Below are 57,472 nucleotides of genomic sequence, written 5' to 3' on the forward strand. Positions count from 1 at the left end.
GGACTCACCGTCTTACTGATCCTAACCAAACTCCGAATACCGGGGAGTACTACTCGGCAGACACACGGCGGGTGCTAACGTCCGTCGTGAAAAGGGCAACAACCCTAACCTCCAGCTAAGGTCCCCAAGTCATGGCTAAGTGGGAAAGGATGTGAGGATCCCAAAACAACCAGGATGTTGGCTTAGAAGCAGCCATCATTTAAAGAAAGCGTAACAGCTCACTGGTCTAAATAAGGGTCTTTGCGCCGAAAATGTAACGGGGCTGAAGCCATGCACCGAAGCTGAGGATGTGTAGCAATACACGTGGTAGCGGAGCGTTCCGTAAGCTGATGAAGGGAGACCCGTGAGGGCTCCTGGAGGTATCGGAAGTGCGAATGTTGACATGAGTAACGATAAAGAGGGTGAGAGACCCTCTCGCCGAAAGACCAAGGGTTCCTGCTTAAAGTTAATCTGAGCAGGGTTAGCCGGCCCCTAAGACGAGGCGGACACGCGTAGTCGATGGGAACCACGTTAATATTCGTGGGCCTGGTGGTAGTGACGGATTGCACAAGTTGTTCATTCTAATTGGATTGGATGGGCAGCGGAGCGGTTCCAGGAAATAGCTCCACCGTATAGACCGTACCCGAAACCGACACAGGTGGTCAGGTAGAGTATACCAAGGCGCTTGAGAGAACTATGTTGAAGGAACTCGGCAAATTGCACGCGTAACTTCGGAAGAAGCGTGACCCCATATGAGGCAACTCTTGTGGGGTGGCACAGACCAGGGGGTAGCGACTGTTTATCAAAAACACAGGGCTCTGCGAAGTCGCAAGACGACGTATAGGGTCTGACGCCTGCCCGGTGCTGGAAGGTTAAGAGGAGAGGTGCAAGCTTTGAATCGAAGCCCCAGTAAACGGCGGCCGTAACTATAACGGTCCTAAGGTAGCGAAATTCCTTGTCGGGTAAGTTCCGACCTGCACGAATGGCGTAACGACTTCCCCGCTGTCTCCAACATAGACTCAGTGAAATTGAATTCCCCGTGAAGATGCGGGGTTCCTGCGGTCAGACGGAAAGACCCCGTGCACCTTTACTATAGCTTTACACTGGCATTCGTGTCGGCATGTGTAGGATAGGTGGTAGGCTTTGAAGCGGGGACGCCAGTTTCCGTGGAGCCATCCTTGAAATACCACCCTTATCGTCATGGATGTCTAACCGCGGCCCGTCATCCGGGTCCGGGACAGTGTATGGTGGGTAGTTTGACTGGGGCGGTCGCCTCCGAAAGAGTAACGGAGGCGCGCGATGGTGGGCTCAGACCGGTCGGAAATCGGTCGTCGAGTGCAATGGCATAAGCCCGCCTGACTGCGAGACTGACAAGTCGAGCAGAGACGAAAGTCGGTCATAGTGATCCGGTGGTCCCGCGTGGAAGGGCCATCGCTCAACGGATAAAAGGTACGCCGGGGATAACAGGCTGATGACCCCCAAGAGTCCATATCGACGGGGTTGTTTGGCACCTCGATGTCGGCTCATCGCATCCTGGGGCTGGAGCAGGTCCCAAGGGTTTGGCTGTTCGCCAATTAAAGCGGTACGTGAGCTGGGTTCAGAACGTCGTGAGACAGTTCGGTCCCTATCTGCCGTGGGTGTAGGAATATTGACAGGATCTGTCCCTAGTACGAGAGGACCGGGATGGACATATCTCTGGTGGACCTGTTGTCCTGCCAAGGGCATAGCAGGGTAGCTATATATGGACGGGATAACCGCTGAAGGCATCTAAGCGGGAAACCCACCTGAAAACGAGTGTTCCCTATCAGAGCCGTGGAAGACGACCACGTTGATAGGCCGGGTGTGGAAGTGCGGCAACGCATGAAGCTTACCGGTACTAATAGCTCGATCGGCTTGATCGTTCTCATTGTTCATGCTCATCAGCCAGAGGCTGATGATGCCTGACCTTTGTCCTGACGCGCCAAGGGCGCTGCGGACGGCCCGCCAAACGATTGGCGACGGCCTCTGGCCTGTATGGGTGCCACAAGCACCCGCAGCCGGAAGAGATCCAAAAGACGTGTTCAAAAAAACAGGCCAACGCCTGCCAGCTTCTCAAATCAATAAGTTGCGCTTTGCCGACCTGGTGGTTATGGCGGGGTGGCTGCACCCGTTCCCTTTCCGAACACGGCCGTGAAACGCCCCTGCGCCCATGGTACTTCGTCTTAAGACGCGGGAGAGTAGGTCGCTGCCAGGTCTGCAAAACGCAACTCAGTTGATAAAAATCTTCTCTGAACAAACCCAAACGGCCAAGGCCGAAACAAAGGGCCGCTCACAAGCGGCCTTTCGTGTTATAATAGTTCCGCGGGGTGGAGCAGCCCGTTCGGCCTAAGATCGATCCACCGGATCGATCTCCAAACGGCCTCACCTCGTCAGGCTACGCCTGACATCGCTCCCGGGCATAACGTCCGGAATGAAATATCGCGGGGTGGAGCAGCCCGGTAGCTCGTCAGGCTCATAACCTGAAGGCCGCAGGTTCAAATCCTGCCCCCGCAACCAATCTTCCCAAAAAGCCCGCCTCGTGCGGGCTTTTTGTTTGGTAACAGCTCGAGAATTTGACGCCTCATCTGCGGCCCGCAAGAAGGAAAAGCCGACGCAGCCCGGACACAAAAACCCCAAATCTTGACCCCGCGACCAATTCAACTTGCAAATTTACCCATGCAAATCGCTTGGCAGAAGCACTCGACATAACCCTCGACGAGCTTTGCGTTTCTGCTGGGCGTTCAACTCCCCGGACGCCGACTGATCTGCCGCGGAACTTTCATTCGGCAGCCATGAGAGCCTCGGCGGTTTTTGATAAGCAAGATGGCGCGGTGTAACCGGCGGAAACGCGAAGCCTTCATCTTGCACAGCGAGCTACTCTTCTCAAAACGTCCTATGCAGAACGCATCACGCCCAGCGACGGCATTGTATGGGGTGCGTCGCCGTTGTACCATGTAGCCTGACAAGTGTGCGCAGTGCTCATTGTAGAGCGGAGCCAAAGCCCCGTCGCGCGCTTCAACCCGATGAATAAGTAGCCGGATCATGGAACTTATCGTCGCCCTTGGCCTGATCGTCTTGAAGGTCGCGTTCCTGATTGCGATCCTGCTGTTGCTACCCTTGCCGCTCACCTGGCTGGAACGCAAGGTTGCCGGGCACATGCAGCAGCGGATGGGGCCGATGCGCGTGGGATGGCACGGGCTGTTGCAGCCGGTGGCGGACGGAATCAAGCTCCTGACGAAAGAGGATCACATCCCGGCTGAGGCCGACCGGTTTCTGTTCAAACTGGCGCCAATCCTGGCACTCGCCCCACCCTTTGTGGTGTTCGTCGCGATCCCCTTCGGCGAAACTGTCTCGGTCCTCGGCCACGGGATCACGCTCTACGTCTCCAACATGAATGTGGCGCTCCTTTTCGTCTTCTCGGTGATCGGGATCGAGGTTTATGGCGTCATCTTCGGCGGTTGGGCCTCCAACAGCAAATACGCTGTCCTGGGCAGCCTCAGAACCTGCGCGCAGATGATCAGCTACGAAATCCCCATGGGGTTCGCGGTCATCGGCGTGGTCATGCTGGCGCAATCCATGAGCCTTCTCGAGATCGTGCGGGCGCAGGCCGATGTCTGGAACATCGTCTACCAACCGATCGGATTCTTCGTGTTCTTCGTCGCCGGATTGGCCGAAGCGCAGCGCATCCCCTTCGACTTGGCGGAAGCGGAAGGCGATCTGGGGGCCGGGTTCCATACCGAATACAGCGGTATCCGCTTTGCCTTCTTTATGGTCAGCGAATATGCCATCGTATTGCTTGTGTCGGTTTTGGTGGTGATCCTGTTCTTCGGCGGTTGGAACGGCGTTCTGGTTCCTTTGCCACCGCTCCTGTGGTTTGCTCTCAAGGTCGCGTTGTTCGTCTATGTGTTTATTTGGTTTCGCTTCACTTTCCCCCGCTACCGCTACGATCAGTTGATGGCGATCGGATGGAAAGTCTTGCTTCCTCTGTCGATGGCGAACATAATTGTAACTGGTGTACTTTTAGGGGCCGTAACGGGTCCATAGCGAGGCGGCGATGTCGCGCGCGCAGGACAGAGTTGGAACATGGATTGGCTGGACGTTTTTTGCCGATCTGGCGAGCGCCTTGGCTCTGACCTTCGGCTACATGTTCTCCAAATCCGTGACCATGCAGTATCCGGACAACGAAAAATGGTTGCCTTACTCGCGTTACCGAGGGCATCACTTTTTGAAGCGTGATGAAGAGGGCGAGATCAAGTGCGTGGCCTGCGAACTCTGCGCGCGGATCTGTCCCTGCGACTGCATCGAAGTCGTCCCGTACGAGGACGAGAAGGGCAATCGCCATCCGGCCAAATTTGAAATCGACACAGCACGCTGCCTGTTCTGCGGGTTGTGCGAGGACGCCTGCCCGGCGGATGCAATCGCGCTTGGGCAACAATACGAATTTTCCAGTTTTTCCTCCGCTGACCTGGTGATCGGGCGCGACGATCTGCTCGTCAAGCCGGGTAAGGCGGCAACCGGCGGCGGCGTGGTTGCCGCGCGCCTCAATACGAAGAAGGACGTAATTGTCGAGACCAACGAGACGCAGGGCTACAACTGGTGGCGGAATATCCGGCGAACATGAACGCGCGCCAGCCATCAAACCGAAGCGCTCAAACAGGAGGCTCAGATGTTTGTCGGTGAAATCATGAAGAACAAGGGTGTCGGTGTCATCGCAGTCGCCCCCGATCAGACGATGGTGGAGGTACTGAGGTTGTTTCGAGACAACAATATCGGCTTCGTCGTCGTGAGCCGCTCGAACAGCAAATACCTGGGTACACTGTCGGAGCGCGATTGCTGCAATGCGATGGCGGAATATGGGGCCGAGGCGGCGGCGATGCGGGTCGCGGACATCATGAACCGCAATGTGGCGATGTGTTCGACACAAGATTTGCTGCCCGTCGCGATGGGGATCATGACCCAGCGGCGCACGCGCCATGTGTTGGTCACGGATGGAGGCAACGTGGTCGGCGTGGTCAGCATCGGAGATGTGGTTAAGCACAGGCTCGACGAAGCGCAGCGTACAGAGCAGGAGCTGCAGGATTACATATGCGGGGCCAGGTATCACTGACGCCGCCAACTCGATGTGATGACGCTGGGGCGGGCAGCTTGCCGCGGAGCCTTGCGGTGCCCCGATCCTAGAGCAATTCCAGGAAAAGTGCGAAGTGGTTTTCCGTCCGGAATTGCGTAAAAACAAAAAGTTAGAGCGGTTCAGCGCTTCCGTGAAAACCTGAACCGCTTGAGATATTCAAACCCCACGCCAGATCCGGCCTGGGCGGTCGACGTCAGGAGTGGGATGCGCCTTCTGGACTTCCACCGCGCATGGATATTCGCCCCGCCGCAGCAGGCTGTTGAGACGCAAGGCTCCATAGTTTTCCGGAACGAAGACGAGGCCCTTGGGAAACCGCCTGTCGACCTTGAGCTGCGCCGACAGTTCGCCTTGGCCGGAACGCACGATTACCCGATCGCCATCCGAAAGGCCAAGCTCCGCAGTATCCTGCGCGCTCATCGCGACATAGGGATCGTTGGCGACCGTGTTCAGCGTGTCCGACCGTTCGGAAAGATATCCGTTGTGGAACAGGCAGTCGCCGGTGATCAGCATGAGCCGGTCGGCTGCTGTTGGAACGGACGGCGGCGCAAGGAACACGCCAGCCGATAATGTCGGTACCGCCCTGGTGAATGCGCCGTCGGCGCCAAGTCCGTCCTGCGTCAACCCCTGATAGGCCGGAACCAGCCGGGCAATCTCGTCGAAAATTTCGCCTCGCGTCGATGGCCGCAGCGCCTGGTTGCGTAGCGCGGCGACGAAGTCGATAATCGCCAGATTGCCTCGCGCCTCGAAAACGGGCTCACGGAACTTGCGAACATTCTGGATCCGGCCTTCGTTGTTGGTGAACGTTCCAGATTCCTCGCCATAGCCCGCCGCGGGCAAGACGACCTCGGCCATGCCCGCCGTCTCCGTGAGGAACGCGTCCTGCACGATCAGGAGATCAGCCGCGCCAAGCGCCCGCGTCACAAAATCCCGGTCGGGATAGGCGACCAGGGGGTCGGTTCCGACGATGTAGAGCGCGCCCATCCGGCCACCGACGCAGAGCTCCAGCATGGCGTCGAGATTCGCGCCGGGTCCGGACGGGATTTGGGCGTCCCAGTTTCGGGCAAGAGCTGCGCGCGCCGCGTCATCGGCGACCGCCCGCAGCCCCGGCAGAGCCGCCGGCAGGACCCCCATGTCCCAGGCACCCATCTGGTTGGCACGGTCGAAGAGAAACTGCATCGCCGGGCCCTTGCCTAGCAGGCGCAGGCCCTGCAGGAGGTTGTTGAGCTGCAGCAGCGTCGCGCGCGCTTCGGGTGATCTCAGGAGGTCGACGCTGACAAGCACGGTGACGCTACGGGCTTCCTTGAGCGCGGTGGCGAGACGATCCGGCCCGTCGCCGCCGGTGCCCGCTGCCGGCCAGCCGATCGTCGCACCGATGTCCGCAATTGAGTCGCCCGGCAAGGTCTGACCGGCCGCCGCCATGAGCGCGGTTACCACCGCCGCAAGGCTTGCCTCTTCTCCGCCCGGCGGCACGCGAACCACCACCCTGGCATCGGCGTCCAGACGCGAGGGCCGCGCCGAAAGCATCAGCAATCCGGCCTGCCGTCGCCGCACGGCGTCTCGCAGCAGGTATTCGGTGACGGGATTCTCCTCGGTCACGTTGCCGCCGACGACGAGCACGCAGTCGTTGCCGATTACGTCGTCCAGCGGTGCGCGGCTGTAGAAAGTTCCCAATAGCGGGCCGAGCGTATCGAAGGGCGCGGCCCAGCGTGACGAACAATCAATGTTGTTGGTCCGGAATACTGTTCGCATCAGCTTCTGGAACTGATAAAGCACCTCGTTGGGCAGGCGAGGCGAGGCCAGCCCGCCGGCATTCTTGGCTTCGACAGCCAGCAGTCGCCGGCGCAGATAGTCCCCCGCTTCGTCCCAGGAAACCGGAACCAGGGCGCCATCCTGACGGATCATTGGCTGCTTGATCCGGTCCCGGCTTGCAACGAAATCGAGGCCGAAGCGTCCTCGCACGCAGAGAGTTTCGTGGTTGACACCTTCGTCCCACTTCGAGCGCACCCGCATGAACTCGCCCTTGCGCGTGCCCACTGTCAGCTGGCAACCGGTGCCACAATGCGGGCAGATCGTGTCGGTCTCTACGAGATCCCAGGGGCGCGCCTTATAGCGGTAGGGGAAGCTCATCAGCGCGCCGACCGGGCAGACCTCGACGCAATTGCCGCACTGGTCGCAACTCGCCAGACTGCCCTCGAAGCCGGTGACGGCGGTATCCATGCCTTTCTCGACGGTGCCCAGCGCCACCGCGCCGACGACCTCCTCGCACATCCGGACGCAGCGCTGGCACTGGATGCAGCGGTTGACATTCATGATGATAACCGGGCTCAGGCGAATGTCCTCGGAGTGGAACACACGTTTGTCATCGCGGAACTGGCTTTCGCGGGGCCCATAGGCCATTACCATGTTCTGAAGCTCGCATTCTCCGCCCTTGTCGCAGATGGGGCAGTCGAGGGGGTGGTTGGCGAGCAGCATGTCGAGCATGGAAGAGCGCGTTTCCTCGATCAGAGGCGTATTCGTCCGCACGACCATGCCATCGGTGACCGCAGTAGCGCAGGACGGCTGCAGCCGCCGCAGGCCCTCGATCTCCACCAGACACATGCGGCAAGAGGCCAGCGGCGGCAGACGCTTCAGATAGCAAAAGGTCGGGATATCGATGCCCAAACGCCGGGCGGCCTGCAACACTGTCGAGCCAGCCTCAACCTCCAGCGTTTGTCCATCGATCGTGACTTTAAGCATGGTTTCCTCACAACCCTTATTCAGCACACTCCTTCAGTGAAACGGGCACCTCCGCTCCTCGACATGGGCGACGAATTCATCTCGGAAATGCGCGAGTGCTGCCCGCAATCCCATCGCTGCACCGTCACCCAAGGCACAAAACGTATTGCCGAAAATGCCCTTGCAGAGCATCTCCAGCTGCTCCAGATCGCCGGGCGCTCCATCCCCGCCTTCAACCCGGCGCAGGACCTTCACAACCCAGTTCAATCCTTCCCGACAGGGCGTGCACTTGCCGCAGGACTCATGGTGGAAGAACTCGACGATCCTGGTGGCGACCTTGACCATGCAGGTGCTATCGTCGATCACGATAACGCCAGCCGAACCGAGCATCGAGCCGGCGGCAGCCAGCGAGTCAAAATCCATTCTCACCTCCAGCCCGTGCTCAGGGATGACCGGCGCGGAGACCCCGCCCGGGATCACTGCCTTGATCTTGCGTCCCGGCAAGGCCCCGCCGGCATGTTCCTCGACCAGCTCGCGCAGCGGTATGCCCATCGGCAACTCGTAGAGGCCGGGTTTGCGCACCTGCCCACTGAGGCAGTAGAGCTTCGGGCCGGGGCTCTTGTCCGGGCCGATGCCGCGGAACCAGTCCGCGCCCCGCATCACGATATGCGGCACGCAGGCCAGCGTCTCGACATTGTTGATTACAGTCGGGCTGGCGTAGAGCCCAGCCACGGCCGGAAACGGCGGCTTCAATCGCGGCTGCGCCCGCTTGCCCTCAAGCGACTCGAGCATCGCAGTCTCCTCGCCGCAGATATAGGCGCCGGCGCCGCAGTGGATGTGGACGGCGAAATTGAAATCCGAGCCCAGAATGCGCTTTCCGAGATAGCCCCTTGCGTGGGCCTCGGCGATCGCCTGCTCCAGACGACGGATCGCCGTCACATATTCTCCGCGAATGTAGACATAGGCGGTTTCAGCCCCAATCGCGTAGGCACTTACCGCCAGCCCCTCAATCAGTTGATGTGGGTCACGCTCCATGATGATCCGGTCCTTGAACGTGCCCGGTTCGCCTTCATCGGCGTTGCAGCACAGATATGTCGGCTTGCCGGCGCGCTTCGGCACGAAACCCCATTTCATGCCCGTCGGGAATCCGGCACCGCCGCGACCGCGCAGGTTGGACCGTTTGACAAGGTCGATAATCTCGTCAGGCGTGTACTCGCGCAGCGCCTTCGCCAGCGCCTGATAGCCGCCTCCAGCCTCGTAGGTCGACACCAAATGACCATCCGCCACATCGACATTTTTGAGAAGAACCGGCTCGAACATGGCGCTACTCTCCCGGCAGCCGCGCAGAGGCGTGCTCGACGCTCGCGGCTCCCGCTATCGCCCGCAGGTTGTCCAGCAGTGCGTTTATCCGCATCACATCAAGGTGGGCGTGGTAATCGTCGCCGACTTGCATCACCGGAGCCATCTCGCAGGCGCCGAGGCATTCGACAGTCGAGAGCGTGAACAGCCCGTCCGGGGTGGTGCCGCCTTTCCTGATCCCCAGCACTGTTTCCAGATGGTCTAGCAGGTCCTGCGATCCGCACAGCATGCAGGAAACATTGTTACAGAGCTGCAGGTGGAACATCCCCACCGGTTCGGTATGGAAGAGGGTGTAGAAGGTCGCCAACTCGTAGACCCAGATCCGCTCGACTCCGAGAATGTCGGCGATCTCTTCCAACACTGGCCCAGGCAGATGGCCATGTACTTCCTGCGCGATCAGGAGCGCGGGCATGATCGCAGAGCGCTGGTCGGGATACCGCGCCGCCGCCTCTTCGATCTTTTCGCGCATGGTCATCGCATTCAAATCCTTGCTACTTGTCCACCTCCGCCATCACGGGATCAAGGCTGCCGAGCACGGCGATCATGTCCGCCAGATAGCGGGCGTTCGTGACCCCGAAGAGGGCCTGAAGATTGACGAACGAGGGGGCCCGCACCTTCATGCGGAACGGTTTTGGAGACCCGTCGCTGATGATGTAAAAGCCAAGCTCGCCCTTTGGCGCCTCGATTGCCGAATAGACCTCGCCCCTCGGCACCTTGAAGCCGTAAGCCGACAGGTCGAAATGCTGGATCAGCGCCTCCATCGAGCAGTGCACCCGATCCTTGTCCAGCGGGAAGGCGATTGTCGGTATGTCGATCTGGAACGGCCCCTCAGGCATCTGGTTGATGCATTGTTCGATGATCCCTATGCTCTCGCGCATCTCATCGACGCGGCATCGCCAGCGTGCATAGCAATCGCCCTCGTCACGGGTGATGACGTTGAAATCGAGCCGGTCGTAGATCTCGTAGGGCTCGTCGCGCCGGATGTCCCAGTCGACACCGGAAGCTCGCAGGTTCGGGCCGCTGAGGCCGAGATCGACAGCATCCTCTGCGGAGATCACGCCGATCCCCTTCGTGCGATTGAGAAACACCCGGTTATCTTCGAGCAGTCGCTCATAGTCGCGGATACGGTTCGGAAAGATGTCGCAAAACTCCCGGATCCTGGGGAAGAACCCATCAGGCAGATCCTCGCGCACCCCGCCAACCCGGCAGAAGGACGTGTGCATGCGCGCACCGGTGATCATTTCCAGGAGGTCCATGATCATTTCACGCTCGCGCATGACGTAAAGCAGCGCGGTCATGGCGCCGAGATCCATCGGCAGCGCGCCGGTGATCAGGAGGTGACCGGAGATCCGTGCTAGCTCGGCCATCATCACGCGGATATATTGCGCTCGGATTGGGGCTTCTATGCCGAGGAGTTTCTCGACCGCCAGCGCGAAGGCGAGGTTGTTCGAGGGCGGACAGAGATAGTCGAGCCGATCCGTCAGCGGGAAAATCTGGGTATAGGTGAAGCTCTCCGCCAGTTTTTCAGTGCCACGATGGAGATAGCCGATATGCGGATCGACGCGCTCGACGAACTCGCCGTCCAGTTCGAGGACGAGCCGAAGAACCCCATGGGTGCTGGGGTGCTGCGGACCGAGGTTGAGAAGCACTTCTCTGGTATTGAGCGCTTCACCCTCAGGCCTGCTGAGCTCGGTGACTTCAGTCATCTCAACGTTCCGGCGTAGAACGGCCTCCCTTACGGAATGTCCCTGGTGGCAAGGTCGGGCTGTGTTGGCGGCGGACCCTCGGCACCGAAGGGGTTCAACTTGTCCTTATAGCCCCTGAGGGGGAAATCCTTGCGTTGCGGAAAGCCCTCGAAGCCTTCCCACATGTAGATCCGGCGCAGATCGGGATGTCCCTCGAACCGGATACCATACATGTCCCAGGCCTCACGCTCATGCCAGTTGGCGGTACGCCAGACGCCCGTGACCGAAGGCACTTCAGGAGGATCGCCAAGTCGGCACTTGATGCGGACCCGCCACCTGTTGGGCAGCGAGTAAAGATGGTAGACCGCCTCGAACCGCGGCATTTCGGGATAATGATCGACGCCGCAAATGTCCGAGAGGAAATTGAACTGCAGCGCCGGATGCTCTTTCAGGAGCCGGCAGAACTCAACGATCCTCTCGGGCGCAACGGCAAAGGCTTCGATACCGTGCGCAGTGCCGAGGTCCTCGATTGTTTCTCCGAAGCGCTCCAGGATCGGAGCGCGATTGAGGGACGGCTCCGCATTCATGACGCTATAACCCGATCCAGAGGTGTGCCGGCGAGCGCCCGGGACCTCTTGATCTTTTCTTGAAGCAGAAGGAAGCCGTGCATCAGCGCCTCGGGCCGGGGCGGACAGCCAGGCACATGCACATCGACGGGCACGAAGGTTTCCGACCCCTGCACCACGGCATAGGTGTTGTAGACCCCGCCCGAAATAGCGCAGGTGCCCATGGCGATCACCCAGCGCGGTTCCGGCATCTGGTCGTAGAGTCGCCGCACGACGGGCGCGAATTTCCGGGTCACGGTGCCGGCGATGATCATGACGTCGGATTGTCTCGGCGAAGGGCGGAACACCACGCCGAACCGGTCGAGATCGTAGCGGGCACAACCGGCCGAGATCATCTCGATGGCGCAGCAGGCAATGCCGAAGGTCTCCGGCCACAGCGCCGATCTCCGGCTCCAACTGATGATGCTGTCGGCCGTGGTGAACAGCACGCTGTCGCGGATCGCGTTGTTTACGCCTCCCATTCCAGCGCTCCTTTCAGCCAGGCGTAGGCGAAGCCCACGAGAAGCAGCAATATGAAGACGATCATCTCGATATAGCCGACCAGCCCGATCTCTTTCAGGACGACGGCCCAGGGAAAGAGGAACATCGCTTCGACATCGAAAACGACCAGCAGGATCGCGAGGATAAAGAACGGCACCCTGAAGCGGCCCGCCGCCGCCTCGCCCGCTGCGTCCATGCCGCATTCATAAGGCATGTTCTTGGCGGGATAGGGATTGGATGGGCGCAGCAGCGAGGAAACCAACAACGTCACCCCCGCCACCAGAACGACTCCGGCGATCATGAAAAGAACCGGCAAGAATTCCATTGCAGTCATATCACTGCACCGGTTGCCCACCGACCTCATCCCGACTTGGGCAATCCTTCCTTCTCTTTCAAGTCTATTCCGTCGGTGTGATCATTGCAAATCCAATCGCTCACCCGCCAAAGACCGAGTCTTGGGCAAGCTTCAGAAACCACGACGGAAATAGGCCGATGCCGATGGTGCCGGCAGCGGTGACGGCGAGTGTCGCGCCCACCAGAGGCGTCAGCGCCGGGGCGAACGCCCTCTTCGGCTCGTGCATATAGATCACCATGACGATGCGGATGTAGAAATAGGCGGCGACCGCGCTGAACAGCACTGCGATGACCGCCAGCATGACGAAACCATGCTCGACGAGGGCGACCAGCACGTAAAACTTGGCGAAGAACCCGGCGGTCGGCGGAATGCCGGCCAATGAGAAGAGATAGAGCAGCATCAGAAGCGCCAGCCCCGGATGTGACTTGGCGAAACCCGCATAGTCTTCGATGACCTCGCCCGAGAAATCGCCGTTCCGCATCATGACGACGGCGCCGAAAATGCCGAGATTCATGAAGGCGTAGATCAGCAGATAGAGCATCACGCTGGCGATCCCATCGGCGCCGCCAGCGGCCACGCCGAAAATGGCGAAGCCGGCATGGGCGATACTGGAATAGGCCAGGAGACGCTTGAAATTATCCTGCACCAGCGCCACGAAGCTGCCAAGCGCCATCGTCACCACCGCGATGACGGCAACGATGATCCAGACGTCCGAGGCTGCGACCAGAGGGTTGAGGAACACCCGCAGAATCACCGCGAACCCCGCCGCCTTGGGGCCTACCGACATGAAGGCGGTGATCGTTGTCGGCGCGCCTTCATAGACGTCCGGCAGCCACATGTGGAAGGGAACCGCGCCGACCTTGAAGACCAGCCCGGCGACGATGAAGACCACCGCCAGCAACAATCCTGGATCGAGCGGATCGCCAGTCACGGCTGCAGCCATCCCGTCCAGTTGCGTTGTGCCGGTGAGCCCGTAGACCAGCGAAACGCCGTAAAGGAAAATCCCGGTCGAGACCGCGCCGAGGATGACATATTTCAGCGCTGCTTCGTTCGACCGCCGCTCACGCCGCAGGAAGCCGGTCAGCACATAGGTGCAAATCACCATCAGTTCGAGGCCTGCATAGATCGACAGGAGATCGGTCGCCGAGGCCATGATCATCATGCCCGAAAGCGCAAAGAGCAGCAGGACATAGTATTCGCTGCTCCCGATCCCTTCGATATCGGCATATCTTCGCGAAAGGAGGAATGTCAGAACGGTGGCTAGGTAGAAAACGAACTTGAAGAAGACCGCGAAGCGGTCGGCGACGAACATGCCCGTGTAGGCCGGCCGTACCTCGCTCGCCAGCATGAGCGTCGCCAAGGCGGCAATCAATATGATCGCGACCGACGCCCAGACAAGGAAATCTTCCTGTCCCCTTCGCACAAACTGTCCCAGGATCAGCAGGATGCAGGCGCCGGTGATCACCACGATCTCGGGCAGGCTCGCTAGGGCCGACTGGAAAAGCGCGGCGGCGGTCATTGGCCGCTCCCCCTACTGTGCACATGTGTCACCAGATGCTTCACCGAGGCATCGATGACGTTGAGAAAGGGTTTCGGATAGAGCCCGACCCAGAGCACGAAGACGGCCAGCGGCAGGATCGCAGCCATCTCACGGGCGTTCACGTCGCGTATCGTTAACCGGGCGCTTGCGCTGGCCGGGCCCAGCGCGACCTTCCCATACATGCCGAGCAGATAGGCAGCCCCCAGCAATGCGCCCAGAACGGCGGCCGAGCCAAAGACCAGGTTGGCCGCAAATCCCCCTGACAGCACCAGCAATTCGCCCACGAACGAATTCGTTCCCGGCAACGCCATCGACGACAGGGTAAACAGTGCCAGAAACGTGGTGTAGACCGGCGCCACCTTCATCAACCCGCCATAGTCGGCGATGCTGCGGGTATGGGTCCGCTCGTAAATCAGCCCGACGAACAGGAAGAGGGCGCCTGTCGTCACGCCATGATTGAACATCTGCAGGATGCCGCCCTCGAGCCCGCGGAGGTTCAGCGCAAAAATCCCCAGTGTTACGAAGCCCATGTGGCTGATGCTGGAATAGGCCACCAGCTTCTTCAGATCGTCCTGCGCCAGCGCGAGCAACCCGCCATAGACGATCGCAAGCACCGAAAGCGCGAGCATCAGCGTCGAATAATACATCGATGCCTCCGGCAGCATCGGCAGCGAGAACCGCAGGAATCCGTAGGCGCCCATCTTCAGGAGCACGCCGGCGAGGATAATGCTGCCCGCCGTCGGCGCCTGCACATGGGCGTCCGGCAGCCAGGTATGGAGCGGCACCATCGGCACCTTGACCGCAAAAGCGATCAGGAAGGCGAAGAACAGCCAGGACTGGATCCGGAACGGCAAGTCCTGCTCTGTCAAGGCGAGGATATCGAAGGTCCTGCCACCGTAGAAATAGAGCACGATGACACCGATCAGGAACAGGAGGCTGCCCGCCAGCGTGTAGAGGAAAAACTTGATCGCCGCATAGACCCGACCCTCGCCGCCCCACACGCCGATGATGAGGTACATCGGGATCAGCATCGCCTCCCAAAAGACGTAGAAAAGGAACAGATCGAGCGCACAGAAGACGCCGAGCATCAGCGCTTGCATGAAGAGCAGGCAGATCATGAATTCCTTCACCTTGCTGTCGATCGCGACCCAGGAGGCGAGCACGCAGATCGACCCCAACAGTGCGGTCAGGAACACGAAGAGCGCGCTGATTCCGTCGATGCCAAGGGCATAATTGATCCCGAGCGCGGGTACCCACGGGTGCGTCTCGGTGAACTGCATGGCATGGGTCGTGGTGTCGAAGCTGACCAGCATGGCGATGCAGAGCGCAAGGTCGAGGACGGTGAAAGAGAGCGCAGTCCACCGCACCGCATCGGCACCGCGCAGGAACATCAGAATCGCGGCCCCGACAACGGGTGTGAATATGATGAGGCTGAGCAGCGGGAAGCCCATGGCACCCCCTATCGCCACGCCACGACGAAGACGGCGGTGGCTGCGATAAGACCGACGATCATCGCTAGCACGTAATGGGTCACGACACCCGTCTGGAGCCGCCTGAGCCGCCCGCCGCCGTTCAGGATCGAATGCGCAATGCCATTCACGACGGCATCCACGCCGGCAAGATCGAGCCGGAGTCCTGCCCGCGCCGCGCCGCGCAGCAAGGGCAGCGCCGCGGTCTCGGAGACATTGCTCACCGCCTGCTCATAGCGCGCCAGCGGTCTTTCGGCGAGCCACATGAAGGCCCGCGCACCCTTGCGGTAAAACCAGTCAGTGTCGAGGCTGATCGTGTTCTCGGGATCGAGCGCCCAGAGGAACAGCACGAACCCCAGGGCGGTGAACATCAGCAGCCCGAGGCTCTCCATCACATGCAAACCCGTATAGGGTTCGAAATCAACCGGATAGGGCAGAAGCGCATAAAGCGGCTGGGGGAACACCCCGATCGCAATGCAGAGCACCGCCGCCATGCCCATGGCAATCAGCATGTTGCGCGGCGGCTCCCGCGCCTCCAGTTTCCGGTCCGTCCCGAAGAACATGTAATAGGGAAGCTTGAGGCCAGTGTGCAGGAACGTCCCGGACGATGCCATGGTCAGCGCCAGCACCACCAGTGCGCGGTGATCCGCTCCTGCAGCCGCTATCACCATCGATTTGGTGACGAACCCCGAGAAGAACGGGAAGGCCGAGATCGCGAAGGCGCCGACCATGTAAAGCGCCACGGTCAGCGGCATGGTTTTGTAAAGCCCGCCAAGCTCGGTGAGCTTGCGTCGGCCGGTAACGTAGATGACGGCGCCGGCACCCATGAACAGCAGCGCCTTGTAGAGGATATGCGCGAAGGCGTGGCTGGTGGCTCCGTTCACCGCCATCTCGGTCCCGATGCCGATACCCGCGATCATGTAGCCCACCTGGCTGACGATGTGATAGGCGAGAAGCCGCCGGCAATCGTTCTCCAGCACGGCGTAGATGACGCCGTAGAGCGCCATGATGGTGCCGAGCCAGACAAGAAGCTCGGTCCCCGGAAACGCCCGCGCCATCACATAGACGGCGGTCTTGGTGGTAAACGCGCTCATGAACACCGCCCCGGTGACGGTCGCCTCCGGATAGGCATCGGTCAGCCAGGCATTGAGCGGCGGCACGGCCGCGTTGAGGATGAAGCCGGCGAGGATCAGGTAGTCGCCGACCCCCATTCCTCCGTTGGTGAGGGCCCCCGCGATCGGGCCGAAAAGCAGTGAACCGGTGGCGAGCCCGTGGGAAATGATGCCGCCGAGCAGGACGACGCCGCCGGTGATATGGACCATGAGGTAACGGAACCCGGCCCGGATCGCCGGCCCACCATGCTGCGCGAAGACCAGATAGGCGGAGGCGAATGCCATGCCCTCCCAGAACAGGTAGAGGGTCAGGTAGTCACCGGCAAACACCACGCCAAGTGCGCTGCCGACATAGACGAATGCCGCCACGTGCTGGCCGGCATCCGTCAGGTGCAGCGCGTAGACCATGCCGATCAGCGCCATGATGGTGAAAACGGTGGCAAAGACGATGCTGAGCTTGTCCACTTTCGCGATCAGGATCTCCTGCCCGATGAACCGCGCTTCGCCATAGCTGCCCGGCTCCATCGCAAGCACGGCAAGGATCGCCAGCGCAGGGATCAGAAGCAGATAGGCCTTGCGGACCCACCCGCCGAGGAAAGGGATCGGCAGGGCGCCAAGAATAAAGAGCAGAGCCGGATGGATGAAGTCAGTCATAATAGTCCTCGCGCCGCATCAGCCCGACCCGATGGCCGAGAAACTTGGAAACGAAGATAAGCAGGACACAGGAGACGAATCCGTAGACGGCGGACCAGCCCGGCAGACTGTCCCACAGATATTCGGCGTGCTCGCGGAAGACCAGAAAGTCGGCGACGACGATCAGGACGAGCACGAGGTAGAACAGTCGGCGCCGCCGCCTCGCATATTGCTCGGCACCAAAGAAGTCGACGACACGCTTGATCATCGGATCACTCCGTCTGCCAGGGTAAGAAAATAGCTCGGGAAAATGCCCATCAGCACCGACAGGATCGCCGTTGCGACCAGCGGAATCGTCACCAGTGGAATTTCACGGACCGTCGTGCGGCTCTCCTGCGTCTCCGCCTGGAAGAAGGCGGCATAGCTGACCGGCAGGAAATAGGCGGCGTTCAGGATTGAGCTCACCAGGAGCACGACCAGGAACGCGGTCTCTCCCGCCGCCACGGCCCCCTTCGCCAGATACCACTTGCTGACGAAGCCCGCGGTCGGCGGTATCCCGATCATGCTGAGCGAGGCGACGAAAAATGCCCCCATCGTCCAGGGCAGCCTGCGGCCGATACCGGCCATGTCGCTGATGTTGCGCTTGCCCGACGCGCAATAGATCGACCCGGCGCAGAAAAAGAGCGTGATCTTGGAGAATGCGTGCGCCGCGATGTGGATGATCCCGCCGACCATCGCGACCGGCGACAACAGAACCGCGCCCAGGACGATGTAGGAGAGCTGGCTGACCGTCGAATAGGCGAGCCTGGCCTTCAGGTCGTCCCGCGTCAGGGCGTAAACCGACGCCATCAGGATCGTGAACGAAGCCAGATAGGCCGTGGCGATGCCGAGACCCAGCCCACCCACTAGTCCGGTGCCGAAAACATGGAACACCACCCGCAGAACGCAGAACACGCCCATCTTGACCACTGCCACTGCATGCAAAAGCGCGCTGACCGGTGTCGGCGCGACCATCGCGGCGGGCAGCCAGGCGTGCATCGGCATCACGGCGGCCTTGGCGAAGCCGAAAAGATAGCAGAAATAGACGACCGTCAGCAGCGCCGCCGAGGCATCGCTCCCCGCCAGCAGTCCCCCCGCGACAAAGTCGAGCGACCCCGCAATATGGTAAGTCAGCGCCAGTGCGGCGAGCAGCGCGCTTTTCGAGGCGCCCATCAGATAAACGAGGTACTTGCGGCCACCCCTCCATCCCTCCTCGTCCTCGTGGTGGTAGACGAGCGGATAGGTGACGAGGCTGAGCACCTCGTAGAAGATCACCAGCGTAAACAGATTGGCGGCGAAGGCGCCCCCGGCGGCGGCCGCAAGACTGCTGGCGAAGCAGGCGAAGAACCGGGTCTGCGCATGCTCGTTCAAATGCCGCATGTAGCCAATGGAATAGATCGCCGCCACGATCCATAGCAGCGACGAGACGGTGGCAAACACCATTCCGAGCGCATCGACCCGGAAAGCAAAGTCGATCCCCGGCAGAATCTCGAACAGGCGCAATTCGACCGTCCCGCCCGCCAGCACCGTGGGCGCCATCGACAAGACAATCGCGAACATGGCGATCGCGGCCAATGGCGAGACCAGATTGCGAAGTCTCTCGCGGTTATTCAAAAGGAGAACTGCAAGGGCGGCCAGACCGGCGACGGCGATGGCAAGCAACGGCCGGATCGATACAACCGGGTCCAAAGCCGCTATCCTTTCATCACCGTCACGTCGTCGATCTTGAGGGTGGATTTGTTCCTCACGAGGGCAACCAGGATACCGAGGGCGACGGCAACTTCCGCCGCGGTGATTGCGATGACGAAGATCGCGAAGATCTGCCCGCGGAAATCGGCGTGGTAACGCCCGAAAGCGGTGAAATTGATGTTGACCGAGTTGAGCAGCAGCTCCAGCGACATCAGTACGACAAGAATATTGCGCCTGAGCAGCACGCCCGCCGCTCCGATCACGAACAGGACCACTCCGAGCACAATATACCACCAGAGCGGAACCATCACCCCTGCTCCTTCCGCGCCAGCATGATGGCGCCGACCAAGGCCGCCAGCAGGATTACGGAGGCGGTTTCAAACGGCAGGAGATAGTCGGCGAAAAGTGCTGTGCCAAGCTGCCTGACCTCATCGCCGCCGCCCATCGCGACGGGCTCCACGACCGAAAAGCGGTCGCTCCAGAGCACCAGCACGAGCATCTCGACCCCGAGCAGGACGAGCAGTATCAGAGCCGGGAGGTTGCCGCCCGGCAAGAACCGCTGCAACACCGCTTCGCGCACATCGATCATCATGATCACGAACAGGAACAGGACCATGATCGCGCCGATATAGACGAAGATCTGGATGACCGCGAGCAACGGCGCCTCGAGCAAGACGAAGATTGCGGAGATCTGCAGAAAACACGCCATCAGCGCCAATGCGCTGTGAACCGGATTGCGCGCCAGGACCACCGTCAGGGCCGTGATCACGGATACCGCAGCGAACAGAAGAAAGAACCCCTGATCCATCGACGCCGACCCTCCGACGCGAACTGCCACTCGGCGCGAGACGGCCGGGTTCGAGACTGCGCCGCAACTTCAGATGCCTTCGCAAATTGTGCCCTAGTATCGGATTTTTCACAAGATTATTGTCATCGGGGGAGCAAGATCGAGTCCGTCCGGATGTGGCGAAGGTCGCTTGCCAAGCGCGCGCTTTCGATGGGGCCTGCAAGCAGGCGAAGCCGACGACGCGGGACAGAAAACAACAAATCCTGCTTCCCAAATCAACATTCGCCAAGCCGCCAATAGGCGCATTGGTATAAGCTCGGGGCCGAGAAGGTAGAGCATGGACGGGCGAGAAATTCCTCTTGCAGGCCATCTTCGTCTCCCGGTTGAATGGTGGTCGACGAGGCTGGAGCGGCTGTCTCGATTGCCTTCTTGACATCCGTGGGCGCTTACCGCGCACCCTGATCCAGGCGCGTGCGGATCGCGTTCATCTGCTCGATCTCCGCACGCTGGCCGCGCGAGATATTGGCGCAGAGCGCGACCAGTTCAGGATCGTTGAGGGCGGCTTCCCGGCACATGAGGATTGCACCTGAATGATGAGGCACCATGGAGGCGATGAATTGGCGGTCGCCTATGAGAGCCTGTGTGCGAGTGCCTGCAAATGCCGCGACGAACAGGATCACAAGGCCGACATGGATTGCGGCGTTCAGCTTCCTGTTCCGGTACATGCCGCCCATGGTGGCGAGCATGATGATGCCCATCGGGGCCACCATCGTCAGCGCCATGTAGAGCATGTTGAGATTGTTCCGGAAATCGCTCCAGCCATCGATCATCGAAAACATCACGAAGTACATGACGATGAGGCTGAGGATCATGTTGACAGCGAACATGGAATAGGGATGCCTGCTCATCTCCTCATGTCGGGAATTATGGTGGTCGCGCATCGCTAACTTCCTTCCGGCCTCCGGACCGAGTCGGAAGGCGGTTAAAGCAATTCCAGGAAAAGTGCGAAGCCGTTTTCCCTCCGGAATCGCGTCAATCCAAAAGGTTAGAGCGGTTCTGCGCTTCCGTGAAAAGCTGAACCGCTCCAGATATTTCCGAGGCAACAACTCGGAGGCATATCGCCTTAACCTTGCATGGGCGGGTTGGTTCCCGGGTTACCAGAGCTTGCCGGATGCGGGAGCCCGAGCTTGCTGATCAGATCGCGCCGTCATAAGCGATCTACGTCATCATCCCCGTCGCCATGTGGTCCAGGTGGTGGCAGTGCAGCGGCCAACGGCCGGGATTGACGGTATCGAGCTGTGCCAGGTGGCTTCGTGTGATTGCCTCGCTAGTTCCCGTCTTTCAGGGAGAAGGCGAGTACATAGTCGCCGACATCAGTCGAATTTGCTGCTCCGCCAATCGAGACCAGAACATATTGCTTGCCTGTCTTCGGTGAGACGTAGGTCATCGGCGTCGCACTCGAGCCGACCGGCAGAGGAAATTTCCAGAGTTCGTTGCCGTTCTCGGCGTCATAGGCGCGGATGTAGTAGTCCTGGAAGCCGGCAAAGAAGACGACGCCGCCGGCGGTCGTAGATGTGCCAGCATAGGTCGGCAGGCCCATCGACATGGGTAAATTCATCTTGATCTTGAACGGTCCGAGCTGTTCAGCAGTCCCGGCCGGCACCTGCCATGCGATTTGGCGTGTGTTCAGATCCACGGCCGTCAGCGTGCCCCATGGTGGTTGCGTACAGGGAATGCGCAGTCTCGACGTCCATTTCTCGGTCGTCATACCATAAGGTGTGCCGCGCTGTGGGGCGGAGGGGCCGTGCGCGGTCGTGACGAGGGCGAAATCGACGTAATCGGCCCGCGGAACGAGGGCGAAGATGCTGGGAACGCGAATGTCGTTCATGAAGACGCGGTTGTTGGCCAGGTCGACCGAGACGCTTCCCCAGTTGAGACCGCCCAGATTTCCCGGCTGCTGAAGTGCGGGATGCGTGCCGATCGGGGTGAAATCGCCGTCGTAGCGCATCTTGCGAAAGGCGATGCGGCAGGCCAGCTGATCGAACATCGTCAGGCCCCAGGCCCGCTGCTCCGTGACACGTTCCGCACCGATCGTCGGCATGCCGACGGAATAAGGCTGTGTCGGTGACAGTTTCTCCTCCGGCGCGCCGCCCGTTTGCGGCACCGGCTTTTCCTGAACTTCGGCGAGGGGAAGGCCGGTCTGGCGATTGAGCAGGAAAAGCTGCCCACGTTTGGTGGTCTGCAAGATGGCCGGCACGGTGGCGCCATTGCCATCGGGCAGGTCGATCAACAGCGGTTGGGCCGGCAGATCATAGTCCCAGATATCGTGATGCACGGTCTGGAATTTCCATCTCTCCCTGCCGGTCGTCACATCGAGCGCCACCAATGTCGCGTTGTACTGATCGGCGAAAGCCGGACGACTGGCGCCGTAATAATCCGGCGTGGTATTGCCGAGCGGGGCATAGATGAGGCCGAGTTTGTCGTCGAAGGCGGCTGTCGTCCACATATTGGGCGTGGCGCGGGTGTAGGTCTCGCCTGCTGGCGGAAGCTTGGTGATCGCAGGATTGCCGAGATCCCAGGCCCATTCGAGCTCACCGGTCACCACGTTGAATGCGCGGATCACGCCTGACGGCTCGCCGACCTCCTGATTGTCGATGACCCAGCCTCCGATGACAATCAGGTTGCGGGCAATCAGCGGAGCCGATGTCTGGAAATAGTAGCCGGTCTTGATTTCACCCATGCCCTGAGAGAGCTGCACGGTGCCGTTGTCGCCGAAGCCCGTGCATGGCGCGCCGGTCTTGCTGTCGATCTCGAGGAGGCGGGCATCGATGGTCGTCTGTATCAGGCGCTCGTTGCAGAGGCCATCGGGCGATCGGCTCTCCTCCGGCATCTTGTAATAGCCGAGGCCGCGGCAACGCTGCCAATAAGGCGCCGACGCCTTCGGATCGAAGGTCCAGCGGGGTTTTCCGGTATCGGCATCAAGGGCGGCGATCACATCCGTCGGCGTGCAGGTGTAGACCGTATCGCCGATCTGCAAAGGCGTGTTCTGGTCGACGCCGTCGCCTCTTCCGGTGCGATATGTCCAGGCAAGGTCAAGCTTGGCAATGTTGCCGCGATTGATCTGGTCGAATGGGGAATAGCGATCTCCGGCCGTGCTGCGGCCGTAGGATGTCCAATCGGAGGGGGAGTTGTCGCCTCTGACCGTCTTGTAGGCAGGAATATCGCCGGAGGGGCGGATCACCTGATGCGGCGTGAAAGCAAGGGCAAAGCCTGCGGCAAACAGAATGGCGGCAAGCAGGGCGCCGCCGTGGAAGAGCTTCCGGCTGGCGGTCGGCAAACGCGCTGGTGCAAAAAGAAGCGCAAATCCCGCCAGCGCGATCGGGGACATCAAGCGTGCGAAGAGCCCCCAGAAATTGGTGCCGGACTCCCATAATGCCCAGGGAAGGGTGAAAACGGCGATAAGCAGGATGATGAGTGCGCCCAGTCGCTTGCGGCGCCATAGCAGAACGGCCGCAATGAGGTAGGCAAGCCCTGTGATTGCGTAATAGGGCGAGCCGCCGAGGCTGAGCAGCAAGGCGCCGCCTCCCATCAAGCCCAGTCCGATAAAGGCGAGAACGATACAGAACAGAGCGGCCAGAAATTTCATTCGTTCCTCATCCAATTCGCTGCGCGATCGCCCGTATTCGTCTCCGACCGTGAAACGGCGCCTCGGGCAGCACAGCGCCATTGGACCGATGGTCAGCTATTCGTCCCGAAGCGGGCAGTCCCTCAAATTTTTCCTGATGTAGCTCTGGTCACTGACACGTGTCCCCGAGCCGGCAATGATGCTTGCGATTGCGTCAAAACTTCTGAAAGGGTCACTGATGGTTCTCGGCGAAAAGCTTGATCTGGCGAAGGGGCGGCCGACAGGATTTGACTACATGCGATTGCTGTTGGCCTTTTCGGTGCTTTGGATACATACGGCTCGCGTCACCTATGGCGATGATCTGTTTTTGTGGGAAACGCCCCTGCGTCCTTTTATCAAGTCGGTGCTGCCCATGTTCTTTGCCTTGAGCGGGTTCCTGGTCGCCGGCAGTCTCGGGCGGTCGAAGACGTTGATCTCCTTTCTTGGCAATCGATTTATCCGGATTTACCCCGCCCTGGCAGTGGAAGTGTTTCTGGCTGCTTTTATACTTGGAGCGATCTATACCGAGTATGACCTCAGTAACTACTTTACCGACCCCCAGTTTTTTGCATATCTGCTGAATGTCACCGGGCACATTCACTTCAATCTTCCGGGGGTGTTCCCGAGCAATCCTGACGCCGCGATGGTGAACGGGCAGCTCTGGACCGTGCCCTTCGAACTTGAATGCTACGTCGCGATTGCCGCGCTTTTCCTGCTCGGCGTGGTCAGGCGGCGCGTGCTCGCGCTCATCGCAACGACGGCGTTGATCGTGGGTTTTGGGCTTGCGAGATATTGGAAGCATGAAAGCAACTGGGCATCCATGCCTACGACCGCGTCGGGGAATCTGCTGATCGGCGCCTTCCTCGTGGGCGTGACCATCTATCTCTATAGGGACAAGATTCTGTGGGATGTCCGCATCTTCATCGCTGCTGTGGCCGTCATATTGTGGGCTTATTGGTTCAGCTCCTTTGGGGACTTCGTTGCCATTCCGGCTATTGGATATGTAACGGTCTTTCTCGGCCTGACCTCGCCCCGCAAGCTCGGAGTGCTTCAGGGGGCCGACTACTCCTACGGCGTATTCCTCTATGGCTATCCCATCCAGCAGGCCTTCGTCGCGCTCGGACCCTGGGCGCATAACTGGTGGCTGAATGGGATCGTCTGCAGCATCATTGTCACTTGTTTTGCCGCCTTCTCATGGCGATTCATCGAAAGGCCGGCGTTGGAATTGAGGAAACAGGTGACCTGGCTCGAGAACCTCTACCTGCAGCGCGGCACAAGACGGGAATTGGCCGGCGCGGTTTTGAAATAGGCTTCTCGACCGCCCATCCGGGAGTGTGCGTGACCAGCAGAGAGATCATCGGGGTTTGCGGTCGCCGCGAGCCTTGTTGATGCGCGGCGACTATTCCAGATGAAAGGCTTATGCCGACCGCAACATGACTTTTCGGATGTTGCTGCACCGAGTGCGCTGCATGTCAGCGCTGGAACCGTTCAGATTTCGCTACTGGAGATATTCTTCCAATCTTTCCAGCCTTCACCCTGAATGAGCCCGTGATCGGACAAGTCCTTCCAGTTCGTGTAAGTGCCCGTATCGTCATGGACGAAGTCAGTCATGTCCTTGCCGGAGGAGTAAACGGTGTATTCATCAGTATGCTGAGAACGATGCGCGGCATCGGAAACCTTATGCACGAAGGTCGATAGGAACTTGAAGTGGAGAAGGGCGCCGGATACGCAAAGTGCGCCGCGCATCTCGCCCAGATTCAGGGAAAGCGGCCAGACCTGGTGCGATGATTTGAGAAACAGCCGTTCACCTGTCACATAGACGAGAGGGATCTTGTTGAGCGCCGGCCCGTCCCACAGCCGATCGTGAAAATAGATGCGTCCGCGAACGCCGCCTTTGATCCATATTGTCCAGTTGCGTTCGTCGAAATGTGCGACATAGCCGGATCGGTCGAAAAGGTTGCAGACTTCGAGCGGGTTGCGGCCGGGTTCACATATGTTTTCGAGAACCGGACGCGGGCTGTACATGTCGATCATGACCGAGCGGAGGGAATGGCCGCCAGTGGCTTCCATGTAGGCGGTCAGCTGATCGATCGGGCGGGTGTCGCAATGCGGATAGACCAGGAACTCGTCTGCATCGACATAAAGGACCCATTTCTCCCGGCAGTGCCGGTTGATGACCTCGTTGATCCAGTCGTTTCCGAACCTTGCCGCCTTGTAGGAGCCATGCGCCGAAAGGAGCGAGACATCGTCGAAGCCGGACAGCAATTCGGCCGTTCCGTCCGTCGAGCCGTTGTCGATGCAGATGAAATGCTCGAAGCCGAGATCACGATAATATTGCAGGAAAAATGCCAGCCGATGGCCTTCGTCACGGATGACGCAGATGACCACGTGACGCGCCTGCCTGAGGCCGCTGCGCAACCGGTCGTAACGAACCTGCCGAGCCTTGAGCGACCGGCGCAGGCGAGCTTTTGCGTAATGCGAGATACTGGCCACGGAAACCCGATAACTCATATTCCATCCTGAACATTATCCGTTCCCGGATTCATTAGGCTTGCTTCGAGAAGCCCGACAGACGGAGCGCAGAGCAATTTCGGCTGGTGGGAACAATGTGCGGTCATCATACGGCGTAATCGCCAACCAGCAGGCTCTGGATCCGCGGGTGGGGGCCGTTCCTCTCGATCGCGTGTTCGATACGTGCCCGCATCGACCGATATTTATAGAGCATCTTCCGATCGAAGCTTACTCCGCGATAGAGCGCGTTGTAGATCGGATGGGCTTTGCGCAGATCGATATAGACTTGGCTTTCCCGATCAGTCCATGGAAAGAAGGTTCCATGCCATGGCTTCGGATGCGCCATGTAGTGGACGATCGCCAGCGACGACATGTTCACCAGATGCAGAAACTGCTTGGGAAAGTTCCAGCGGTTGGACACGAGGATGAGCGATGAACCGCAAACGTAGTTCAATGCGCCCTGATCATGTTTGCCCTCGCAAGCCCCGGGATTGCTGGCAAAAAGCTCAAGCGCTTCCTGCCCGATCCAGCCGTTGCGATGGAACTTCAGGACCCCTGCATTGAAGTAGTGGTTGTCCTTTCCAGTGTTGAGGAAGTCCTGGACTGCCGTGTAATCGCGGGCGGCGAAAAACCGGCCCTCAGGCACGGTGGCGTTTTCGAGTTTGCCGAGATCGCTGACGATCTGGGTATCGCCATCGAGATAGATGATCTGGCTGTAATGGGCAGGCAGGATCTCGCAAAGGACAAGTTTGGCCATCGTGCTGACGCTGATGCGCCCCCTAAAATGCGAAGGGTCGAGCTTGCCGAGCGAATCTTGCAGCGCGTCGGTCGCATCGACCAATTCGACTCCGCTCGCGGTGAGGAGGGCTCTCAACTCATTGAAATTGTCGAGACGTTCAGACATGAGCACGCAAACGTCGCTTGCGGGGCTTGCGAATTTGCGAGCCTGAAGCGCGGAAAGGATAGTTGGAAATGAATATTCGACATCCGTGACGTAGACGACGCATTGATTGTTCATGTCTTCACCCTTCCGGTACTCTTCAATGCGAGTGAGTGACTGCTCCCTTCAGGATAGCGGGAACAGTTGTTGATCGATCCGGCAGACCTGTCGTATGACAGGCTGGTCCGGTATATATTTCGGATCGCTGGACCGCTCGTTTGTTGAAACAGCATCCGGCCGCTGGCGGTTTTTGTGTGTTCCATTGTTGAGACGCTCATCATGAAGAATGCCGTGCCTGTCACAGGGCCCCCTTTCGACATTTTGATCCGCGGCAGGACGATGGATTCCGGAAGCCTTATCGAAATGCAGAGGGAGGGAGGATCGTCATGCTGATCACCACCTTGGTGGCGGCCGTGATTTCGATAGCTGCCGGCGCTTCGATCCGCGCCTGGGCCTTCGCGATTTTCGGAATACTTGTGGCAATCGGCTTCGGCAGTGTGGCTTTCGCCGACGGGTCTTCGCTGATCGGGGCGATCGTTTCCGGTATCGCTTTCCTGATGCTCATGGAGATCGGGTATCTGGCGGGCGTGTTCCTGTCCGGTTTTGCGCGCCGTAGCGCCAGATCGCGACAGAACAATTCCGCCGCCGATAACGTCGCAGCCACCAGCGAGCGCCAGCAGGGCTGACGGCGAAACAGGATCGGTCGCCCGTCCTTTCCACGGATGCGGCGCGGGCGATTGGCTGCGAAGCCACCCGGGCAGGCGCATGGCCGCAACGGCGTCCCGCCCTTGGCCTCGAACGAAACTCACGACTGAGGTCATCATGTTGCAAACACCGGCGCTCTCCTGAGAGATGCCGATGCCTCCGGGGCAAGTTGATTTGCGCCAGATCGGGCCACCCGATGCTGCGAGACACAGGGGGCGGCCAGACAACCGGCAGCCAAACCCGCCGTGGTGCTGAACAGCAGACCGAGATCGGTGCCGCTTCCTGAAATCGCAGCAGAGGCGATCTGTGAGATCGATGCCACAATGGCGGCATTTCCGATGGCATGCGTCTCCCGATTGCCGGAGACGTGCCGGCCGGAGGCTCTGACAAGGCTGTGCAGGAAGGCGACGAAGAGAAGCGTGCCGGTCAATCCGACGTTGGACAGCAATGCGGCGAGGAAACTTGAAGCCCGAACCGTTCCGAGGCCGGCGCCGAAAGTGGCCGTATCGACGAATGCGATCAATGCCAGCGTGTTCCAGGCGGTGCGCTCTTCGCCGGATTGCGATTGGAGTTTGTCCGACACGGTGGTGTTGACGAGGCTGGTGATGGAATTCCACGCATCGGGGACAAGGCTGAGAGCGATGATGGCGCAAGGGATCAGGAAGAGAGTTATCGCCAGGAAAGTCACGTGCGAGGTCTTGGCCGATCCTGCGATCATACGTTTGCAGCAGAACAGCACGAGCATGCAGACAACGAAAAGCCCGGCGATATAAGCGGTTGTCGATGTGCAGAGCAGGATCGTCGGGCCGATGAGAAGCGTTGCCATACCGGCCATACGGCTTCGAACACGCTCCAGCCAGAGCAGAAGCGTGAACGAAAAATAGGCCAGTGCGACCGTCCCATAAATGCTTGCTTCGGGAAAGGCGCCGACGATGCGTTTGAAGCCGCTGATCGTCTCGGCCGTATGCATGGTATAATTCGCGTTTCTGATGACATCGAGCAGATAGGACTGGCCGGTCAGGAACGTTCCGATATCAAGCAAAGCCAGAGCAAAACATGCGATGGACGCGAGGATCAACTGCTGTGCGATGAAACTCGCATATCCGAGCCTCGCAAGTCCCGCGACCACGGCAAAGCAGGCGAGGTCGCCAAGCAGATAGACAGATTGACTAAGATTGGATGAGCCTGGCGACAGGGGCGCGGCGACAGTCGACATCATGCCCGTCGCATCTCTCGCAGAGGAGTAGACGAGGGTCGCGCCTGCAAAAATGCGCGGCAGGAAAAACGACGACACGACGGAAAACAGGACGTAGGCGGCAAACCAGAAGCCGGGACCCGGATAGGCGATGCTAACCAGCGCCGCTTGCGTCTGGACCGGACGCAACAAGGTGGCGGCGACGATAAACAGGAGCAGAAGATGGCTTGGCTGAATACTGCTGCCGCCGAGCGCAGGCAATTGCAGAGCCGCCGCGGCTCCCAGCAGCGTCAACAGGCAGAGGGTTGTCACGGCAAAGCGCGCTCCTTTGACTGTGGTGATCAGGCCAAGCAGGAGAACGATGAAACCGAGCGGCTCTATCGACATGCTTCTAATCCTGAACCGGGCAAACAGCTGAAATAGCGCTTTGGCCGAATGCGGCATCGACAAGCCGATATGATGGACGAGGCGAAGGCCGCCAGCTGTCGTCGCTGATCATCATCGCCTCCTAATTCGATCCCGTCTGGGATATCCAGCTGCGGCCCGTTGGATTATCCCTGGCCACATCAGATGACGAGAGTGTCGAGCTCTGCGTCCGGGGTGAGGGCTGCAGCGGCGACGTTGACGCCTGAAGGTTGGTGTCCAAACCGACCTCGATGAGATCATGCGGCAGCAATGCGGTTTGCTCGTCGGCCACGATGTTGCTGGAGGTTCCGTCGTTATTGCGGCGCACAATCCTGTAGTTCTTCTGCGTTCTGCCAAGTCCCGGCGCGTCCGCGTTCATCTGAGCAAGCTGAGCGTCGTAGCCGGCCTGTTCGCCCAGAAGCTGGGCTACCTGGATATCGATTGCCGCCCTGCCGATCGCCAGATTGACCTGGTTGAGCAGCTCCTGGTTTTCGCTATTCTGCCTGTTGACGATATTGATCTTGGAACGGTCGGCCTCACTGAGGCCTTGGCGAGCCGTGGTCAGGGCAACTTCGAGATCGATCAGGGTACCCTGTGCATCCGCAACCCAGCGGTCGACAGACACCTGGCGGGAATTGCTGACCAATCCCTTGCTTACCAGGCTGTTGACGTTGTCCAGTTCCTTCTGGGCAAGGTCAATCTGCCGCTTTTGCGAGCTGATCTTGGCCTCGAGTGACTCGACCTGCTGGCCATAGAGGCGGGTGAGGTCATTCGCCGCTTCGATCTGGCTATCGATATCGACGCGGCGCAGCCGCATCAGGTTCAATTCCTGTGCCTTCAGCTTGTCCATATCGGGCGTTCCGACGAGTTCGGCGGGAACCTCGAAACTCTGCTCACCGGCGATTTCCGCCCGCAGCCGCGCCTGCCGCATCAGGAGGTCGCGCCGGTTGAGGACGGCGGTTCGATAGGCCCCGGCTGCCTGAATCCGGTCGCGCTCGAAAGTATTGTCTTCGCGTTCCCGCAGAAAGCCGCCAGCGATGCTGATGGCCTTCATGACCGTCATCCGCGGTTCAAAAGGATAGCGTCCCGGGGTTTGAACGGTGCCGGTCACAAAAATCGGCGCATGCTCGGCAACCTCCAGGGCGATGTATGGCTTGCCAGGAAGTGCCGCCTTTTCCGCGAGCGCGCTGGCGATGGCAGCGGCGAGTTCTTCGGTTGTTCTTCCGGCCGCCTGTACATGGCCAGCGATCGGGATCGACAAGTCGCCGGTATCGTCGATGGTGTAGACACCATCGAGAGCTTCCCAGCTGGCATAGCGGGAGTCCGCTGAACGCCATTCAACGACGCGCAGTCTTACCTTGTCTTCCGGCACGAGGGTGAATGTTTGCGCGTGGGCGACGCTCCAGCCGGCGAGGCAGCAGAAAACCAGCAGGGCGAGGGCCGCGGAGATGACGCGATCGGGCAAGAATGTGCGCTGCATTGATCTATCTCCGTTTCGTTTCGATCGACGGCGAGGGCATTGCGCGGGACGGCGGATTGCCGAATTCGAGAATGCGGGACGGTGCGGCGCGGCCGGCAAGGAGATCGGTGAGCGCCAGCAAATTGCCGCTCAAACGTCCCCATCGGTCGATCAAGCGGTCGTTGAACACTATGCCCGACGCGTTGGCCAGAATGTTGCGGCCGATCTGCGCTATCGCCCGGCCTTTCGAGATCGTGCCCTTGCGGATCAGGTAGACAGGATTGGCAACCTGCGAATATCCGAGTCTGCGGCCAGGCTGTCGCCCGGATCTGACGCCGAGATGTACTCCACGGGCGCCTTCAACGCGCACGGATCTGCCGTAGCGGGCGATGGACCTGCTGAAATCGACATCCTCAAGCCAGCCATAGAGCGGCAGTTGCTCGTCAAACGTCAGTGCGTGTTTGAGGACGGGAGCGAGGCGAACTGCCATATTGCACCCATATGCATTATAGACATCCGTCACCCGCTCGGACACTTCGCCGGCAGTGTGAAGAACCTGCAGCGCCTTCGACATGTCGAGCCCCCCAATGAGGACGCCGTCGGCCAGGACCTCACCGGTGGCAATCGCGATGGCAGGATTGGCTGCAAAGACGGCTGTCATCCGTGCCAGGAAGGTTGGGGCCGGAATGAAATCGTCGTCCAGGAAGATCAGAACATCGGTATCGGCCGCGGCCGCCCGGATAATGCTGTTGCGCTGGGAGGTGAGGCCACGGCTGCCGATAATGACTTCCACGTCGAGACGGTCGGCGAGCCCGGCGGCATCGTCGATCCCTGGTACGCAGACGATCAATCGCGGCGGCTGGTCGGGCAGGCCGGCGAGATAATCGACCGTTTCCAGCAGGATCGAAGGGCGGCCCGCCGAAGCAATTCCGACGGCGATCCGCAATGGCCGGCTCGCGCGCCGCGCCGTCGCTTCGGTGTCGCAAGAAACAGGCGCCGACCTCAAGCTGTCCTGCCTGGTCGTTTTTGCCGAATGCGCGATCATGGCTGCATGCTCCTCGGAGCGTGATTGATAATCGCGCCGAGGATCTCCGCGCCGACGTTCCGCATCGTCTCGATGACGCGCATGGCGTCGTCGATCGATGTGCGTCCGTGCGAGGCGACCACGAGAACGCCGTCCAGCTCCGGCGCGATGGCGTTGGCATCCGGTGACGCGGAGAATGCGGAAATGTCGACGAATATGGTGTCGAACTCTTTTTTCAGCTCGGCAAAGCTCAATTGCGTGCGGCGGGAACTCAGGCGAATGGCCGGTGTTACCGCATCCACCTTGCCGAGCGGCAGGAACTTCAGCGTCGGGGTGAGCGGCAGGGCCGCCGTCTGGATGAGGTCGCCGTTGTCGAGGACGTCGACGAGGCCGCTGGCACTATGAGGCGCGATCGCCCTGCTGAGCGATGATTTCTGCGCGGCCGCATCAATCAGAAGCGTCTTCGCTCCAGATACCGACGACAGCACGGCAAGTTCGCTTGCGATGGTCGATGCGCCGTTGCCGGGATCGACGGCGACCACTCCGATGACGATCCGGCGCTTGCGCCGAAGCCCGACGACTGTTGCGCTCAATTCCGTCATGCCTGGAATAACCGAATAGGCGGGTGAACTGCTGCCCGTGCCGGTGGCGAGAAAAGATGCCGGCTGGCCGTTGCGTGTCCTCTTTGATGTCGCCAGCACAGTGACGAAGGGCAGGCCACAGGTTTCGGCGATCTGATGCGGGCGGACGAGCCGGCGGTCGCTGGCATGTCTTATCATCGCGAGTGCGAAACCGGCTCCAAGGCCGATGGCCGCCGCAAAGGCGGCGATGAGCGTGCTGCGCGGTCTCGCCTTCGAAAGAGGCAGTGTGGCTCGCGAGACGATCGTGGCATCGGACATCGGATAGGTAATGCGCTGCTTTGCTTCGGTTAGCTGGTTCAAGGTGTTTTCATAGAGAGAGCGGCGCGCGTCCGTTGCGCTCTGCAACTCCGCAAGCTTGAACTGGTCGCGCGGATTGCTCGTGAAACTGGCCAAGGCGCTGGCGGCTTCCGCCAGCCCTCGCTGTTGCTCGGCTATGAATTTCGCCAGCCAGTCGCTGTATTGGCGGGCGGCGTTGGCCTTCATCGCGATATTCTTCTGGATATATTGTCCGGCGAGCGTGTCGGCGATATCGACGGCCTTCTGAGGGGTCGATGCCGCAGCCGATATCTCGATGATCGTCGAGCTTCCGATCCGGCGGATGTCCATCATGCTCAGCAGTTTGGCGGTTGCCCAGTCGTGGAGCCGCTCCTCCTCCGCCTGCGGCCGCGCTTCGCTCGCTCCCTTGCCCGCCGTATCCTGCGATGGCGTGTCCGGTTGTGAAGAAAACCCCATCAGCCAATTCTTCGCTCTGTCCTGCAGCGAAGGCGTCTGATCGACAAACTCCGGATCATGAACGAGATCAAGCGCCGCCACGGTTCCGCCGACGACATCGCTCGATCTGGCGATCTCCAGCTGTCCTTCGATGAAGGCATCTTCGGCGAAAGCCCTCTGTGCTTCAGAGCCGCTCACCTGGGGGAAGATCACAAGCTGCGTGCTGGCAACGAAAGTCGGTTCGGCGGTCAGCATGTAGCTTCCGGCGATCGCCAGGAAAGCGATGGTGGTCACGACGATCCAGTGCCAGCGCATTCTCAAAAAGAAGAGCATATCCCGTATGGTCAGCGGTGAATTCCCGCCGCCTGTGGCTGCTGCTGCCAGGGATATGGGAGAGACACCGCTGAAGATCGTGCTGGAGGTCATGTCGTCCTAATCCGGAATGGGAAATCAAGGAATAACCAGGTGATGGTAGCTTGGAGGGGACGTGGGAGCGGCGCATTTTCCGATCCCGGCACGGTTGGCTGTCTCCCCTTTGAAGGCTCAGTACGATCCGCGCTGCGAAAACAGCGCAGGAATGGTCTTGGCGATGATCAAGAAGTCTCGAGCGAGCGACCAGTTGTTGAGATAGTGGACATCGAGAGAAACCCTGTACTCGTAACTGACGTCGTTGCGCCCGCTGGTTTGCCATTGACCGGTCAGTCCCGGACGGACTGCCATATAGGCCCACATGTGTTCGCCGTAGCGCGGCAGTTCCTCGGCTGTGACCGGGCGGGGTCCGACGAGGCTCATTTCGCCACGTACGATATTGATCAGCTGGGGAAGCTCGTCGATGCTCGAGCGCCTGAGAATATCGCCGACGGCGGTGATCCTCGGATCGTTCTTCAACTTGCGCGTCGCTTCCCATTCGCTGCGGGCGGCCGGGTTGTTTTGCAGCAATTCCGCGAGCTGAGCGCTCGCATCGGGCTTCATCGTGCGAAATTTGAGGCATCCGAACGGCGCTCCGCCGAAGCCAATGCGCGTATGGGAATAGAAGACAGGGCCGCGGTCGGAGAGTTTCACGATCATCGCGACGATCAGCAGAAGCGGAGAGAGCAGGATCAGAGCGGTGATCGCGACAAGAATATCTATCGCACGCTTCGACGACCTGCTCGCTGCACGAGGCCGGGAATCGGGGGAATCGTCACCCTTCGCGGCCCGTTCGACGCGTGACCAAGCCTCAAAACTATGTGCTTCCCATGCCATCGCGGTCTCCAAAACATTGCCCGTCAACAACCGTTGAGAGCTTGCTGCGCCGCACCCAGATTGTCTGTTACCAAGGTCATAATCCTTAATTAATTCTTCATGCTAGGAAATCTCAGACAGATTTCAGAGTACAGATCCGTGTCATCAATTCTTTTAATTTGTTCTATAATCTGCTTTTGTCGGTCGTTCTGTGTGAATTCAATCATTATTTTTATATCGGAATTTCAATATCTGCTTGTTTTTAATTCAATAAGTCTTTTTTATATGCAGTTTTGTTCGATGTGGCCAATGGTACTCGTGTATTTTAGAAAGTTTGATTTTATACCGGTGGGTATTATGATTTTTTCTGAAGTAGACTTAAATTTTACGTTAGATTTGCGCGGATGTTATTTGACTAACGTAATAATCCAATATAATTGATGCAGTGCAGCATTAGTGAGAGACCATTCTAGTATCAGGAGTGAATTGCATGGACGGGATCACACATGCATCAGATCGCAGGATCGGCATCAGCAAAGGCGCGATCTCGGCCAGCGGCGGAATTCACCTCAACAGTCGCATCGTCATCGATGACGAATTCCTCTCCTGCCGCTCGAGCGTACGGCGTTTCCGTCGTGGCGAGATCATTGCCGGGGCCGGGGTCCTTGTCGATATGTTCGCGCGCGTGCATTCGGGGTTGGTCAGTGCAAGTACGATGCTGCCCGACGGCAGGGAATTCATCGTCGAAATCATTCCGAAAACAGGTCTGATCGGCGAGCTTGAAGTCTTGCGCCGGCAGACACTGAACCTCGAATACCGAGCCAGTTCCAATTGCGAGCTGCATTTCTTCGAAGGCCGGCTGCTGCGCGACATGTATGCTAGCGATTCGTGCTTCCGCGAAAAAGTCTTCTCAAGGGCCTTGGCGCGTGTCTCGGAGCTTGAAGATAGGATCATCGCCAACGCGGCGTCGACCCTTCAGGCAAGACTGGCGAGCACGTTGCTGCGGCTCTCGGCTGTTTACGGAAAAGATGCCGCAAACAGTGGCAACGAAGTGATCATCTCGCAAAACGATCTGGCCGCAACGCTGCCGGCGTCCCGCGAGAAGGTCAATCAATGCCTGCGGCGCCTGCGGGAATGCAAGATTGTCGACGGAGGGCAGGGCAAGATCCGAATACTTAACCGCAAGGCGCTCGAGGCCTGTGCGAATGGCGCGTTTTCGGCGAAGTGATGAGCCTGTCGTTTCCTGGGGCCCTCCGATCCGCCGCAAATGTCAGCCGCTTTGCCGGCCGCGGCACGACGATGATTGATCGCGTGGTCGTCATCGACGACTACTCGGTGGCCAGGGGCGGCGCGACGGGGCTGGCGGTGCTCTCGGCCAAGCTTTTTCGCGGCCTGGATATTCCCGTGACTTATATTTGTGGGGATGACGCCGCCAATGCGGAACTTGCTGCTCTCGGGGTCGCCATGGTCGGATTGAACAGCCGCGACCTGCTTAGCGCCGAGCGTGCGAAGGCTTTCGTGACCGGCATTCACAATGGTGCGGCTGCCCGCATGGTCGCGAACTGGATTGCCGCGAAGGATACGGCGAATACCGTCTATCACGTCCATGGCTGGCATCAGATCCTGTCCCCCGCGCTTTTCAGGGCACTGGCTCTGGTCGCAGGACGATGCGTGATTCACGCGCATGACTTCTTCACTGCCTGTCCCAACGGCGCCTTTTTCGATTACCAGGCGCAAGAGATCTGCCTTCGGCGTCCGCTCGGTGCCGGCTGCATTGCGACGGCTTGCGACAAGAGAAGTTATTCGCACAAATTGTGGCGGCTCGCCCGCGGCTCGAATATCCTCCGGCTGCTGAGGGCTGAGGCCGATTTCGGCCGGATCATCTTGCTGCATGAGAAGATGGCTGGGTTTCTCGTCGGCGCCGGCTATCGGGCCGAGCGGTTGACGACGATCCGCAATCCCGTCGCCCCCTTGTCGATAGGGCGTGTCGAGGCGGAGGCGAACGACGAATTTGTCTTCATCGGGCGGCTCGACGCGGAAAAGGGCGTGGAGGATGCCGTGGCCGCCACACGCAGAGCCGGCGCCAGGCTCTGCGTGATCGGGGACGGCCCGCTGATGCCGTTGGTCGCCGCTTCCGGCGATCACGTCAGGGCCGTCGGCTGGCAATCGCATGCGGAGATCGGCACCACCATCCGCAAGGCGCGCGCCCTGTTGATGCCATCGCGTTATCCCGAGCCTTTCGGCCTGGTGGCGATCGAAGCGGCCAGGAGCGGTCTGCCGGTCATCATGTCGCGCAGCGCCTTTCTCGCCGAGGAAATGGAACGAGCCGGTATGGCGTTTGCCTGCGACACGGCTGATGAAGCTGCCTTTGCCGACACATTGACGCGATTTAGCCAAATGCCGAGGCACGAAATCCGCGCCATGAGCGAGCGGGCCTTCCTGATGTCGCCAGATCTCGCCTCGACGCATGAGGAATGGCGCGACGCTCTCCTTGCCGAATATTGCAGCCTGCTTTCGACGAATGCAGTTCGCGAACTGACAGATGGTGTGGCGACACAAGGAGTATTCCGTTGACCTTTAAAGCAACAACCTCTCTTTCCGACGCAAGGGCATTTCTCGGCGACGCGCCCGTGATGGCGAAAAGACGCGTGGCCGAGGCGGGAAGCGTCAAGGAAACCAGGCAACTGCGCGTCGCCATCGTGCATTACTGGCTCGTCTCAATGCGCGGCGGCGAAAAGGTTGTTGAAGAATTGTGCCGCATGTTTCCGCAGGCTGATATTTTCACCCTCGTCTGCAACCGGGATCGCATCAGCGATTTTCTCAAGACGCGGAACATCCACACGTCCTTTCTGCAGAAGATACCCGGGGCGCAGCGGCACTACACCAAAATGCTGCCGCTGATGCCCTTCGCGCTCGAGCAATTCGATCTGCAAGACTACGATCTCGTACTGTCGAGCGAATCCGGGCCCGCCAAGGGCATCATTACACGCGCCGACGCTCTCCATGTCTGTTACTGCCATTCGCCGATGCGCTACATCTGGGATCAGTTCCACGTCTACCGCCATGGCCTGCCGTGGATGGGACGGGCCTTGATGTCGGTCACCGCGCCGATGCTGCGTGCCTGGGACGTGACGACGTCTTCTCGCGTCGACGTGTTCGTCGCCAATTCCGACTATGTCGCAAACCGCATTCGCCGCTTCTACGATCGGGATTCCATCGTCATCCACCCCCCGGTTGCCACCGATGATTTTTCGGTCGGGAAGGGGAAGGGCGAATTCTATCTCTATGCCGGCCAGCTGACGGCCTATAAGCGGCCGGATATCGCCGTTCGCGCCTGTACCGAGACCGGGCGTAAGCTCATCGTGATCGGAGAGGGAGAACAGTTGCCTCATCTGAAATCGATCGCCGGCCCGACTGTCCAATTCCTCGGCCACCAGCCGTTCAATGTTCTGCGTGATCACCTCTCGCGATGCCGTGCCCTGTTGTTTCCAGGCACGGAGGATTTCGGCATCCTGCCGGTAGAAGCCATGGCATCGGGCCGGCCGGTGCTTGCTTTCGACGCCGGCGGCGCAAGGGAAACGGTATCTTCGCCGCAGGTCGGTTTTCGCTTCGCTCAGCAAACCACTGAAGCCCTGCTGGAAACCATCGCGGCGTTCGAAGAGGTGGAGGACGATATCGATCCGCAAGCCATCCGCGCGCATTCGCTGAAGTTTTCCTCGGCGGTTTTCCGCGATCGGATGGCCGGGCTCATCGAGCAACAGCTCTCCACCCATGCCGACCGATCGGTCGACGTCTTCAATAGACGACCGGTCTGAGGACAAGACTGGAGCTGCCTATCTTGCTGCCGCGATCGAAACCGTCTCAATCTGCCGACGAGGAATAGACAGATCATGTCAAGCCTATCTCAGAGGACGGCGACGGCGAGCATCTGGACGATCAGCGGAAAATTCCTCGCGCGACTGCTGGATTTCGTCAGTCTTCTCGTCCTTGCAAGGTTGTTGAGTCCCGCGGATTTCGGATTGGTCGCCATTGCGACATCGGTTCTGGTCATCATCGAGGCGATCCTGGATCTGCCGTTGACGCAGGCCCTGATGCGTCAGCCGTCCCCTTCCGACGAGATGTTTGCGACGGCTTTCACGTTGAGCCTCCTGAGAGGGTTGGCCATCACCCTGCTGATGATGATCATTTCCTGGCCGATGGCCGTAATCTACGACGATTCCCGACTTTTTGCGCTTGTCGCGGTGCTTTCGATCGCGCCGGCCATGCGCAGCATGATCAGTCCGCGCATGGTCCTTTTCATGCAGCGTTTCGATTTCAAACGCGAATTCGCGCTCGACCTCATCACCAAGGGATCGACGCTGCTGTTCGGGGCAGGGGTGGCGGTGGCGACGGGCAGCTATTGGGGGCTCGCGGCCGGGGCGGTCGCCGGCCCGACGGCGGCGATGATCACCTCCTATGTCTTTGCGCCGATGCGGCCGAAGTTCAGCCTGTCGGAGTGGAAGCGTTTCCAGGACATGATCAGCTGGAATACCGTGTCGCAGGTGCTGAGCGCGATTAATTGGCAGCTCGACCGACTGCTTTTGCCGCGTTTTGCCGGGCTGTCGACATTTGGCGCCTTCAGCGTCGCCGACAACATCGCCGGCATTCCCTATCAGACCTTTGTCGGCCCGTTGCTGCGTCCGCTGATGGCGGCGTTCTCCACTGTCGAGGACCGTCGCAACCTGGTTGCCGCCTATTTGAAGGCAACGGGTGCAATCAGCTTCGTCGCGGCGCCCATTCTCATTGCACTTGCCTTTCTGGCCGAGCCGACGGTGCGTATCCTCGTCGGCGAGAAATGGGCATCCGCCGCACCAATTCTGCAATGGCTGTGCCTGCTGAGCCTGCTCGGTCTTCCGACGAACATAGTGCCGGCATTGGCGATGGTCATGGACAAGACCCGTTCCCTCGCCTTGCGGATGTTTGCCGAGTTCGCAGTCAGAGTCCCGGTCACCATCCTGGGTATCGTTTATTTTCAGGTGGCGGGTGCGCTTGGCGCGCGTGTTGTGGCGGTTCTCGTCGCTTATGCCGTGACGCTCATCATCACTCGGCGGTTGATCGGGGCGAGTTTTGCTGCGCAGCTGAATTCCTTTTGCAGGCCTCTGGCCGCGAGCCTGCCGATGATCGCTTTCCTGCTCTGGATGGAGCCAAATCTCGCCGCCATGCCAACCGGCTTCAGCCTGATCGTCAGCCTGGCGCTTTGCGGCGCGGCGGCGGCGACAATCTTCTGGGTCTTCGCGCTATTGCTCTGGCAGGTTCTGGGAAGGCCCGACGGCATCGAGACCATCGTCGTTCACAGGCTCGTGCCGCGACGGAGCAGAGTTGTCATTTCATGAAAAAGACCCGTGCAGCCCAACGATTGTTTTAGTGGTTTCGGAGGAGCGCAATGCGTTACGGCATATCTTCTAAGAGTTTTGGGTTGCTCGTTGTTCTCGGACTGGGGGCGTTGCCGAGCCGGCCTAGTGTCGCCCAGGAGCCGATCAACATGGACGCCTATCAGCTGACCTTCGAGGAGAATTTCGACAGCCTCGATGTCTCGGCGTGGGGAGAGAGAAGCTCCCGCTGGATCGCTCACACGCCCTGGAACGGCGACTTCGGCGACGCCCGCTTCACGGATCCGGCGCCCGATTTCCCGTTTGCGAACGATCAGGGAATCCTGAAGATCGAAGCGCGCAAGGGGGAGGATGGAACTTGGCGGTCGGGCCTGCTCTCGGCGGTCAACCCGAAAGGCGAAGGCTTCTCGCAGCAATTCGGCTATTTCGAAGCGCGGATGAAGCTGCCGCCGGGCAAGGGTGTGTGGCCGGCCTTCTGGCTCATCGGGCTCGACCGGTCAAAATACACCGCCGAGATCGACGTGCTGGAATATTATGGACGCGCGCCCTACGAGTTCAGCATGGGTTTTCATATCTGGCGCCAGGCCCATGGCGGTGAGAATTCCAATGGCGGCTATTGGAAGACCGTCCAGGACGGAATTTTGAACAGCGAGTATCATACCTACGGCGTCGATATCCAGGCCGACAAGACGACCTTTTATCTCGATCGCCAATACCTCTGGAGCTTCGATACGCCGAAGGAGTTCCACATGCCGTTCTACCCGCTGGTGAACCTGGCGCTCGGCTCGGGTTGGCCGATCGATGAAACGCCGAACCCTTCCATCCTGCTCGTCGACTATATCCACGTCTACAAGCGCAAGCCGGCCGACGCGGCGAATTGAGCGAACGACCGTTTGACCCCTCTATTGCTCGCGGAGGCAACTGAGACCGGTTTGTGCATCGAAGAGATGCATCGCCTCCTCGTCGACGAAGAGGGTGAGTTTTTCGTCGCCGGGGACCAGCGTGCGCGGCGGCAGGCAGGCCATCAGCCGTTGGTTCTCCGCCAGGGCGGTGACGACGAGCTCCGGGCCGGTTAACTCCGCAACCTCCACAGTTGCCTCGAGCGAAGCCCCGGATCCAGCCGTGCGAAGGGACTCGGGGCGGATGCCGAGGATCAGGTCGCGGCCATCGGCCGCCGCCTTACCGAAGCGGACGGGCAAAGGCAGGCTGGTACCGGAACCAGAGAGCACCAGTCGACCATCCCGGACGGTTGTCTTGAGCAGGTTCATCGGCGGCGCGCCGACGAAGGTGGCGACATAGAGCGTCGCCGGACTGTTGTAGATCTCTTCAGGCGTGCCGAGTTGTTCGATGCGGCCGTCGCGCATGACGGCAATGCGGCTCGCTAGCGTCATCGCCTCGATCTGGTCATGGGTGACATAGACCACTGTCGTCTTCAGCATCTGGTGAAGGCGCTTGATCTCGGTGCGCATTTCCATGCGCAGCTTGGCGTCGAGATTGGAGAGCGGCTCGTCGAAGAGGAACACCTCCGGCTTGCGCACCAGGGCACGGCCGATCGCGACGCGTTGCCGCTGGCCGCCGGAGAGCTGGCTCGGCTTGCGATCGAGCAGATTTTCGATCTGCAGGAGCGATGCCGCATCGCGCACGGCCCTGTCGCGCTCCGGCGCCGGAACTTTACGCATTTCCAGGCCGAAGCCGATGTTCCTATGCACCGTCAGATTGGGATAGAGCGCATAGGACTGAAAGACCATGGCGATGTCGCGGTCCTTCGGATGCACGCGGAGCACCGAGCGGCCGCCGATCCTGACATCACCGCTCGTCGCCTCGGCCAGGCCGGCGATGATGTTCAAGAGCGTTGACTTGCCGCAGCCGGAGGAACCGAGCAGCACGAGGAATTCGCCGCTTTCCAGGGAAATATCGATGCCTTTCAGCGTCTCGACGTCGCCATAGGTCTTGCAGATATTTTCGATATCGAGGGCGCTCATGACTGTGGCTCCTGACGAGAGTTCGTGTCGCCATAGCTGCGGGGAAGGGTGGAGACGGCGCGCGAAGCGACCTCGGTTCCCGCCCTCAGGCAAGATATCAAAGGCTCGTCCTTTGCCAGTGCTGCGAGAAAGGCGGCGTTGAAGACATCGCCGGCGCCGATGGTATCGACCACCGTCACAATAGGCGCAGTCACCGAAACCAGTTGGCCGTCAGACCCGATCGCGATTGCGCCATCGGGGCCGCGTTTGACGACGACGATCGCACCTTGCGGCATATGCGAGCTAATGTGCCGTGCGGCTTCGATCGGATCGGCGACGCCGGCAAGCGTCGTCGTCTCGACCTCATTGAGCAGCGCGATGCGGCTGCGGGACAGCCAAGCGCGTGTCGCAGCGCAATTCTGCTCGGTCCAGCCGTCGAGCGGCCAGCCGGTGTCGAGGGCGACGGCGATGTCATGGCTCTCGGCCCAGTCGAAGAAGGCGTCATATTGGCGCGTCAGATCGTCGGTCAGGAAGCCGCCGCAGAGAAGTGCGTAGCCGCCGCGAAGCCTTGCGCCGTCGATGACGGCGAAGACATCGGCCAGGGTGAAGCGCGGCAGGTGGCCCCGCGTCGTGAAGAAAGTGCGCTCGCCGCCAGGATGGGTAATGCCGACGGAGAGGGTCGTTTGTTCAGGGCGCACCGGCCACTTCTCGGAACGGTGGCCGAAGGCTTCGGCCAGCCAGCGGCCGAACTGATCACTGCCGATATTGGCGGCGATCTCGAATTCGATGCCGAGCGCCTGCCAGGCGAGCGCACTGTTGCCGGCGGAGCCGCCGACCCTGAGCTCGTCATGGTCGACGATGATCTCCGTCCCGGCTTTCGGCCAAGGGGCAGCCGGCCCGAGGATCAGGTCGACATTGACGTTGCCGATGACTGCAAGCGGCCGCATTCATTCGCTCCGGGTAATCTTGGTTGAACGGATCGGTGTTCCGGCATTCTCAACGCGGGTTTCGGCAAAGCCGATCATCAGTCGCTGGGCCGTCGGCAGCATGGCCAAGATCGCGGCAAGACCTGTTGCTGGAGCAAAGCGGATCGTCACTGCTCCGGTGACCGCAGCTTCTGTGGAGGCATCGAACAGGATGACGGGGGCGCCGGTCTCGACGGCGGACTGTGCCATTGCTGTAACCAGGCCGGCGGTTTCATCCTGACCGCGGAACAGCACAACGCCGATCTCCGGCCCGAGCATCTCCATCGGACCGTGGCGGAGCTGACCGCCCTCCAAAGAAAAGCACGGACGGCGCGACAGCTCGGTCAATCCGAGCGCCAATGCTTCGGCAACACCTTGCAGGCGGCGGCCCGAGGTGACGATGGTCGCGACGTTTTCGAGTGCGGCGAGGGCGGCGGCGATCTCGTGGTCTTCAGGCGATTCAAGGACAGCAAGCGCGGCTGCGGGATCTTCGCCGAGCGCGGAAAGGATTGCCAGATGCAGAGCAAAAGTCACCGTCAGACTGCGGGTGGCTGCGAAGGCAAGCTCGGTGCCGCCGCTGCCAAGGAGCGACGGGGCGGTTCTTGCCAGGAACGAGCCGGCTTCCAGCGTCAGGCCGAAAGTTTCCGGCGTGCCGCCGGTCTCGCTGAACCAACGCACAATCTCAGCGCTTTCGCCCGATTGCGAGGTGACGAAGATCGTTCTGCCGGCGATCGGAAGCGGTTGGCCGAGCTGCTCGGACAGTGGCAGGGCAACGGCATCGATGCCAAGACCACGATAGAGCGGCTCGACGGCGCGATTGACGGCATGTGAGCCGCCCATGCCGATCAGGAGCAGCCGGCCGGTTTTCTCAAGCGAGGCGGCGGCCTTTGCTGCCATCGGCCCGGCCGTTTCATAGGAGGCGATCGCATCGGCGTGCTGGTGGGTCATTTCGCGGTCGATCGCCGCAAGCCCGGCGGGCCGGTTTCTTTTTGTTGTCATCTTCATCCCTTGACGCCGCCGCTGGTGAGCCCCGAAATCAGGGCGCGTTGCATGACGAGACCGATCAGCACCGGGGGCAGGGCGGCGAGCACGCCTGCCGTCGCGATCAGCCCGTAATCGGAAACGCGGCCGCCCGCGAGATCGGCAATGGCGACGGTCAGCGTCTTGGCGCGTTGGTCCGAGGTGAAGAGCAGCGCATAGAAGAATTCATCCCAGGCAAGCAGGAATGCAAAAAGGCTCGAGGTCGCGACCACGGGGGCGGCGAGCGGCAAGGTGATGATCCGGAGCGTCTGGAACAGGCCGGCACCGTCGATCATCGCGGCGGATTCGATCTCGCGCGGAATGGAATCGAAGCCCGACTTCATCAGCCAGGTGGTGAAGGGCGCGAGAATGGTGAGATAGACGAGGGCGAGGCCGAAGACGTTGTTCAGCATGCCGAGATGGGAGAGGCCCATATAGAGGGGAACTGCGAGCGCTACCGGCGGCAGCATGTAGGTGGCGATTACCATCGACAGCGACCAGCCGACGGAAGGCGTACGCGACACGGCCCAGCCGGCCGGAATGGCGAGCGCGATGGCGGCGATCGTCGCCATGCCGGCCACCTCGACGCTGTTGCGCAGCGACGAGGTGAAGGCGGCGCCGGCGCTGTTTTCGAGCGTCGACAGCAGCACTTGGTATCGCGAGAAATCGACGGCTTGCGGCCACCAGCGCAGCGGCTTTGCCGCAAGGTCGGCGGCCGGCGAGATGCTCATGATGAACAGCCATAGGATAGGCGCCAGGATGACGGCGGCAAGCAGCAGCGCTGAGAGATGAATGAAGACTGAGAAGAGCGGGCTTTGGCGTTCCATCAGCCGGCACTCCCGGCGGTCTTGCGCACCAGGGCCGCGTAGCCGGCAGCGAGCAGCGTCACCAGCAGCGTGACGATCAGGGCGAGCGAAGCGCCCGAGCCCGCGCGCTGGAAGGAGAAAGCTTCCTGATAGACCAGGATCGACAGCGTGCGGGTGCTGTTGGCCGGTCCGCCGCGGGTCATGACCCAGATGATATCGAACACCTTGAAGGCTTCGATCGTGCGCAGCACCAGCGCCACCATCAGCGGGCCGGCGAGATAGGGCAGGATGACGAAGCGGAAGCGGGCGAAGGGGCCGGCGCCGTCGACGAGCGAGGCGGCGGTGATGTCGCGCGGCACGGCCTGGAGTGCGGCGAGCGCGATCAGCGCCACCAGGGGGAAGTTCTTCCAGCAGTCGGCGACGATGAGGGCAGCGAGCGCCGTGCCGGGTTCGCCGAGCCAGGAGCGGTAGGCGTCGAGCAGGCCGAGCTGGGTCAGCGCGGCGTTCAGCGCGCCATATTCCGGATTGTAAATCAGCCGCCAGAGCGTGGCGTTGACGACGGTCGGCAGCGCCCAGGGCAGGATCATCAGGGCGCGCAGCGCGGTGCGGCCGCGAAACTGCTGGTTCAGCAGCAGGGCCGCAAGGACGCCAATCACCATTTCGGCTGCGACCGAGACAATCGCGAACCAGGCTGTGGTGATGAGTGTGCGCTGGAAATTCGAGCCGGAGAGCATCTTGGCGTAATTGTCGATGCCGACGAAGCTGCCCTCGGTGCCGACCAGTTTGGCATCGGTGAAGGAGAGGCTGACGGTATCGACCAGAGGCCAGCCGATCACCGAGATCATTACCACGAGAAGCGGCAGCATCAAAAGCCACGCGCGGGTTGTCAGCCAAGTGCCCGACATCGAGGCGACCCTTTTCATTCACAGGTTCTGGAGACCGGGCGACGGCGGGCGCCGCCCGGGTCATGCCGGGCTCAGAGGCCGCTGTTTTCGGCCGCCGATTTCAGCGCATCCTCGGGAGAGGACTGGCCGAGCAGGGATTCCTGGATCGCCTGCTGCAGCGCGGTCGACAGCTCCTGATATTTCGGCGTCGTCGGGCGCGGATACATGGCTGCGAGGCCGACCTTGGCGGCGGAAATCAGCTCTTCCTGGCCCTTGGTGACTGCAGGGTCCTCATAGGAAGAGGCCCAGATCGGCAGGCTGAGCTTGGCATAGGCGTTTTGCGTCGCCTGCGAGGTCATGAAGGTAATGTATTTCCAGGCTTCGTCGGGGTGTTTGCTGGCGGAGGTGATGCCGAGGCCCATCGAGCCGTTGACGGCCGAAGCCTCGCTCTTGCCGGCCACGCCCGGGGCCGGCACGACGCCGACCTTGCCCGCGACCTTGCTGTCCTTCGGATCGTTGGCCATGTTGTACATGTAGGTCCAGTTCAGCGCGAAGGCGGCGTCGCCGTTCTGGAAGACCTTACGGACGTCTTCTTCCAGAAATTCCTTGGAGTTCGGGTTGGTCAGGCCCGATGTATAGCTCGCGACCATGTATTTCAGCGCATCGAGACCGCCGCCGCTCTGGAAGGCTGGCTTGCCGTCCTTCAGAAAATCGCCGCCATAGGCGCTGACGAGCGTGGTGTAGTCGCAGATGGCGGCCTCGGCCTGCGACCAGCTCCAGGCGATCGGCGTGGCGAGCAGACCCTTGCCCTTGATGGTCTTTGCCTGCTCGGCCAGTTCGTCCCAAGTCTTCGGTGGCGCCTTGATGCCCGCCTTCTCCAGGATTTCCTTGTTGTAGAAGAGGTATTTGGTGTCGAGAATCCACGGCATACCGTAATATTTGCCGTCATACTGCACGGTGGTCCAGGCGCCCGGCAGCACGCCTTTCTTCATCTCGTCGGTGATACGGGATGAGACGTCGACCAGCACCTTGTTGGTGGCGTATTCGGCAGGCCAGATGACGTCGAAGAGGACGACGTCGTATCCGCCGCCGGAACCTTGGGCCAGCACCGTCTTATCGTGCAGGCCCTCATAGGGGACGAATTCGAGATTGACCTTGATATCGGGGTTCGCCTTGCCGAAGGCATCGGTCATGGCGCGCACGTCGGCCTCACTGTAAGCGGCCTGCGCCATGAAGAGCGCGTTCAGCGTCGTTTCGGCGAAAGCATGCGGAGCAAAGGATGCGCCGATCAAGGCCGCACCCAGAAGCGTCTTGTTGAGAGATTTCAGCATTGCAGCCTCCAGTTTTTGAAATTTACGCATGGCCGAGGGCGGTTTCGCCGCCATCGGTTTTCGAGAGGGCACGCGTGAAAAAAAGCGCGCCTGGTCATCATCTCGGAGCGTCGGTGGAGGCCCTTCGCGGCCTCCTGCGTTCCCTGGAACTCTCCGGTCCCTTATTAAGTCAAATGTCTTGACTTATTACTTCGCCAACATTCTACTGGAGTCAAGAGGCAATTGACACATGAACGACATCAGGCCGATCCGAGCCAAGAGCGGCACCAATCACGAAGGCACCAGCGCTCATAACCGGCGCGTGATGATCGATGCCTTGAGGATCAACGGTGCGCTCTCGCGCGCCGATCTGGCGCGGGCGACGCGGCTGACCAAGCAGACGGTGTCGAATATCATCGAGGAACTCGCGCGCGATGGCCTCGTCAGTTCGCAGGAGGCTGTGCGCAAGGGCAGGGGCCAGCCCTCGACGCCTTATGGCCTGGTGCCCGAAGGTGCTTTCGCGATCGGCCTCCAGATCGACCGGCACGTGACGCGGGCGGTCGCCGTCGACCTCGTCGGCAGCGTTCTCGTACGCGCAGAAGCCGGGCTGCCGCCCGGAGGTCCGTCGACGGGAACGAAGGTCATTCTCGATCTCGTCGCCGGCGTGCGTTCCAGGCTTGCCGGTATCGTCCAGCAGTCGGAAAAACGCCTGGTCGGGCTCGGCGCCGCAATGCCTGGCCCGTTCGGCATGGAAGGCAGCGGCGACGATCCCTGGATGATGGAGGCTTGGCAGAAGTTTCCGCTCCTGGAAACGCTGAGCGACGGCACTGGCCTCGATGTCGGTCTTCAGAACGATGCGGCAGCGGCTGCGACCGCCGAGCGCATGGTGGGAGCCGCCCACGGCATCGACCATGCCGTCTGCCTGTTCGTCGGCTACGGCATCGGCGCCGGTTTGATCCTAAACGGCGAGCTCTATCGCGGCGCCAACGGCAATGCCGGCGAGATCGGCATGGCGCTGCTCTTTGCCGACGGTAAAACGACACCGCTCGAACACCGTGCCTCGCTCGCCTCGCTCTACCAGCATCTCTCGGCCGATCCCGCCGATCCCGATCTCCATGGGCGCATCAATGAACTCGCCTCCAGCGGGGATCCAAGCATCGAAGGCTGGATCGAGGCGGCGGCGGCGGACCTGCGCTGGAGCATCCATCTCATCGAAACGGTCTTCGATCCGCAGACGGTGATCCTCTGCGGCAGCGCACCGGAAGCGCTGGTGAACAGGCTGATCGCGGCGATCGGCCCGCTGCTGCCTTCGATCGCCGAGAGGCGCGGCCGGATGCTGCCACGGCTGCAGCCCGGCATGGCAGATCCCTGGTCGGTGGCGCTCGGGGCGGCAGCCGGACCCATCAGCCGTGCATTCGATCCGCAGTTTGCTGCAATCTTGAAGGATTCCCTGTGATTTTGGGCCAAAACCGGGCGTTGCACAGCAGTGCAACGGCAAAATGCCCATGTTTTTCGCAAGTTTCGTTATCAAAGGCTGCTGGAATAGGGGTGCTCTTTCGCAATACAGATAGATATTGAAGGCGTTGAAAAATTACAACTCTTCGAAAGCAGATGCGAAAAGCTTGAAATATATTTAATGTCTTTCCAAATATTCTCGAAATATTTCTCTTGGAGCTGTGAATAACGATTGCATGTCACTTTTGTGACGACTAGATTTTTAACATTTCATGTCATGTAATATTCATTGGCGGCGGCAATTTGAACCAGCTAAATGGGCGTGCGCTTAAAGCGCGCCCCTTTCTACGTTGGAGGTTCTCATGCAAGCCAAGCTTCTCGGCGCCGTTCGCGCCCTTCTCGCCACAGCGGTTCTTGCTGGGCCCGCTGCCGCCGCCGAAAAGACCAAGATTGATTTCTGGTTCGGCAATTCCGGTGATATCGCAAAGCGTGTCCAGGAACAGTGCGATCGCTTCAACCAGTCGCAGACCGATTATGAAGTCGTCTGCACCAGCCAGGGCAGCTACGACGCTTCCCTGCAGAACACGATTGCCGCTTTCCGCGCCGGCAAGCAGCCGACAATCGCCCAGGTTTCCGACGCCGGCACGCTCGACATCATGCTTTCCGGCGCCTTCTACCCGGCAAACCAGCTGATGACCGACATGGGCTACACGGTCGACTGGAAAGACTACTTCTCCGGGATCGCCAACTATTATGCGACGTCGAAGGGCGAGATGTATTCCTTCCCCTTCAACTCATCGACTGCTCTGCTCTACTGGAACAAGGACGCCTTCGCCAAGATCGGCAAGGACCATGCTCCGACCACCTGGCAGGAAGCCGGTGAAGACTTCAAAGCTCTGAAGGACGCAGGTTATGCCTGCCCTCTCGGTTTTGACATCTCCAACAACGAAGTCTGGCAGTACATCGAGCAATTTGAAGCCGTCAACGGCGAAGCGATCGCGACGAAGAAGAACGGCTTCGAAGGTCTCGACGCCGAGCTGGTGTTCAACAAGAACCCGCTTCTCGTCAGCTACGTCAAGGACCTCAAGTCCTGGTACGACAACAAGCTCGCTGTCATCAAGAACAAGGCCGTCGGCCAGACCTTCGTCGAAGCCTTTGCTGCCGGCGACTGCCAAGTCATCCTGACCTCCGTCGGTGACCATGGCAATATCGGCCGTACCGCCAAGCAGGGCATGAACTGGGGCGTGGCAATGCTCCCGACCTACGGCAATGCAACCCGTCACAGTTCCTTCGTCGGCGGCGCTTCGCTCTGGGTCTTGAAGGGGCATACCGATGCCGAATACAAGGCTGCCGCTGCCTTCTTCAACTTCATCGCCAAGCCGGAAGAAGCGCTGACCTGGTCGACCGTCACCGGTTATATTCCGGTTCGTAACTCCGGCTTTGAATATCTGAAGAAGCAGGGTTTCTACGACAAGGCTCCTTATGCCGGCCGCGAGCTCGCCATTCAGAGCCTGACCGCATCGCCTGCTGACGATACGGTTCCGCATGGCATCCGCCTCGGCGGCCTGCTGCAGGTCCGCACCGAGATCGCCAACGGTCTGCAGGCAATCTTCGTCAACAACGCCGATATCCAGGCTTCGCTCGACGGCGCTGCCGATCGCGGGAATCAACTGCTGCGCCGCTTCCAGCAGACCTACAAGAACGTTCAGCTTCCCTGATCAACCGATATGAGCCGCCCCCGGTCCACTTGCGGACTGGGGGCGTCCTTATACATTCATACCGGCTGCGGAGGCGAAGTCGCCGCCCGCGCCTAAACCAAACCAGGCCGAAAACGACCACCCCATGGAAAAGCGCGTCACCTTCTCCTCGACGACGATCGGACTGCTCTTCGCGTTTCCGATGCTGCTGCTGATCTTCGTCTTCTTCTATTGGCCGAGCGCGCAGGCGCTTTATTGGGCGTTCACGCTCGAGCAGCCATGGGGCGGCGGCAATGCCTGGGTCGGTTTCGACAATTTCAAGCAATTGCTCAGCGACCCGATCTACTGGGAATCGATCAGCCGCAGCATGGTTTTCGCCTTTAGCTCGACGATCATTGCCATGGGGTTTGCGCTCATCCTGGCGCTTTTGACGGATCGTGAACTGCGCGGCCACAAAATCTATCGGTCGGTCTTCATCTGGCCTTATGCGATCGCTGCTCCCGCTCTCGGGCTCGCCTTCCGCTTCATTCTGGCGCCGGAGGCAGGCCTCCTGTCTGTTATCAACCAAGTGTGGCCCGGTCTCTGGAACCCGGCGCTCGACGGCAAAGACGCGATGATCGCCGTCATCGTCGCCTTTTCGTGGAAATATATCGGCTATAATTTCATCTTCTTCCTTTCGGCGCTTCAGGGCATTCCGCGTTCGCTGATCGAGGCCGCGGCCATGGATGGCTCCGGGCCGCTGCGCCGCATGTGGGATCTCCAGCTGCCGCTGCTCACGCCGACCCTGTTTTTCCTGCTCGTCATCAACATCACCGAAAGCTTCCAGGATTCCTTCGGTATCGTCGACGTCATGACTCAGGGCGGTCCGGCGCGGGCGACGGAACTGATGGTCTACAAGATCTATTTCGACGGCTTCAGGGGGCTCGATTATTCGGGGGCCGCCGCCCAGTCGATCATCCTCATGGCGCTCGTCGTCCTTCTCACCATTTTCCAGTTCCGCTTCATCGAGCGGCGCGTGCACTACAAGTGAGGTCGCTGACATGATCGAACGCACGCCGATATTCAACTTCGTCTGCTACACGGTTCTGGCGCTCGGCATGGTGATCGCGCTTCTGCCTTTCGCCATCGTCATCATCGCATCAACACTCGATCTGGAGACGGTCAATCATGTGCCGTTGCCGCTGATGCCGAGCTCGCATTTCTGGGAAAACGCGCACGAAGCCTGGGTGCGCGCCGATCTCCGCAACAAGCTGCTTCACAGCATCATCTTCGCCACGTCGGTCGCCGCCGGCAAGGTCATCCTTTCCGCGATGGCTGCCTTTTCGATCGTCTATTTCCGTTTCCGTGGCCGGTATCTGATTTTCTGGATCATCTTCATCACGCTGATGCTGCCGCTCGAAGTCCGCATCGTGCCGACCTATTCGATTGCGGCGAATGCATTGGCGCCGTTCCAGGCGATCCTCGACATCACGGGAATTACCGGGCTCGTCGCCTGGGTGTCTGGCATCCAGATCAAGCTCGAATGGGGCCTGCTGAATTCCTATACGGGACTGGTGGCGCCGCTGGTGGCCACCGCGACCGGCACCTTCCTCTATCGCCAGTTCTATCTGACCGTCCCCGACGAGCTCGCCGAGGCCACGAAGATGGACGGCGCCGGTGCCGTCCGCTTTTTCGTCGACATACTGCTGCCGCTGTCGCGGTCGAACATGATAGCGCTGTTCACCATCATGTTCGTCTGGGCCTGGAACCAGTATCTCTGGCCGCTGCTTGTCACCACCGATCCGAATTTCGGCATTGCGGTGACGCAGCTCAAGACCCTCATCCCGTCCGAATTCGGCCTGCCCGACTGGAACGTCGCCATGGCAGGCACACTTATCATCATGTCGCCGCCGCTGGTGCTCGTCATCCTGATGCAGCGCTGGTTCGTGCGTGGCCTCATCTCCACCGAGAAGTGAAGGAACAGTCCTGTGGCACCGATCTCAATCCGTGATGTGAAGAAGAGCTACGGCAAGCATCCCGTCGTTCATGGCGTCGATCTGGAGATCCAGTCCGGCGAATTCATCGTCATTCTCGGCCCCTCCGGCTGCGGCAAGTCCACGCTCTTGCGCATGATCGCCGGGCTTGAGGAAATCAGCGGCGGCGAAATCGCCATCGACGGCCGCGTCGTCAACCAGCTGGAGCCGCGCGAGCGCGGCTGCGCCATGGTGTTCCAGAACTATGCGCTCTATCCGCACATGACGGTCGCCGAGAACATCGGCTACGCCTTGAAGGTGGCCGGTGTTGCGAAGGCGGAGCGCAGCCGTCGCATTGCCGAGGTCGCCAAGGCGCTCAGCCTCGAACCCTTCCTCGACCGCCGCCCTGCCGCCCTTTCCGGCGGCCAGCGCCAGCGCGTCGCCATGGGCCGTGCGATGATCCGCGAGCCGAAGGTGTTCCTCTTCGACGAACCCTTGTCGAACCTCGACGCCAAGCTGCGCATCGCCATGCGTGCCGAAATCCGCCGCCTGCACCGGCGCCTCGGTGCCACCTCGATCTTCGTCACGCACGACCAGACCGAGGCGATGACGCTGGCTGACCGGCTGGTGGTGATGAACGGCGGCAGGGTGGAGCAGGTCGGCACGCCGGAAGAGGTCTATCATCATCCGGTGTCGCGCTTCGTCGCCGGTTTTGTCGGCACGCCGGCGATGAACCTGCTCGAAGGCACGATCAACGATGATAGCGTCTTCGTCTACGACCAGAGCCGCAGAATCGCGCTGCCACGCGAACGGGCCGCGCTGCTGAAAGGCAAGCGCGTCGTGCTCGGCATGCGCGCCGAGGCGGCCCGGTTGGTAGCCCCGGATGCGCCCGGCGCATTGGTGGCAACGGCCGATTTCATCGAAGAGCTCGGCGCAAGCCGCGTCGTTCATGCCGATTTCGACGGGCTGCCCTTTGCTGTGGCGCTGACCGAGGCCGTGACGGTGAAATCGGGTGATCCGATCGGCATCGCGATCGACCACAATGCGATCCATCTCTATGCCGCCGATACCGGCCGGATTATCGAGAACCCTGCCATGAACAGCGCCGGCGCCGTTCACGCCTGACCGGCGTCAGCGGTGAATGGGATCAATCCAGCGAACGTCTTCCGGTCTCTCGACCGGTTCGATATCCAGATTGACGACGACCGGTTCCTGGCCTGAGCGGACGAGCACGCATTCCAGCGTCTCGTCGCGGCTGGCGTTGATCTCCTGGTGCGGCACATAGGGCGGGACATAGATAAAGTCGCCTGGGCCGGCCTCGGCGGTGTATTCGAGATGCTCGCCCCAGCGCATGCGGGCCTTGCCCTTGACGACGTAAATGATGCTTTCGAGATCGCCGTGATGGTGGGCGCCGGTCTTGGCATTGGCATGGATTGTCACCGTGCCCGCCCAGATCTTCTCGGCGCCGGCGCGCGCATGATTGATTGCGGTCGCACGGTTCATGCCCGGCGTCTGCGCGGTGTTCGGGTCGAGCGAATTGCCGGGAATGACCTTGACGCCGTGTTCGCGCCAGTTGACATGATGATGCTCGTGGTCGTCGCTCACGCCTTGCCTCCACTTTCGATTTCGCCAGTCTAGGCGGGAGCCCGGCGGCGGCCAAGTGGATCGCCGCGGTACCGCCGCAGATATCTTCTGCACTCTGTAGCTTCTGTGCACAAGGAAAGAACGGACCCGATGAGCCACCTCCCGCAGATCGACTACGACACCGCTTCACCAGAGGTTCGTGCGGCGCATGACGAGGAAGTCAGGCTGCGCGGGCGCATGACCAACATGAAGCGGACGCTGCTGCATTCGCCAGCGGCTCATCGCATCTATGCCGAGTGGTTCACGCTGCGCGCCGAACTCGATCCTGCGATCAGCGACCGGGCGATCTGGATTTTCTCGCATGCGATCTCGAAGGCAGCCAGATCGAAGATTGCCGTCACCTTCTTCCGCAGGGCACTGATCAACAAGGGCTTCAACCCCGACGCGCTGGAGTTTTCCGACGAAGAGGCACTCCTCGACGATTTCGGCAAGGCGATTGTCACCGATTCCAATGCCGTTCCGACCGAACTTTGGGCGAAGCTGAAATTGCGCTACGAGACCAAGGTGCTCGTCGATCTCGTCGCCTTTGCCGGCATCATGCTGGCCACCGCCGTCTTCAACAATATCGTCGAGGTCGACTTGGACCCCGAGCTTGAAGCCTTTGCCGAGGGAGCCAGTTCATCCGCATCCTGAAATCTCAGAGAATGATGCCGAAAAGGGTAAGCGGTTTCCGACGACATCACGCTCTGACTATTAATTTAGAACAGGATTGAGGTTTGTAGGCCGAGCGTGCCTAAAATGGTCCGGTTCTAACCATCGAGCGGAAGGATCAGCACATCGCGTGCCGGCACATCGATGCCACCGTGGCCGATATGGCCGACGGGCCAGACGGCCCGGCCTTGCGCAAGGGTCCCTCGGGCGAGCGTCAACTCCGTCTTCTGCGTGGTTCTCGTCGGATTGACGAGCCAGAGGAAGCTGCCTTTTTCACCCTCGTGGATACGGGCGAAGAGTGCGGCATTCGACAGCGTCACGTGGCGCTTCTTCCCACTCCATCTCAATAGCTCAGCGAAGAAAGCGCCGTTCGCCTTCCCCTGTGTGCGGTAATAGGCAACGGAAGGATTGGTGCCGATCAGCAGCGTGCGACCCTTGCCATAAGCATTTTCCACGACGGCAAGACGACCGTCGGTGAAGTGGCCACGTCCCGTTCCGCCGGTCAGCCGATAAGACTGTAGGAAGCCGCCACCGTGGACCGCCGCGCCGTCGAGATCGAAATGGGTGCGGTCTCCGATATCGGGCATGAATTCGACCTCCTCCTCGCGTGCGCCGAAGACCTCGTCGAGGCCCATGTTCGGTTGCACGGTGCCGACATGGCCGCGATCGCCGAAATAGCCGGGGCATGCCTCGGCAATCAGCGTGCCGCCGTTTTCGACCCAAGCTTTCAGGCGTTTCGCCTGCTCTGAAGTGAACATGATCGGATAAGGGAAATAGAGGAAATCATAGTCCGCGAGGTCGTCGATATGCACCCAATCCGGTTGCGTACCGGTTTCGAGGAAGGCGCGATAAGCGCCCCACATCGCTTCGGGATAGGGCTTTTCCGTGCGGTCGTGGTTCAGGAGGTAATCGAACTCCTGCGTTTCGCGCACGACGAGGATGCCGACCTCTCCGCGCACGGGCTTTGCCTCCCAGAGGGGAGCCTGCGCCTTGTCATTGGCCCATCTCGCCATGGCGCTTGCCATGTCGGAGCGCGGCGTGCGCGAGCCGTCCATGCCGTAGGAGCCGAAAGCGCCGAAGAGCGGACCGTCGAGCAGCGGGCGCCAGCGCAGATTGATCACGCCGCGGGCGCCGCCGGCAAGTGAGGTCATGCTCCAGAGGCGAATATCCTCGGGCTCGGCGACGCGGCCATCCTCCTTGTCACGGCCGATCACCTGCGGCTGCAGCCAGAGCGGGCCGCCCTGGCGCTCGGCGTGCCAAAAGGGTTTGCCGCGCGCGGCGGCGCGGTTGATGTCGACGCCGTACCAGTTCTTCCAGGCTTCCGACCCCTTGCGCGCCTGGATCCAGGTAAAGCCGTAGACCTCGACCTTGGAGGCTGCAAGCCAGTCGTCGCAGCCGTTGGCAGCCATGTTGGGAATTGCGCCGGATATGCCGTGGGCAAGGACGGTGTTCTTCTGGTCGACGGCGCGGATCGTGTCGATGCGCCATTGCATCTGATCGTAGAAGTTGTCGCGTTTGAACTGCAGCCAGTCGATACATTCAGGATAGGGTGCCATGTGCGCCGGCGGCTCGATGTCATCCCATTCGGCATAGCTGTAGCGGTACCAGGCCTTGGCCAGGACCTTCAGGCTGCCGTATTTCTTTTCGAGCCATTTGCGAAAAACAGCCTTTGCATAGGGGCTGTAATCGACGTCCGCGGAATAGTTGCACTCGTTCCAGACGTCGTAACCATAGATCGCCGGATGATCCTTGTAGCGGGTGGCGAGCGCGGTCAGGAATCTGCCCGCTGCTTCCCTCACTTCCGGGCAGTTCAGCGTCAGGGCGCCGGCGCCGCCACCATTGTTGGAGAAGCCGCCGGTCGCCGACGACACACCCATATAGGAACCGAGTTTGGTGCCGTCGGCATTGACCTGCAATGCATGAGCGTATTTGCGCACCGCCCAGTCGGGCACGGCATGAATCAACTCGGCGATAACGGTCTTGATGCCGTGTGCCGCCGCAAGGTCCATCTGACGGTCATATTCTTCCCAGTCGTAGACGCCGGGGGCGGTTTCGATTGCGCTCCACATGAACCAGTGGCGGAAGATGTTGAGGCCGTCTTGCCCGGCCGTGGCGTAGTCGCGCTCCCAATCTTCACGGGGCGGATTGGATTTGCGGAAGTAGACGGCGCCGTAGGGCAGTTGGATATCTTTGTTCAGCATTGTCCTGTCCTTCTCTTCGATGTCCGGACATGGCTTCGCCGTCCGGAAAGAAGGCTCCGGCAGTAGGCAGTCGAAGATGGCCGGCTATACTAAAAAGCGTTGATCTAGCGCGGTCCTCCGGCGAGGAGTTCCAGGGTGCGGATGAGGGCGGAATGATCGCGTTCGCCGTCGCCATTGGCGACCGCGGCGTTCATCAGTTGTTGCGTGGCGGCAGTGTTCGGCAGCGACAGATCGAGTGCGCGGGCGGCATCGACGGCAAGCGTCATGTCCTTGCGGTGCAGGCGGATGCGGAAGCCGGGCTCGAAGGTCTGATTGATCATGCGCTCCCCATGCATTTCGAGGATGCGGGAAGCGGCAAAGCCACCCATCAGCGCCGAGCGCACCTTGGCCGGGTCGGCGCCGGCCTTCCTGGCAAAGAGCAGCGCTTCGGCAACTGCCTCTATCGTCAGGCCGACGATGATCTGGTTGGCGACCTTGGCCGTCTGCCCGTCGCCGTTACCTCCGACATGGGTGATGTTCTTGCCCAACTTTTCGAAAATCGACCGGGCACGTTCGAATGCTTGCTCCTTGCCACCGACCATAATCGTCAAAGAGGCAGCCTTGGCACCCACCTCTCCGCCGGAAACGGGAGCATCGAGATAATCGCAGCCGAGGGCCTCGATGCGTTTGGCGAAAGTTTTGGTGGCGACCGGGGAGATCGAGCTCATGTCGATGACGAGCTTGCTCTGAGAAAGGCCGGAGGCAACGCCGTGTTCGCCGAAGAGGACCGCCTCGACATCTGATGTATCCGGCAGCATCAGGATGACGATGTCCGAAGCATGCGCCACCACCCTGGCGCTCGCGGCGGCTATGGCGCCCTTGTCGACAAGATGCTGCGAGGTCTCTTTCACCCGGTTCAGATGCAGCGTGTGGCCGGCATCGATCAGATGCTCCGCCATCGGGCGGCCCATGACGCCCAGTCCGATAAATCCGATGCTCATGCTGCCCTCGCTGACTTCAGATAGGATCTCATCCAGCCGAGGCCATCCTTGGTGCCGGATTTCGGCTTGTACTCGCAGCCGACCCAGCCGTCGTAGCCGAGGCGGTCGAGTTCGGAGAGGATGAAATTGTAATTGATCTCGCCGGTGCCGGGCTCGTTGCGCCCAGGATGGTCGGCGATCTGCACATGGGCGATTTTCTCCTTAAGTCGGGTGAAGGTGGGGATCAGATCGCCCTGCATGACCTGCATGTGGTAGAAATCATACTGGATATAGAGGTTGTCGGAACCGACCCTGTCGAGGATGCGCTCCGCATGGGTGGTGGTCGACAGAAAGAAACCCGGAATATCCCGCAGGTTGATCGGCTCGATCAGCAGGGTGACGCCGGCGTCGGCACAACGTTTCGCAGCATATTTCAGATTGCCGACCAGCACCGTTTCCAGCGTTTGAAGGTCCGCACCTTTTGGCACCAGGCCGGAGATGACAT

At 60.4% G+C, this 57,472-nt stretch carries 49 protein-coding genes, 1 tRNA gene and 2 rRNA genes (2 of these 52 running past the window's edge); 19 read left to right on the forward strand and 33 right to left on the reverse strand.

Annotated features, from left to right (window positions below):
• From J7U39_RS01785 to J7U39_RS01810, 6 genes are all read left to right on the forward strand, one after another.
• A 23S ribosomal RNA gene (locus J7U39_RS01785) occupies positions 1-1,880 on the forward strand; it begins 1,013 nt to the left of the window's first position.
• A gap of 217 nt (positions 1,881-2,097) precedes the next feature.
• A 5S ribosomal RNA gene (gene rrf / locus J7U39_RS01790) occupies positions 2,098-2,212 on the forward strand.
• A gap of 225 nt (positions 2,213-2,437) precedes the next feature.
• Positions 2,438-2,514 (forward strand) — tRNA-Met (locus tag J7U39_RS01795).
• Between the two features lie 525 nt (positions 2,515-3,039).
• A complete protein-coding gene (gene nuoH, locus J7U39_RS01800; protein ID WP_210629989.1) occupies positions 3,040-4,041 on the forward strand; it encodes an NADH-quinone oxidoreductase subunit NuoH in 1,002 nt (333 codons plus the stop codon).
• A gap of 10 nt (positions 4,042-4,051) precedes the next feature.
• A complete protein-coding gene (locus tag J7U39_RS01805; protein ID WP_210629990.1) occupies positions 4,052-4,618 on the forward strand; it encodes an NADH-quinone oxidoreductase subunit I in 567 nt (188 codons plus the stop codon).
• A 45-nt stretch (positions 4,619-4,663) separates the two neighbouring features.
• Positions 4,664-5,104 (forward strand): CBS domain-containing protein, encoded by a 441-nt coding sequence (locus tag J7U39_RS01810; RefSeq protein ID WP_210629991.1) that lies wholly within the window; start codon positions 4,664-4,666, stop codon positions 5,102-5,104.
• Positions 5,105-5,281: 177 nt separating this feature from the next.
• Here the strand turns inward: J7U39_RS01810 and nuoG are convergent, their stop codons facing one another.
• The 16 genes from nuoG to J7U39_RS01895 form a co-directional block, all read right to left on the reverse strand.
• The gene (gene nuoG, locus J7U39_RS01815) at positions 5,282-7,861 is read right to left on the reverse strand and encodes an NADH-quinone oxidoreductase subunit NuoG (RefSeq protein WP_210629992.1); all 2,580 of its coding nucleotides are present in this window, start codon (positions 7,859-7,861) and stop codon (positions 5,282-5,284) included.
• A gap of 33 nt (positions 7,862-7,894) precedes the next feature.
• Positions 7,895-9,160 carry an NADH-quinone oxidoreductase subunit NuoF gene (nuoF, locus tag J7U39_RS01820; RefSeq protein WP_210629993.1) on the reverse strand — a complete coding sequence of 422 codons (1,266 nt, stop codon included), beginning with the start codon at positions 9,158-9,160 and terminating at the stop codon, positions 7,895-7,897.
• 4 nt (positions 9,161-9,164) lie between these two features.
• Positions 9,165-9,674, reverse strand: coding sequence for an NADH-quinone oxidoreductase subunit NuoE (gene nuoE, locus J7U39_RS01825; RefSeq protein ID WP_210629994.1), 510 nt, complete (start codon positions 9,672-9,674; stop codon positions 9,165-9,167).
• Between the two features lie 16 nt (positions 9,675-9,690).
• Complete coding sequence (gene nuoD, locus J7U39_RS01830; protein ID WP_210629995.1) at positions 9,691-10,905, reverse strand: NADH dehydrogenase (quinone) subunit D; 1,215 nt, start codon at positions 10,903-10,905, stop codon at positions 9,691-9,693.
• A gap of 29 nt (positions 10,906-10,934) precedes the next feature.
• On the reverse strand, positions 10,935-11,471 hold the full coding sequence (locus tag J7U39_RS01835; RefSeq protein WP_210629996.1) for an NADH-quinone oxidoreductase subunit C: 537 nt from the start codon (positions 11,469-11,471) through the stop codon (positions 10,935-10,937).
• Entirely contained in the window at positions 11,468-11,971 is a 504-nt protein-coding gene (locus tag J7U39_RS01840) for an NADH-quinone oxidoreductase subunit B (RefSeq protein WP_003582024.1), read from the reverse strand. Before J7U39_RS01840 ends, J7U39_RS01835 begins: the two co-directional genes overlap by 4 nt.
• Positions 11,959-12,324: an NADH-quinone oxidoreductase subunit A gene (locus tag J7U39_RS01845; protein ID WP_210629997.1), complete on the reverse strand. Its 366-nt coding sequence runs from the start codon at positions 12,322-12,324 to the stop codon at positions 11,959-11,961. Before J7U39_RS01845 ends, J7U39_RS01840 begins: the two co-directional genes overlap by 13 nt.
• A 100-nt stretch (positions 12,325-12,424) precedes the next feature.
• Positions 12,425-13,864 carry an NADH-quinone oxidoreductase subunit N gene (locus J7U39_RS01850; RefSeq protein ID WP_210629998.1) on the reverse strand — a complete coding sequence of 480 codons (1,440 nt, stop codon included), beginning with the start codon at positions 13,862-13,864 and terminating at the stop codon, positions 12,425-12,427.
• The gene (locus J7U39_RS01855) at positions 13,861-15,336 is read right to left on the reverse strand and encodes an NADH-quinone oxidoreductase subunit M (RefSeq protein ID WP_210629999.1); all 1,476 of its coding nucleotides are present in this window, start codon (positions 15,334-15,336) and stop codon (positions 13,861-13,863) included. The genes J7U39_RS01850 and J7U39_RS01855 overlap by 4 nt, the downstream gene beginning before the upstream one ends.
• A gap of 8 nt (positions 15,337-15,344) precedes the next feature.
• A complete protein-coding gene (locus J7U39_RS01860; RefSeq protein ID WP_210630000.1) occupies positions 15,345-17,120 on the reverse strand; it encodes a Na(+)/H(+) antiporter subunit D in 1,776 nt (591 codons plus the stop codon).
• A complete protein-coding gene (locus J7U39_RS01865; RefSeq protein ID WP_210630001.1) occupies positions 17,113-17,367 on the reverse strand; it encodes a hypothetical protein in 255 nt (84 codons plus the stop codon). The genes J7U39_RS01860 and J7U39_RS01865 overlap by 8 nt, the downstream gene beginning before the upstream one ends.
• Positions 17,364-18,827, reverse strand: a complete 1,464-nt coding sequence (locus tag J7U39_RS01870; protein WP_210630002.1) for a monovalent cation/H+ antiporter subunit D family protein — start codon at positions 18,825-18,827, stop codon at positions 17,364-17,366. Before J7U39_RS01870 ends, J7U39_RS01865 begins: the two co-directional genes overlap by 4 nt.
• 5 nt (positions 18,828-18,832) lie before the next feature.
• Positions 18,833-19,135, reverse strand: coding sequence for an NADH-quinone oxidoreductase subunit NuoK (gene nuoK / locus J7U39_RS01875; RefSeq protein WP_210630003.1), 303 nt, complete (start codon positions 19,133-19,135; stop codon positions 18,833-18,835).
• Entirely contained in the window at positions 19,135-19,635 is a 501-nt protein-coding gene (locus J7U39_RS01880; RefSeq protein ID WP_210630004.1) for an NADH-quinone oxidoreductase subunit J, read from the reverse strand. The genes nuoK and J7U39_RS01880 overlap by 1 nt, the downstream gene beginning before the upstream one ends.
• Positions 19,636-20,060: 425 nt before the next feature.
• A complete protein-coding gene (locus J7U39_RS01885) occupies positions 20,061-20,555 on the reverse strand; it encodes a DUF305 domain-containing protein (protein ID WP_210630005.1) in 495 nt (164 codons plus the stop codon).
• A 386-nt stretch (positions 20,556-20,941) separates the two neighbouring features.
• Complete coding sequence (locus J7U39_RS01895; RefSeq protein WP_210630006.1) at positions 20,942-23,260, reverse strand: membrane-bound PQQ-dependent dehydrogenase, glucose/quinate/shikimate family; 2,319 nt, start codon at positions 23,258-23,260, stop codon at positions 20,942-20,944.
• Positions 23,261-23,477: 217 nt separating this feature from the next.
• Here J7U39_RS01895 and J7U39_RS01900 point away from each other — a divergent pair, with 217 nt between their 5' ends.
• Positions 23,478-24,587 carry an acyltransferase gene (locus J7U39_RS01900; RefSeq protein ID WP_210631571.1) on the forward strand — a complete coding sequence of 370 codons (1,110 nt, stop codon included), beginning with the start codon at positions 23,478-23,480 and terminating at the stop codon, positions 24,585-24,587.
• Positions 24,588-24,766: 179 nt separating this feature from the next.
• On the opposite strand, the gene J7U39_RS01905 is transcribed toward J7U39_RS01900, so the two are convergent.
• Positions 24,767-25,789: a glycosyltransferase family 2 protein gene (locus J7U39_RS01905; protein WP_210630007.1), complete on the reverse strand. Its 1,023-nt coding sequence runs from the start codon at positions 25,787-25,789 to the stop codon at positions 24,767-24,769.
• Between the two features lie 106 nt (positions 25,790-25,895).
• Positions 25,896-26,807, reverse strand: coding sequence for a glycosyltransferase (locus J7U39_RS01910; RefSeq protein WP_210630008.1), 912 nt, complete (start codon positions 26,805-26,807; stop codon positions 25,896-25,898).
• 308 nt (positions 26,808-27,115) lie between these two features.
• Between J7U39_RS01910 and J7U39_RS01915 the strand changes: the two genes are divergently transcribed.
• Positions 27,116-27,415 carry a hypothetical protein gene (locus J7U39_RS01915; protein ID WP_210630009.1) on the forward strand — a complete coding sequence of 100 codons (300 nt, stop codon included), beginning with the start codon at positions 27,116-27,118 and terminating at the stop codon, positions 27,413-27,415.
• 134 nt (positions 27,416-27,549) lie between these two features.
• On the opposite strand, the gene J7U39_RS01920 is transcribed toward J7U39_RS01915, so the two are convergent.
• The 5 genes from J7U39_RS01920 to J7U39_RS01940 form a co-directional block, all read right to left on the reverse strand.
• Positions 27,550-29,016: a hypothetical protein gene (locus J7U39_RS01920; RefSeq protein ID WP_210630010.1), complete on the reverse strand. Its 1,467-nt coding sequence runs from the start codon at positions 29,014-29,016 to the stop codon at positions 27,550-27,552.
• Between the two features lie 121 nt (positions 29,017-29,137).
• Entirely contained in the window at positions 29,138-30,514 is a 1,377-nt protein-coding gene (locus J7U39_RS01925) for a polysaccharide biosynthesis/export family protein (protein WP_210630011.1), read from the reverse strand.
• 4 nt (positions 30,515-30,518) lie between these two features.
• Complete coding sequence (locus tag J7U39_RS01930) at positions 30,519-31,538, reverse strand: glycosyltransferase (protein ID WP_210630012.1); 1,020 nt, start codon at positions 31,536-31,538, stop codon at positions 30,519-30,521.
• Positions 31,535-33,295, reverse strand: coding sequence for a cellulose synthase operon protein YhjQ/BcsQ (locus tag J7U39_RS01935; protein ID WP_210630013.1), 1,761 nt, complete (start codon positions 33,293-33,295; stop codon positions 31,535-31,537). Before J7U39_RS01935 ends, J7U39_RS01930 begins: the two co-directional genes overlap by 4 nt.
• A gap of 117 nt (positions 33,296-33,412) precedes the next feature.
• Positions 33,413-34,114, reverse strand: a complete 702-nt coding sequence (locus tag J7U39_RS01940) for a sugar transferase (protein ID WP_210630014.1) — start codon at positions 34,112-34,114, stop codon at positions 33,413-33,415.
• 469 nt (positions 34,115-34,583) lie between these two features.
• On the opposite strand from J7U39_RS01940, the gene J7U39_RS01945 reads away from it, so the two are divergent.
• The 5 genes from J7U39_RS01945 to J7U39_RS01965 all read left to right on the forward strand — a co-directional run bounded on the left by J7U39_RS01945 (position 34,584) and on the right by J7U39_RS01965 (position 40,343).
• On the forward strand, positions 34,584-35,321 hold the full coding sequence (locus J7U39_RS01945) for a Crp/Fnr family transcriptional regulator (RefSeq protein ID WP_210630015.1): 738 nt from the start codon (positions 34,584-34,586) through the stop codon (positions 35,319-35,321).
• Positions 35,321-36,667 (forward strand): glycosyltransferase, encoded by a 1,347-nt coding sequence (locus J7U39_RS01950; RefSeq protein WP_210630016.1) that lies wholly within the window; start codon positions 35,321-35,323, stop codon positions 36,665-36,667. Before J7U39_RS01945 ends, J7U39_RS01950 begins: the two co-directional genes overlap by 1 nt.
• Complete coding sequence (locus J7U39_RS01955; protein WP_210630017.1) at positions 36,664-37,908, forward strand: glycosyltransferase family 4 protein; 1,245 nt, start codon at positions 36,664-36,666, stop codon at positions 37,906-37,908. Before J7U39_RS01950 ends, J7U39_RS01955 begins: the two co-directional genes overlap by 4 nt.
• Positions 37,909-37,983: 75 nt before the next feature.
• On the forward strand, positions 37,984-39,465 hold the full coding sequence (locus J7U39_RS01960) for an oligosaccharide flippase family protein (RefSeq protein WP_210630018.1): 1,482 nt from the start codon (positions 37,984-37,986) through the stop codon (positions 39,463-39,465).
• 50 nt (positions 39,466-39,515) lie between these two features.
• The gene (locus J7U39_RS01965) at positions 39,516-40,343 is read left to right on the forward strand and encodes a glycoside hydrolase family 16 protein (protein WP_210630019.1); all 828 of its coding nucleotides are present in this window, start codon (positions 39,516-39,518) and stop codon (positions 40,341-40,343) included.
• Positions 40,344-40,364: 21 nt separating this feature from the next.
• Here the strand turns inward: J7U39_RS01965 and ugpC are convergent, their stop codons facing one another.
• From ugpC to J7U39_RS01995, 6 genes are all read right to left on the reverse strand, one after another.
• A complete protein-coding gene (ugpC, locus tag J7U39_RS01970) occupies positions 40,365-41,444 on the reverse strand; it encodes a sn-glycerol-3-phosphate ABC transporter ATP-binding protein UgpC (protein ID WP_210630020.1) in 1,080 nt (359 codons plus the stop codon).
• Positions 41,441-42,370, reverse strand: coding sequence for a PfkB family carbohydrate kinase (locus J7U39_RS01975; RefSeq protein WP_210630021.1), 930 nt, complete (start codon positions 42,368-42,370; stop codon positions 41,441-41,443). Before J7U39_RS01975 ends, ugpC begins: the two co-directional genes overlap by 4 nt.
• The gene (locus tag J7U39_RS01980; protein WP_210630022.1) at positions 42,371-43,393 is read right to left on the reverse strand and encodes an SIS domain-containing protein; all 1,023 of its coding nucleotides are present in this window, start codon (positions 43,391-43,393) and stop codon (positions 42,371-42,373) included.
• Positions 43,390-44,235: a carbohydrate ABC transporter permease gene (locus J7U39_RS01985; protein WP_210630023.1), complete on the reverse strand. Its 846-nt coding sequence runs from the start codon at positions 44,233-44,235 to the stop codon at positions 43,390-43,392. The genes J7U39_RS01980 and J7U39_RS01985 overlap by 4 nt, the downstream gene beginning before the upstream one ends.
• Positions 44,235-45,119: a sugar ABC transporter permease gene (locus J7U39_RS01990; RefSeq protein ID WP_210631572.1), complete on the reverse strand. Its 885-nt coding sequence runs from the start codon at positions 45,117-45,119 to the stop codon at positions 44,235-44,237. Before J7U39_RS01990 ends, J7U39_RS01985 begins: the two co-directional genes overlap by 1 nt.
• A 71-nt stretch (positions 45,120-45,190) precedes the next feature.
• Entirely contained in the window at positions 45,191-46,429 is a 1,239-nt protein-coding gene (locus tag J7U39_RS01995) for an extracellular solute-binding protein (RefSeq protein WP_210630024.1), read from the reverse strand.
• Between the two features lie 229 nt (positions 46,430-46,658).
• Between J7U39_RS01995 and J7U39_RS02000 the strand changes: the two genes are divergently transcribed.
• From J7U39_RS02000 to J7U39_RS02020, 5 genes are all read left to right on the forward strand, one after another.
• Entirely contained in the window at positions 46,659-47,864 is a 1,206-nt protein-coding gene (locus J7U39_RS02000; RefSeq protein ID WP_210630025.1) for an ROK family transcriptional regulator, read from the forward strand.
• Positions 47,865-48,225: 361 nt separating this feature from the next.
• Positions 48,226-49,581: an extracellular solute-binding protein gene (locus J7U39_RS02005; protein ID WP_210630026.1), complete on the forward strand. Its 1,356-nt coding sequence runs from the start codon at positions 48,226-48,228 to the stop codon at positions 49,579-49,581.
• A gap of 124 nt (positions 49,582-49,705) precedes the next feature.
• Positions 49,706-50,590 carry a sugar ABC transporter permease gene (locus J7U39_RS02010; RefSeq protein ID WP_210630027.1) on the forward strand — a complete coding sequence of 295 codons (885 nt, stop codon included), beginning with the start codon at positions 49,706-49,708 and terminating at the stop codon, positions 50,588-50,590.
• 10 nt (positions 50,591-50,600) lie between these two features.
• On the forward strand, positions 50,601-51,515 hold the full coding sequence (locus J7U39_RS02015; protein ID WP_210630028.1) for an ABC transporter permease subunit: 915 nt from the start codon (positions 50,601-50,603) through the stop codon (positions 51,513-51,515).
• 12 nt (positions 51,516-51,527) lie between these two features.
• Entirely contained in the window at positions 51,528-52,637 is a 1,110-nt protein-coding gene (locus J7U39_RS02020) for a sn-glycerol-3-phosphate import ATP-binding protein UgpC (protein WP_210630029.1), read from the forward strand.
• Between the two features lie 6 nt (positions 52,638-52,643).
• Here the strand turns inward: J7U39_RS02020 and J7U39_RS02025 are convergent, their stop codons facing one another.
• Positions 52,644-53,117, reverse strand: coding sequence for a cupin domain-containing protein (locus J7U39_RS02025; protein ID WP_210630030.1), 474 nt, complete (start codon positions 53,115-53,117; stop codon positions 52,644-52,646).
• Positions 53,118-53,246: 129 nt separating this feature from the next.
• Between J7U39_RS02025 and J7U39_RS02030 the strand changes: the two genes are divergently transcribed.
• A complete protein-coding gene (locus tag J7U39_RS02030) occupies positions 53,247-53,789 on the forward strand; it encodes a hypothetical protein (protein WP_210630031.1) in 543 nt (180 codons plus the stop codon).
• 116 nt (positions 53,790-53,905) lie between these two features.
• Here the strand turns inward: J7U39_RS02030 and J7U39_RS02035 are convergent, their stop codons facing one another.
• The 3 genes from J7U39_RS02035 to otnI form a co-directional block, all read right to left on the reverse strand.
• Positions 53,906-56,008: a beta-galactosidase gene (locus J7U39_RS02035; RefSeq protein ID WP_210630032.1), complete on the reverse strand. Its 2,103-nt coding sequence runs from the start codon at positions 56,006-56,008 to the stop codon at positions 53,906-53,908.
• A gap of 104 nt (positions 56,009-56,112) precedes the next feature.
• On the reverse strand, positions 56,113-56,988 hold the full coding sequence (locus J7U39_RS02040; protein WP_168297268.1) for a 2-hydroxy-3-oxopropionate reductase: 876 nt from the start codon (positions 56,986-56,988) through the stop codon (positions 56,113-56,115).
• Positions 56,985-57,472, reverse strand: partial view of a 2-oxo-tetronate isomerase gene (gene otnI, locus J7U39_RS02045; protein WP_210630033.1) — the 3' portion only. 307 nt of this gene lie beyond the right edge of the window; the window shows 488 of its 795 coding nt (coding positions 308-795); its start codon lies off the right edge, out of view; its stop codon occupies positions 56,985-56,987. Before otnI ends, J7U39_RS02040 begins: the two co-directional genes overlap by 4 nt.

The sequence above is a fragment of the Rhizobium sp. NLR16a genome (genome assembly GCF_017948245.1).
In the GTDB taxonomy this organism is placed as follows: domain Bacteria; phylum Pseudomonadota; class Alphaproteobacteria; order Rhizobiales; family Rhizobiaceae; genus Rhizobium.

Excerpts from the sequence above, each read along its gene's own strand:
- nuoE (WP_210629994.1), bottom strand. The coding sequence starts at position 9,674 with ATGACCATGCGCGAAAAGATCGAAGAGGCGGCGGCGCGGTATCCCGAC.
- J7U39_RS01920 (WP_210630010.1), bottom strand. The coding sequence starts at position 29,016 with ATGTCGATAGAGCCGCTCGGTTTCATCGTTCTCCTGCTTGGCCTGATC.
- J7U39_RS01885 (WP_210630005.1), bottom strand. The coding sequence starts at position 20,555 with ATGCGCGACCACCATAATTCCCGACATGAGGAGATGAGCAGGCATCCC.
- J7U39_RS01990 (WP_210631572.1), bottom strand. The coding sequence starts at position 45,119 with ATGTCGGGCACTTGGCTGACAACCCGCGCGTGGCTTTTGATGCTGCCG.
- J7U39_RS01905 (WP_210630007.1), bottom strand. The coding sequence starts at position 25,789 with ATGAGTTATCGGGTTTCCGTGGCCAGTATCTCGCATTACGCAAAAGCT.
- J7U39_RS01805 (WP_210629990.1), top strand. The coding sequence starts at position 4,052 with ATGTCGCGCGCGCAGGACAGAGTTGGAACATGGATTGGCTGGACGTTT.
- J7U39_RS01985 (WP_210630023.1), bottom strand. The coding sequence starts at position 44,235 with ATGGAACGCCAAAGCCCGCTCTTCTCAGTCTTCATTCATCTCTCAGCG.
- ugpC (WP_210630020.1), bottom strand. The coding sequence starts at position 41,444 with ATGAGCGCCCTCGATATCGAAAATATCTGCAAGACCTATGGCGACGTC.
- nuoF (WP_210629993.1), bottom strand. The coding sequence starts at position 9,160 with ATGTTCGAGCCGGTTCTTCTCAAAAATGTCGATGTGGCGGATGGTCAT.
- J7U39_RS01855 (WP_210629999.1), bottom strand. The coding sequence starts at position 15,336 with ATGGGCTTCCCGCTGCTCAGCCTCATCATATTCACACCCGTTGTCGGG.
- J7U39_RS01845 (WP_210629997.1), bottom strand. The coding sequence starts at position 12,324 with ATGACTGCAATGGAATTCTTGCCGGTTCTTTTCATGATCGCCGGAGTC.
- J7U39_RS01880 (WP_210630004.1), bottom strand. The coding sequence starts at position 19,635 with ATGGATCAGGGGTTCTTTCTTCTGTTCGCTGCGGTATCCGTGATCACG.
- J7U39_RS01895 (WP_210630006.1), bottom strand. The coding sequence starts at position 23,260 with ATGAAATTTCTGGCCGCTCTGTTCTGTATCGTTCTCGCCTTTATCGGA.
- J7U39_RS01810 (WP_210629991.1), top strand. The coding sequence starts at position 4,664 with ATGTTTGTCGGTGAAATCATGAAGAACAAGGGTGTCGGTGTCATCGCA.
- J7U39_RS02035 (WP_210630032.1), bottom strand. The coding sequence starts at position 56,008 with ATGCTGAACAAAGATATCCAACTGCCCTACGGCGCCGTCTACTTCCGC.
- J7U39_RS02010 (WP_210630027.1), top strand. The coding sequence starts at position 49,706 with ATGGAAAAGCGCGTCACCTTCTCCTCGACGACGATCGGACTGCTCTTC.
- J7U39_RS02040 (WP_168297268.1), bottom strand. The coding sequence starts at position 56,988 with ATGAGCATCGGATTTATCGGACTGGGCGTCATGGGCCGCCCGATGGCG.
- nuoH (WP_210629989.1), top strand. The coding sequence starts at position 3,040 with ATGGAACTTATCGTCGCCCTTGGCCTGATCGTCTTGAAGGTCGCGTTC.
- J7U39_RS01865 (WP_210630001.1), bottom strand. The coding sequence starts at position 17,367 with ATGATCAAGCGTGTCGTCGACTTCTTTGGTGCCGAGCAATATGCGAGG.
- J7U39_RS01910 (WP_210630008.1), bottom strand. The coding sequence starts at position 26,807 with ATGAACAATCAATGCGTCGTCTACGTCACGGATGTCGAATATTCATTT.
- J7U39_RS01995 (WP_210630024.1), bottom strand. The coding sequence starts at position 46,429 with ATGCTGAAATCTCTCAACAAGACGCTTCTGGGTGCGGCCTTGATCGGC.
- J7U39_RS01850 (WP_210629998.1), bottom strand. The coding sequence starts at position 13,864 with ATGACCGCCGCCGCGCTTTTCCAGTCGGCCCTAGCGAGCCTGCCCGAG.
- J7U39_RS01950 (WP_210630016.1), top strand. The coding sequence starts at position 35,321 with ATGAGCCTGTCGTTTCCTGGGGCCCTCCGATCCGCCGCAAATGTCAGC.
- J7U39_RS01975 (WP_210630021.1), bottom strand. The coding sequence starts at position 42,370 with ATGCGGCCGCTTGCAGTCATCGGCAACGTCAATGTCGACCTGATCCTC.
- nuoK (WP_210630003.1), bottom strand. The coding sequence starts at position 19,135 with ATGGTTCCGCTCTGGTGGTATATTGTGCTCGGAGTGGTCCTGTTCGTG.
- J7U39_RS01900 (WP_210631571.1), top strand. The coding sequence starts at position 23,478 with ATGGTTCTCGGCGAAAAGCTTGATCTGGCGAAGGGGCGGCCGACAGGA.
- J7U39_RS02005 (WP_210630026.1), top strand. The coding sequence starts at position 48,226 with ATGCAAGCCAAGCTTCTCGGCGCCGTTCGCGCCCTTCTCGCCACAGCG.
- J7U39_RS01960 (WP_210630018.1), top strand. The coding sequence starts at position 37,984 with ATGTCAAGCCTATCTCAGAGGACGGCGACGGCGAGCATCTGGACGATC.
- J7U39_RS02015 (WP_210630028.1), top strand. The coding sequence starts at position 50,601 with ATGATCGAACGCACGCCGATATTCAACTTCGTCTGCTACACGGTTCTG.
- nuoG (WP_210629992.1), bottom strand. The coding sequence starts at position 7,861 with ATGCTTAAAGTCACGATCGATGGACAAACGCTGGAGGTTGAGGCTGGC.
- J7U39_RS01915 (WP_210630009.1), top strand. The coding sequence starts at position 27,116 with ATGCTGATCACCACCTTGGTGGCGGCCGTGATTTCGATAGCTGCCGGC.
- J7U39_RS02000 (WP_210630025.1), top strand. The coding sequence starts at position 46,659 with ATGAACGACATCAGGCCGATCCGAGCCAAGAGCGGCACCAATCACGAA.
- J7U39_RS01935 (WP_210630013.1), bottom strand. The coding sequence starts at position 33,295 with ATGACCTCCAGCACGATCTTCAGCGGTGTCTCTCCCATATCCCTGGCA.
- J7U39_RS01965 (WP_210630019.1), top strand. The coding sequence starts at position 39,516 with ATGCGTTACGGCATATCTTCTAAGAGTTTTGGGTTGCTCGTTGTTCTC.
- nuoD (WP_210629995.1), bottom strand. The coding sequence starts at position 10,905 with ATGACTGAAGTCACCGAGCTCAGCAGGCCTGAGGGTGAAGCGCTCAAT.
- J7U39_RS01835 (WP_210629996.1), bottom strand. The coding sequence starts at position 11,471 with ATGAATGCGGAGCCGTCCCTCAATCGCGCTCCGATCCTGGAGCGCTTC.
- J7U39_RS01980 (WP_210630022.1), bottom strand. The coding sequence starts at position 43,393 with ATGAAGATGACAACAAAAAGAAACCGGCCCGCCGGGCTTGCGGCGATC.
- J7U39_RS01860 (WP_210630000.1), bottom strand. The coding sequence starts at position 17,120 with ATGACTGACTTCATCCATCCGGCTCTGCTCTTTATTCTTGGCGCCCTG.
- J7U39_RS01940 (WP_210630014.1), bottom strand. The coding sequence starts at position 34,114 with ATGGCATGGGAAGCACATAGTTTTGAGGCTTGGTCACGCGTCGAACGG.
- J7U39_RS01840 (WP_003582024.1), bottom strand. The coding sequence starts at position 11,971 with ATGGGAGGCGTAAACAACGCGATCCGCGACAGCGTGCTGTTCACCACG.
- J7U39_RS02030 (WP_210630031.1), top strand. The coding sequence starts at position 53,247 with ATGAGCCACCTCCCGCAGATCGACTACGACACCGCTTCACCAGAGGTT.
- J7U39_RS01925 (WP_210630011.1), bottom strand. The coding sequence starts at position 30,514 with ATGCAGCGCACATTCTTGCCCGATCGCGTCATCTCCGCGGCCCTCGCC.
- J7U39_RS01930 (WP_210630012.1), bottom strand. The coding sequence starts at position 31,538 with ATGATCGCGCATTCGGCAAAAACGACCAGGCAGGACAGCTTGAGGTCG.
- J7U39_RS01945 (WP_210630015.1), top strand. The coding sequence starts at position 34,584 with ATGGACGGGATCACACATGCATCAGATCGCAGGATCGGCATCAGCAAA.